At 74.6% G+C, this 55,176-nt stretch carries 56 protein-coding genes (1 of these 56 cut by a window edge); 22 read left to right on the top strand and 34 right to left on the bottom strand.

All coding sequences use genetic code 11. The features are described 5' to 3' along the window. The first annotated feature begins 839 nt into the window (after positions 1-839). A complete protein-coding gene (locus ABZ806_RS03515; protein ID WP_500215043.1) occupies positions 840-1,748 on the top strand; it encodes a PDR/VanB family oxidoreductase in 909 nt (302 codons plus the stop codon). Between the two features lie 4 nt (positions 1,749-1,752). Here the strand turns inward: ABZ806_RS03515 and ABZ806_RS03520 are convergent, their stop codons facing one another. Continuing rightward, on the bottom strand, positions 1,753-2,691 hold the full coding sequence (locus ABZ806_RS03520) for an alpha/beta hydrolase (RefSeq protein ID WP_500215044.1): 939 nt from the start codon (positions 2,689-2,691) through the stop codon (positions 1,753-1,755). 125 nt (positions 2,692-2,816) lie between these two features. Here ABZ806_RS03520 and ABZ806_RS03525 point away from each other — a divergent pair, with 125 nt between their 5' ends. From ABZ806_RS03525 to ABZ806_RS03550, 6 genes are all read left to right on the top strand, one after another. Further along, complete coding sequence (locus ABZ806_RS03525; protein WP_500215045.1) at positions 2,817-4,043, top strand: helix-turn-helix domain-containing protein; 1,227 nt, start codon at positions 2,817-2,819, stop codon at positions 4,041-4,043. Between the two features lie 160 nt (positions 4,044-4,203). Continuing rightward, on the top strand, positions 4,204-4,848 hold the full coding sequence (locus ABZ806_RS03530; RefSeq protein ID WP_500215046.1) for an ABC transporter permease: 645 nt from the start codon (positions 4,204-4,206) through the stop codon (positions 4,846-4,848). Then, positions 4,845-5,891 (top strand): ABC transporter ATP-binding protein, encoded by a 1,047-nt coding sequence (locus ABZ806_RS03535; protein WP_500215047.1) that lies wholly within the window; start codon positions 4,845-4,847, stop codon positions 5,889-5,891. The genes ABZ806_RS03530 and ABZ806_RS03535 overlap by 4 nt, the downstream gene beginning before the upstream one ends. Then, complete coding sequence (locus tag ABZ806_RS03540) at positions 5,888-6,655, top strand: ABC transporter permease (protein ID WP_500215048.1); 768 nt, start codon at positions 5,888-5,890, stop codon at positions 6,653-6,655. Before ABZ806_RS03535 ends, ABZ806_RS03540 begins: the two co-directional genes overlap by 4 nt. Positions 6,656-6,691: 36 nt before the next feature. Beyond that, entirely contained in the window at positions 6,692-7,675 is a 984-nt protein-coding gene (locus ABZ806_RS03545) for a glycine betaine ABC transporter substrate-binding protein (RefSeq protein WP_500215049.1), read from the top strand. 96 nt (positions 7,676-7,771) lie between these two features. Continuing rightward, a complete protein-coding gene (locus tag ABZ806_RS03550) occupies positions 7,772-8,347 on the top strand; it encodes an HU family DNA-binding protein (protein ID WP_500215050.1) in 576 nt (191 codons plus the stop codon). A gap of 70 nt (positions 8,348-8,417) precedes the next feature. Here ABZ806_RS03550 and ABZ806_RS03555 read toward each other — a convergent pair whose 3' ends face one another. From ABZ806_RS03555 to ABZ806_RS03565, 3 genes are all read right to left on the bottom strand, one after another. After that, the gene (locus ABZ806_RS03555) at positions 8,418-9,650 is read right to left on the bottom strand and encodes an acetyl-CoA hydrolase/transferase family protein (protein ID WP_500215051.1); all 1,233 of its coding nucleotides are present in this window, start codon (positions 9,648-9,650) and stop codon (positions 8,418-8,420) included. Beyond that, a complete protein-coding gene (locus ABZ806_RS03560) occupies positions 9,650-10,270 on the bottom strand; it encodes a CBS domain-containing protein (protein WP_500215052.1) in 621 nt (206 codons plus the stop codon). The genes ABZ806_RS03555 and ABZ806_RS03560 overlap by 1 nt, the downstream gene beginning before the upstream one ends. Positions 10,271-10,401: 131 nt before the next feature. Further along, on the bottom strand, positions 10,402-11,793 hold the full coding sequence (locus tag ABZ806_RS03565) for a GntP family permease (protein WP_500215053.1): 1,392 nt from the start codon (positions 11,791-11,793) through the stop codon (positions 10,402-10,404). A gap of 135 nt (positions 11,794-11,928) precedes the next feature. On the opposite strand from ABZ806_RS03565, the gene ABZ806_RS03570 reads away from it, so the two are divergent. Further along, a complete protein-coding gene (locus tag ABZ806_RS03570) occupies positions 11,929-12,654 on the top strand; it encodes a FadR/GntR family transcriptional regulator (RefSeq protein ID WP_500215054.1) in 726 nt (241 codons plus the stop codon). On the opposite strand, the gene ABZ806_RS03575 is transcribed toward ABZ806_RS03570, so the two are convergent. Further along, entirely contained in the window at positions 12,651-13,502 is an 852-nt protein-coding gene (locus ABZ806_RS03575) for a DUF72 domain-containing protein (RefSeq protein WP_500215055.1), read from the bottom strand. The genes ABZ806_RS03570 and ABZ806_RS03575 overlap by 4 nt on opposite strands. A 182-nt stretch (positions 13,503-13,684) precedes the next feature. Here ABZ806_RS03575 and ABZ806_RS03580 point away from each other — a divergent pair, with 182 nt between their 5' ends. Then, entirely contained in the window at positions 13,685-14,098 is a 414-nt protein-coding gene (locus ABZ806_RS03580; RefSeq protein WP_500215056.1) for an OsmC family protein, read from the top strand. 26 nt (positions 14,099-14,124) lie between these two features. Here the strand turns inward: ABZ806_RS03580 and ABZ806_RS03585 are convergent, their stop codons facing one another. From ABZ806_RS03585 to ABZ806_RS03660, 16 genes are all read right to left on the bottom strand, one after another. Then, positions 14,125-14,922, bottom strand: coding sequence for an alpha/beta fold hydrolase (locus ABZ806_RS03585; protein WP_500215057.1), 798 nt, complete (start codon positions 14,920-14,922; stop codon positions 14,125-14,127). A 4-nt stretch (positions 14,923-14,926) separates the two neighbouring features. After that, on the bottom strand, positions 14,927-15,670 hold the full coding sequence (locus tag ABZ806_RS03590) for a maleate cis-trans isomerase family protein (protein WP_500215058.1): 744 nt from the start codon (positions 15,668-15,670) through the stop codon (positions 14,927-14,929). Further along, a complete protein-coding gene (locus ABZ806_RS03595) occupies positions 15,667-16,290 on the bottom strand; it encodes a hypothetical protein (protein ID WP_500215059.1) in 624 nt (207 codons plus the stop codon). Before ABZ806_RS03595 ends, ABZ806_RS03590 begins: the two co-directional genes overlap by 4 nt. Then, a complete protein-coding gene (locus ABZ806_RS03600) occupies positions 16,287-17,081 on the bottom strand; it encodes an SDR family oxidoreductase (protein WP_500215060.1) in 795 nt (264 codons plus the stop codon). The genes ABZ806_RS03595 and ABZ806_RS03600 overlap by 4 nt, the downstream gene beginning before the upstream one ends. Beyond that, on the bottom strand, positions 17,078-18,025 hold the full coding sequence (locus ABZ806_RS03605) for a hypothetical protein (RefSeq protein WP_500215061.1): 948 nt from the start codon (positions 18,023-18,025) through the stop codon (positions 17,078-17,080). Before ABZ806_RS03605 ends, ABZ806_RS03600 begins: the two co-directional genes overlap by 4 nt. Further along, positions 18,018-18,767, bottom strand: a complete 750-nt coding sequence (locus ABZ806_RS03610; protein ID WP_500215062.1) for a hypothetical protein — start codon at positions 18,765-18,767, stop codon at positions 18,018-18,020. The genes ABZ806_RS03605 and ABZ806_RS03610 overlap by 8 nt, the downstream gene beginning before the upstream one ends. Beyond that, positions 18,764-19,915 (bottom strand): aromatic ring-hydroxylating dioxygenase subunit alpha, encoded by a 1,152-nt coding sequence (locus ABZ806_RS03615; protein WP_500215063.1) that lies wholly within the window; start codon positions 19,913-19,915, stop codon positions 18,764-18,766. The genes ABZ806_RS03610 and ABZ806_RS03615 overlap by 4 nt, the downstream gene beginning before the upstream one ends. Before the next feature lie 9 nt (positions 19,916-19,924). Continuing rightward, complete coding sequence (locus ABZ806_RS03620; RefSeq protein WP_500215064.1) at positions 19,925-20,854, bottom strand: alpha/beta hydrolase family protein; 930 nt, start codon at positions 20,852-20,854, stop codon at positions 19,925-19,927. 8 nt (positions 20,855-20,862) lie between these two features. Then, positions 20,863-21,666 carry an oxidoreductase gene (locus tag ABZ806_RS03625; RefSeq protein WP_500215065.1) on the bottom strand — a complete coding sequence of 268 codons (804 nt, stop codon included), beginning with the start codon at positions 21,664-21,666 and terminating at the stop codon, positions 20,863-20,865. Continuing rightward, positions 21,663-23,297: a nitrilase-related carbon-nitrogen hydrolase gene (locus ABZ806_RS03630; RefSeq protein WP_500215066.1), complete on the bottom strand. Its 1,635-nt coding sequence runs from the start codon at positions 23,295-23,297 to the stop codon at positions 21,663-21,665. Before ABZ806_RS03630 ends, ABZ806_RS03625 begins: the two co-directional genes overlap by 4 nt. Positions 23,298-23,433: 136 nt before the next feature. Further along, complete coding sequence (locus ABZ806_RS03635) at positions 23,434-24,414, bottom strand: alpha/beta fold hydrolase (RefSeq protein WP_500215067.1); 981 nt, start codon at positions 24,412-24,414, stop codon at positions 23,434-23,436. 123 nt (positions 24,415-24,537) lie between these two features. Further along, entirely contained in the window at positions 24,538-25,989 is a 1,452-nt protein-coding gene (locus ABZ806_RS03640) for an aldehyde dehydrogenase family protein (RefSeq protein WP_500215068.1), read from the bottom strand. Beyond that, positions 25,989-27,125 carry an FAD-dependent oxidoreductase gene (locus tag ABZ806_RS03645; RefSeq protein WP_500215069.1) on the bottom strand — a complete coding sequence of 379 codons (1,137 nt, stop codon included), beginning with the start codon at positions 27,123-27,125 and terminating at the stop codon, positions 25,989-25,991. The genes ABZ806_RS03640 and ABZ806_RS03645 overlap by 1 nt, the downstream gene beginning before the upstream one ends. Then, positions 27,125-28,576: an aldehyde dehydrogenase family protein gene (locus ABZ806_RS03650; protein WP_500215071.1), complete on the bottom strand. Its 1,452-nt coding sequence runs from the start codon at positions 28,574-28,576 to the stop codon at positions 27,125-27,127. The genes ABZ806_RS03645 and ABZ806_RS03650 overlap by 1 nt, the downstream gene beginning before the upstream one ends. Continuing rightward, complete coding sequence (locus ABZ806_RS03655; protein WP_500215072.1) at positions 28,573-29,856, bottom strand: acyl-CoA dehydrogenase family protein; 1,284 nt, start codon at positions 29,854-29,856, stop codon at positions 28,573-28,575. The genes ABZ806_RS03650 and ABZ806_RS03655 overlap by 4 nt, the downstream gene beginning before the upstream one ends. Positions 29,857-29,877: 21 nt before the next feature. Beyond that, complete coding sequence (locus ABZ806_RS03660; protein WP_500215073.1) at positions 29,878-31,113, bottom strand: flavin reductase; 1,236 nt, start codon at positions 31,111-31,113, stop codon at positions 29,878-29,880. A gap of 160 nt (positions 31,114-31,273) precedes the next feature. Here ABZ806_RS03660 and ABZ806_RS03665 point away from each other — a divergent pair, with 160 nt between their 5' ends. Next, the gene (locus tag ABZ806_RS03665) at positions 31,274-32,095 is read left to right on the top strand and encodes an IclR family transcriptional regulator (protein ID WP_500215074.1); all 822 of its coding nucleotides are present in this window, start codon (positions 31,274-31,276) and stop codon (positions 32,093-32,095) included. Between the two features lie 63 nt (positions 32,096-32,158). Here the strand turns inward: ABZ806_RS03665 and ABZ806_RS03670 are convergent, their stop codons facing one another. Further along, positions 32,159-32,866: a hypothetical protein gene (locus ABZ806_RS03670; protein ID WP_500215075.1), complete on the bottom strand. Its 708-nt coding sequence runs from the start codon at positions 32,864-32,866 to the stop codon at positions 32,159-32,161. A gap of 57 nt (positions 32,867-32,923) precedes the next feature. Then, positions 32,924-33,592 carry a class E sortase gene (locus ABZ806_RS03675; RefSeq protein ID WP_500215076.1) on the bottom strand — a complete coding sequence of 223 codons (669 nt, stop codon included), beginning with the start codon at positions 33,590-33,592 and terminating at the stop codon, positions 32,924-32,926. 170 nt (positions 33,593-33,762) lie between these two features. Here ABZ806_RS03675 and ABZ806_RS03680 point away from each other — a divergent pair, with 170 nt between their 5' ends. From ABZ806_RS03680 to ABZ806_RS03710, 7 genes are read left to right on the top strand one after another with little or no spacing between them, the layout of a single operon-like run. Then, on the top strand, positions 33,763-35,082 hold the full coding sequence (locus tag ABZ806_RS03680; RefSeq protein ID WP_500215077.1) for a hypothetical protein: 1,320 nt from the start codon (positions 33,763-33,765) through the stop codon (positions 35,080-35,082). A 55-nt stretch (positions 35,083-35,137) separates the two neighbouring features. Then, positions 35,138-36,169: a WxL protein peptidoglycan domain-containing protein gene (locus ABZ806_RS03685; RefSeq protein ID WP_500215078.1), complete on the top strand. Its 1,032-nt coding sequence runs from the start codon at positions 35,138-35,140 to the stop codon at positions 36,167-36,169. Then, positions 36,166-37,353, top strand: a complete 1,188-nt coding sequence (locus tag ABZ806_RS03690) for a hypothetical protein (protein ID WP_500215080.1) — start codon at positions 36,166-36,168, stop codon at positions 37,351-37,353. The genes ABZ806_RS03685 and ABZ806_RS03690 overlap by 4 nt, the downstream gene beginning before the upstream one ends. Beyond that, positions 37,350-39,152, top strand: a complete 1,803-nt coding sequence (locus tag ABZ806_RS03695) for an ATP-binding cassette domain-containing protein (RefSeq protein ID WP_500215081.1) — start codon at positions 37,350-37,352, stop codon at positions 39,150-39,152. The genes ABZ806_RS03690 and ABZ806_RS03695 overlap by 4 nt, the downstream gene beginning before the upstream one ends. Next, complete coding sequence (locus tag ABZ806_RS03700; protein WP_500215082.1) at positions 39,149-39,724, top strand: neocarzinostatin apoprotein domain-containing protein; 576 nt, start codon at positions 39,149-39,151, stop codon at positions 39,722-39,724. Before ABZ806_RS03695 ends, ABZ806_RS03700 begins: the two co-directional genes overlap by 4 nt. Before the next feature lie 17 nt (positions 39,725-39,741). Next, a complete protein-coding gene (locus tag ABZ806_RS03705; protein ID WP_500215083.1) occupies positions 39,742-40,389 on the top strand; it encodes a neocarzinostatin apoprotein domain-containing protein in 648 nt (215 codons plus the stop codon). Beyond that, positions 40,386-41,306: an alpha/beta hydrolase family protein gene (locus tag ABZ806_RS03710; protein ID WP_500215084.1), complete on the top strand. Its 921-nt coding sequence runs from the start codon at positions 40,386-40,388 to the stop codon at positions 41,304-41,306. The genes ABZ806_RS03705 and ABZ806_RS03710 overlap by 4 nt, the downstream gene beginning before the upstream one ends. 61 nt (positions 41,307-41,367) lie before the next feature. On the opposite strand, the gene ABZ806_RS03715 is transcribed toward ABZ806_RS03710, so the two are convergent. Continuing rightward, entirely contained in the window at positions 41,368-42,591 is a 1,224-nt protein-coding gene (locus ABZ806_RS03715; RefSeq protein WP_500215085.1) for a DUF4437 domain-containing protein, read from the bottom strand. A 133-nt stretch (positions 42,592-42,724) separates the two neighbouring features. Between ABZ806_RS03715 and ABZ806_RS03720 the strand changes: the two genes are divergently transcribed. Further along, the gene (locus ABZ806_RS03720) at positions 42,725-44,146 is read left to right on the top strand and encodes an FAD-dependent oxidoreductase (RefSeq protein WP_500215086.1); all 1,422 of its coding nucleotides are present in this window, start codon (positions 42,725-42,727) and stop codon (positions 44,144-44,146) included. Here ABZ806_RS03720 and ABZ806_RS03725 read toward each other — a convergent pair. The 9 genes from ABZ806_RS03725 to lexA all read right to left on the bottom strand — a co-directional run bounded on the left by ABZ806_RS03725 (position 44,114) and on the right by lexA (position 51,489). Further along, positions 44,114-44,932, bottom strand: a complete 819-nt coding sequence (locus tag ABZ806_RS03725) for an NAD(P)-binding domain-containing protein (protein WP_500215087.1) — start codon at positions 44,930-44,932, stop codon at positions 44,114-44,116. The genes ABZ806_RS03720 and ABZ806_RS03725 overlap by 33 nt on opposite strands. 55 nt (positions 44,933-44,987) lie before the next feature. Further along, the gene (gene mftF / locus ABZ806_RS03730) at positions 44,988-46,409 is read right to left on the bottom strand and encodes a mycofactocin biosynthesis glycosyltransferase MftF (protein WP_500215088.1); all 1,422 of its coding nucleotides are present in this window, start codon (positions 46,407-46,409) and stop codon (positions 44,988-44,990) included. Further along, complete coding sequence (mftE, locus tag ABZ806_RS03735; protein WP_500215089.1) at positions 46,406-47,146, bottom strand: mycofactocin biosynthesis peptidyl-dipeptidase MftE; 741 nt, start codon at positions 47,144-47,146, stop codon at positions 46,406-46,408. Before mftE ends, mftF begins: the two co-directional genes overlap by 4 nt. 1 nt (position 47,147) lies before the next feature. Further along, positions 47,148-48,353, bottom strand: coding sequence for a pre-mycofactocin synthase MftD (gene mftD / locus ABZ806_RS03740; protein ID WP_500215090.1), 1,206 nt, complete (start codon positions 48,351-48,353; stop codon positions 47,148-47,150). A 43-nt stretch (positions 48,354-48,396) separates the two neighbouring features. Further along, positions 48,397-49,650: a mycofactocin radical SAM maturase gene (mftC, locus tag ABZ806_RS03745; protein WP_500215092.1), complete on the bottom strand. Its 1,254-nt coding sequence runs from the start codon at positions 49,648-49,650 to the stop codon at positions 48,397-48,399. After that, positions 49,647-49,922 carry a mycofactocin biosynthesis chaperone MftB gene (gene mftB, locus ABZ806_RS03750; RefSeq protein ID WP_500215094.1) on the bottom strand — a complete coding sequence of 92 codons (276 nt, stop codon included), beginning with the start codon at positions 49,920-49,922 and terminating at the stop codon, positions 49,647-49,649. Before mftB ends, mftC begins: the two co-directional genes overlap by 4 nt. Before the next feature lie 9 nt (positions 49,923-49,931). After that, positions 49,932-50,054 (bottom strand): mycofactocin precursor MftA, encoded by a 123-nt coding sequence (gene mftA / locus ABZ806_RS03755; protein ID WP_500215095.1) that lies wholly within the window; start codon positions 50,052-50,054, stop codon positions 49,932-49,934. 85 nt (positions 50,055-50,139) lie between these two features. Beyond that, complete coding sequence (mftR, locus tag ABZ806_RS03760; RefSeq protein ID WP_500215096.1) at positions 50,140-50,781, bottom strand: mycofactocin system transcriptional regulator MftR; 642 nt, start codon at positions 50,779-50,781, stop codon at positions 50,140-50,142. A 45-nt stretch (positions 50,782-50,826) separates the two neighbouring features. Then, complete coding sequence (lexA, locus tag ABZ806_RS03765; RefSeq protein ID WP_500215098.1) at positions 50,827-51,489, bottom strand: transcriptional repressor LexA; 663 nt, start codon at positions 51,487-51,489, stop codon at positions 50,827-50,829. Between the two features lie 255 nt (positions 51,490-51,744). Between lexA and ABZ806_RS03770 the strand changes: the two genes are divergently transcribed. Then, complete coding sequence (locus tag ABZ806_RS03770; protein WP_500215099.1) at positions 51,745-52,071, top strand: histone-like nucleoid-structuring protein Lsr2; 327 nt, start codon at positions 51,745-51,747, stop codon at positions 52,069-52,071. A gap of 417 nt (positions 52,072-52,488) precedes the next feature. Here the strand turns inward: ABZ806_RS03770 and ABZ806_RS03775 are convergent, their stop codons facing one another. Then, complete coding sequence (locus ABZ806_RS03775) at positions 52,489-52,758, bottom strand: metal-sensitive transcriptional regulator (RefSeq protein ID WP_500215100.1); 270 nt, start codon at positions 52,756-52,758, stop codon at positions 52,489-52,491. 248 nt (positions 52,759-53,006) lie between these two features. On the opposite strand from ABZ806_RS03775, the gene ABZ806_RS03780 reads away from it, so the two are divergent. The 3 genes from ABZ806_RS03780 to ABZ806_RS03790 form a co-directional block, all read left to right on the top strand. Further along, positions 53,007-54,371: a rhodanese-like domain-containing protein gene (locus tag ABZ806_RS03780; protein ID WP_500215102.1), complete on the top strand. Its 1,365-nt coding sequence runs from the start codon at positions 53,007-53,009 to the stop codon at positions 54,369-54,371. Positions 54,372-54,471: 100 nt separating this feature from the next. Continuing rightward, positions 54,472-55,050, top strand: a complete 579-nt coding sequence (locus tag ABZ806_RS03785) for a rhodanese-like domain-containing protein (RefSeq protein ID WP_500215103.1) — start codon at positions 54,472-54,474, stop codon at positions 55,048-55,050. Beyond that, on the top strand, positions 55,047-55,176 hold the start of the coding sequence (locus ABZ806_RS03790) for a sulfite exporter TauE/SafE family protein (protein WP_500215202.1). It continues 626 nt past the right edge of the window; the window shows 130 of its 756 coding nt (coding positions 1-130); the start codon lies at positions 55,047-55,049; its stop codon lies off the right edge, out of view. The genes ABZ806_RS03785 and ABZ806_RS03790 overlap by 4 nt, the downstream gene beginning before the upstream one ends.

A 55,176-nucleotide genomic window follows, 5' to 3' on the forward strand; every position in this document is an offset into this window, starting at 1 on the left:
GCACGCGCATCCCGCGCACGCGCATCCCGCGCACGCGCATCCCGCGCACGCGCATCCCGCGCACGCGCATCCCGCGCACGCGCATCCCGCGCACGCGCATCCCGCGCACGGCGCCGGCCGCAGTGACGGCCTCGGCCGCGGCCTCGTTCCTGATCGTGATCACCTGTCTCTGCGGGTCTCGTCCCTCGGCGGGCCAGGAGTCCGGTCTCTCTGCGGGCCAGGGGTCTGGTCTCTTTGCGGGCCAGGGGTCTGGTCTCTTTGCGGGCCAGGGGTCTGGTCTCTCTGCGGGCCAGGAGTCCGGTCTCTCCGCGGGCCCGGGGTCCGGTGCCTCGGGTGAGGGGCTCGTGTCTAGGGCGGGGCTGGGGGTGGAGGGGCTTCTTGTCGTCGGGGGTGAGGGGCTCGTGTCTAGGGCGGGGCTGGGGGTGGAGGGGCTTCTTGTCCTCGGGGGGTGAGGGGCTCGTGTCTAAGGCGGAACTGGGGGTGGAGGGCTTCTTGTTCTTGGGGGTGGGGGTCTCGTGATCCTTGCTGGTGGTGGGGGTTCGGGGGGCGGGTTCTTCCGCTCGGTGGAAGGGGCACTGGTGGCCGGTGGCGCTACCGGTGACAGTCGTGGGGACGAAGGCGGCGGCCGTTGGTGAGAGCCGGGGAGGCTGCGGCGCGGGCGAGTGCGCTGGCCCGGGCGCGGTCGTCGTGCGCGGGTCGGTGCGCGGCTGGGCGCGGGATCGTCCGGGCGCCGGTGCGAGGTCCGCTCGGCCGGGATGTTGAGGAGAGCCGTTGCGGGGCGGCCGTTCTGAGAGGGGTCGTGCCTGGTGGGTGACCGGATGTCGCCGGATGGAGGGCAGGTGGAGGTCGAAGTCGTCGTCGAGGCGAGGGCGGTCCTCGCCGACGGTGTCGTCGGGCTGACGTTGCGCGCGGCGGACGGCGGTGAGTTGCCGGCGTGGCGGCCCGGGGCGCACATCGACGTGCTGCTCGGCGACGGTCTCGTCCGGCAGTACTCGCTGTGCGGGGACCCTGGCGACTCACGGACGTGGCGGATCGGTGTCCTCAAGGAGGGGCCGGGGTCCACGGTCGTGCACGAGCGGGTCCGGCCAGGAGATCGGCTCACCGTCCGGGGGCCGCGCAACAACTTCGCGCTGGACGACGCGCCCCGGTACGTGTTCCTCGCCGGCGGCATCGGCATCACGCCGATCCTGCCGATGGTGGCCGCGGCCGAGGCCGCCGGCGCCGAATGGCGGCTGCACTACGGGGGGCGGCGGCGCTCCGCCATGGCGTTCGTCGATGAACTGTCCTCGTACGGCGAGCGGGTCGAGGTTCGCCCGCAGGACGAGTCCGGCCTTCTGGACCTCGACGGCATCCTGGGCGACGTCGCGCCGGACGCGCTCGTGTACTGCTGCGGGCCGGAGCCGATGCTCGCGGCGGCCGAGGAGCGGTGCGCCGCGCTGCGGACCGAGCGGTTCTCCCCGAAGCCGGTCACCGGGCCGGAGGAGGCGTTCGAGGTCGAGTTGTCGCTGAGCGGCCGCACCCTGCGGGTCGAACCGGGGCATTCGATCCTGGAGACCGTGGAGAAGGCGGGCGTCAGCGTCCTGTCGTCCTGCCGCGAGGGGACGTGCGGGACGTGCGAGACCCCCGTCCTCGAAGGCGAGCCCGACCACCGGGACTCCGTGCTGACCGAGGCGGAGCGCGCCGACGGCGGATTCATGATGATCTGCGTGTCGCGCGCCTGCGGGCCCCGCCTCGTCCTCGAACTCTGACCGGTCAGCCGGGGTGGAGGGCGCGGCGGAGGGCGCCGAGCCGGTCGGCGTTCATGCGCTTCGTCACGGCCGCGTCCGGCACCAGGGTGGAGCCGTGGAACGTACCCGGATAGAGGTGCATCTCGGTCGGGACGCCCGCCTGGACGAGCCGCTGCCCGTAGCTCAGCCCCTCGTCGCGCAGCGGGTCGAACTCGCAGGTGGTGACGAAGGCGGGCGGCAGCCCGGACAGGTCCTCCGCGCGGGCGGGCGCCGCGTACGGGGATACGCCGGCGGTGCCGCGGACGCCTTCGCCGAGGTAGTAGTCCCAGCTCAGCTCGGCGTTGGTCCGGTGCCAGATCGGCGTGTCGGTGTAGGCGCGCATCGAGGGGGTGTCGAGCCGGTCGTCCAGTTCCGGGATGCCGAGGAACTGGAAGCACAGGGCGGGGCCGCCGCGGTCGCGGGCCAGCAGCGCGACCGCGGCGGACAGCCCGCCGCCGGCGCTCTCGCCGCCGACCGCCAGCCGGTCCGGGTCGATGCCGAGGTCGCCGGCGTGCGCGGCGGTCCAGGACAGGACGGCGTAGCAGTCCTCCAGCCCGGCGGGGAAGGGGTGCTCGGGGGCCAGCCGGTAGTCGACCGACACCACGACGGCGCCGACCTCGGCCGCGATGCTCGCCGCGTCGTCGTGGTAGAGGTCGACGCTGCCGAGGGCGAACCCGCCGCCGTGGACGAACACGAGGCCGGGCAGGACGCCGTCGTGCTCGGCCGGCCTGAAGATCCGGACCGGGACGCCGGGCTCGCCCGGGACCGCGACGTCGCGCGTCTCGACCGGGACCGGCGGCGTGTAAACGGGCCTGTTCCCGAACATCTCCACCTCCTCCCGGCGGACCTTCGCGATATCGGCGATCGAGAGATGGGGGATCATCGAGATCCACGGGACGAGTTCCGGATCGTAGGCGTAGGTCACCACGGGCTCCTCTCGCGCGGCCTGCGCCCCCAGTGTCCGGCGTCCGGGCCCGCCTGCCCAGCCGCCATCCGCCGGGGAAATCCGGCGGGGAGGCCGCCGACCGTCGGGTGCCGTACGCTGCCGTCATGAAGGGCCTGCTCCTGCGGCTTTCGGCGCTGGACGCCGATGCGGAGAACGCCGTCCGGGTGATCAGCTTCTTCGACGGGCTGATCGCGGCACAGGTCGGCCCGCAGGCCCTCGTCCGGGAGACCGCGCGCCTTGCCGAGTGCCCGGCCGGCCTCGTCGACACCGCCTCCGGCCTGTCCCTGCGCGCCGACCCCGCCCCCCACAACGCCGCTCACCCCGCCGTCAACCCCGCACCACGAGTCATACCGGACGGCTTGCCGGGGGACGTAGCCGGCGGCGTTGCGGGGGATGTACCGGGCGGCGTGCAGGGGGACGTGGCGGGCGGGGTGCCGGGGGATGTACCCGGCGGTGGGGCGGGTGTTGTATCGCGGGGCGTACCGGGCGGTGTGTCGGGTGGTGTGCTGCGGGTCGTAGCGGGTGATGGGGCGGGCGGTTTTGTGGGTGGGGTGATTCGGGAGGTCTCGGGGACGGCGTGCGTGTGGCTGGGGAGGAGTGAGCCGCTGCCGCTCGACGAGCTGGTGCTGGAGCGGTTCGCGATCGCCGCCGGGGTGCTGCTGGGGGCGGCGCCGCGGCAGGGGGACGGGGGGCTCGCCGAGCTGGTCCTCTCGGCGGACGCCGGGGAACTCGCACGGTGCCGGGCGCTGCGCCTGCTGGACGTCGACCCGGCTGAGCGGGTACACGTCCTGGCCGTCGAGGGGGAGATCCCGGACGCGCTGGGCGGGATCGGCGCGCCCGCGGTGTCGCTCGGGCGCGTCCATGCCGTGCTCGTGCGGACGCCGCCGGAACGGTTCCCGCGCGGGCTCCGCGTCGGGGTCGGGTCCGCGCTGCCCGCCGTCGAGGCGCCCGCGTCGCTGCGGCGGGCCCGCACCGCGCTGCGCTTCGCCGGGATGGGCGCCGACGTCGTCCACTACGACGGGCTCGGCGCGCTCGCGGTCATCGCCGCGCGGATGCGGGACGAGGACATCGCCGCCGTCCCGGACGTGGCCGCGCTGGACGCGCTCGCCGCCGAGCCGAACGGCGCGGGCACCCTCGCCGTCCTCGCCGCGTTCTGCGCGACCGGCTCCGCCCGCCGGGCGGCCGCCCGGGTGCACCGGCACCACAGCACGATCGCCGCCCGGCTCGCGTACGCCGAGGCGCGGCTCGGGTTCTCGTTCGCCGCGCCCGGCGAGCGGCGGCGGCTGGACCTGGCCGTCCTGCTGCGGCACCTGCGCGACCGGCCGGAGTGACGGCCGGCTCCCGGCCGAACGGCGGGGCCGCAACAGATCTGTGCCCCGGGCCGTTATTGCAAGACTGATCGTCAATAGGCAACCTCTGAACCATGGGAGACGCGAGCAACACCGTTCTCGTCCGGGCTCCCGCCGCACCGCGCGGACGCGGGAGGCGGCGATGAGCTTCTCCGAATACCTCTCCGAACGCTGGCCCGAGATCGCCCGGCTGGCCGCCGAGCACGCCGAGGTCGTGCTGATCGCCGTCGCTGTGGCGGCCGTGATCGGGATCGGGCTCGGCATCGCCGTCGAAGGCCGCCCGCGCGCCAGGGGGCTCGCCCTCGGCGTGGCCGGCACCATGCTGACCGTCCCGTCCCTGGCGCTGTTCGGCCTGCTCATCCCGCTGTTCGGGCTGGGCCTCACACCGACGATCACGGCGCTGGTGCTGTACGCGGTGTTCCCGATCCTGCGCAACACCATCACCGGGCTCGACGGCGTCCCGGGCCCGGTGGAGGAGGCGGCCCGCGGCATGGGAATGAGCCCCGCGGCCCGCATGCTGCGAATCAGGCTGCCGCTGGCCTGGCCGGTGGTGCTCACCGGCGTCCGGGTGGCCACCATCATGACCGTCGCGATCGCGGCGATCGCCGCCGCCGTCGCGGGCCCCGGCCTCGGCGGGCTGATCTTCGGCGGGCTGGCCCGGATCGGCGGCGCGAACGCGCTGAACGACACCCTCGCCGGGACGCTCGGCGTCGCCGTCCTGGCGCTGGTCCTGGACCTGCTGTTCGTCGTGCTGTCCCGCGTCACGACCGCCAGGGGGCTGCGATGACCGAGCCCGTCGCCGCCGAGATCGGCGAGAGTGCCGCGCCGGAGCGCCGGGAGATGATCCGCCTGGAGGGGGTGAGCAAGCGGTACCCCGGCCAGGACGTCCCGGCGGTCGACGACCTCACGCTCGGCGTCCGGGAGGGTGAGATCGTCGTGCTGCTGGGGCCGTCCGGCTGCGGCAAGACGACCACGCTGCGGCTGGTCAACCGGCTGATCGAGCCGACCGCGGGCCGGATCCTGCTCGGCGGCGAGGACGTCACCCGCGCCGACCCCGACGAGCTGCGCCGCCGCATCGGGTACGTCATCCAGCAGGTCGGGCTGTTCCCGCACATGACGATCGCCGCGAACATCGGGGTCATCCCGCGGACGCTCGGCTGGCCCAAGAGGCGCGTGCGGGACCGCGTCGACGAGCTGCTCGACCTGGTCGGGCTCGACCCCGGCACCTACCGGACCCGGTACCCGAAGGAGCTGTCGGGCGGGCAGCAGCAGCGCGTCGGGGTCGCCCGCGCGCTCGCCGCCGACCCGCCCGCCATGCTGATGGACGAGCCGTTCGGCGCCATCGACCCGATCACGCGGGAACGGCTCCAGGACGCGTTCCTGGAGATCCAGGCCCGGATCGGCAAGACGATCGTGCTCGTCACCCACGACCTCGGCGAGGCGCTCAAGCTCGGCGACCGGATCGCGATGCTCGGGCAGCGGGCGGAGCTCGTCCAGTACGACACGCCCGCGGCGATCCTCGCCGAACCCGCCGACGAGTTCGTCGCGTCGTTCGTCGGTACGGGTGCGGCGATGCGGCGGCTCCGGCTGGTCGAGGTGGGCTCCATCGCGCTGCGCCCCGCCGGGCCCGGCGGTCCCGGCGGCGCGGCCGTCCGGTCCGGCCAGTCGCTCTACGAGGCGCTGGACGCGATGCTGCGGGCCGGGACGGAGACCGCGACCGTCCTGGACGACGACGGACGCCCCGCCGGCACGATCTCCTGGTCCGCGATCGTCAGGGCGACGCCGCCGAAGGACGTCAGGGAGACGCCGCCGAAGGACGGTGGACGATGACCGTCACCGCCGTCCCGGAGCGTGCGGCGTCCGGTGAGGAGGCCCGCGGGCGCACCGGCCTGCTCGTCACACCGGTCTTCCTCCTCGCGGTGTGCGCGGCGCTCTACCTCTACCTGCGCGGCCTCGACCTGGACCCGATCGAGCGCCGCTCCATCAACCGGACCGAGATCGTCCACCAGTTCGGCGAGCACATCCGGCTGGTCGCGGTGTCCACGGCGCTCGTCCTCGCGATCGCGATCCCGCTCGGCGTGCTGCTGACCCGGCCGCGGCTGCGCCGGCTGTCCGCCCCGTTCCTCGCGCTCGCCAACGTGGGGCAGGCCGTCCCGTCCATCGGGGTGCTGGTGCTGCTCGCCGTCACGGTCGGCATCGGATTCCAGAAGGCGGTGATCGCGCTGATCCTCGTGTCGGCGCTGCCGGTGCTGCGCAACACGATGGTCGGCCTGCAGGGCGTCGACCGGTCGCTGATCGACGCCGGGCGCGGCATCGGCATGTCCCGGACGGCGGTGCTGTTCCGAGTCGAGTTGCCGCTCGCCGTCCCGGTGATCCTGGCGAGCGTCCGCGTCGCGGTGATCCTGAACGTCGGCAGCGCGACGCTCGCTGCCTTCACCAACGCGGGCGGGCTCGGCGACCTGATCAACACCGGCATCGCGCTGAACCGCACCCCGATCCTGCTGACCGGCAGCGTCCTGACGGCCGTGCTCGCCCTGGCCGCCGACTGGCTCATCGGACTCGTCGAGCACGTCCTGCGCCCCCGCGGCATCTGAACCCCCCCGGTGTCCGAACCCCTGAGGAGAGTCACCATGCGCCTGCTCCCGTCCGGAATCTCACGCATCGTCGCGCCCATCGCCGCCTCCGCCGCCGTCCTCGCCCTGACCGCCGGATGCTTCAGCTCCAGCGGCACCGACGCCAAGGCGGGCAGCCTGGCCGAGGGCAACTCGCTGGAGGGCGCCACCCTCACCGTCGGGTCCAAGGAGTTCACCGAGCAGCTCGTCTTGTGCCAGGTCACCGCGCTCGCGCTGCGCTCGGCGGGCGCGACCGTCCACGAGAAGTGCGGGCTGCAGGGCAGCAACACCACGCGCGCGGCGCTGACGTCCGGCAGCATCGACATGTACTGGGAGTACACGGGGACGGCCTGGATCAACTTCCTGAAGCAGACCGAGCCGGTCGGCGACCCGGTCGCCCAGTACAAGGCGGTCGCCGAGCAGGATCTGGCGAAGAACAAGGTCAAATGGCTGGCGGCGGCGCCCGCGAACAACACCTACGCCATCGCCGTGAAGACGGCGACCATGCAGGAACTCGGCATCAAGAACCTGTCGGACTACGCCGCGCTGGCCAAGAGCGACCCGTCCAAGGCCTCCACCTGCGTGGCGAGCGAGTTCGCCGGACGCAGCGACGGGTGGCCCGGCCTCCAGAAGGCGTACGGATTCACGCTCCCCAAGTCGAACGTCGCGACCCTGGCCGAAGGCGCCATCTACGACGCCATCGGCAAGGGCGATCCCTGCAATTTCGGGGAGGTCGCCACGACGGACGGACGTATCAAGGCGCTGGCCCTGACGCCCGTCCCGGACGACAAGAGCTTCTTCCCGGTCTACAACCCGGCCCTCACCGTCCGGGACTCGGTCTACCGGGAGCACCCCGCCGTCGGGAAGATCGCGAACCCGATCGCGGCGGCGCTGACCGACTCTGTCCTCCAGGAGCTCAACGGCGAGGTCGACATCAAGGGCAAGCAGCCCGCGGAGGTCGCCGAGACCTGGCTGCAGTCCAAGGGCTTTATCGGAAAGTAAGGGCGAAACGCCGGCCGGGATGCCGATTGCCGGGTCCCGGCCGCCGTGCCGCACTACGCTGAGCAGCACATATCGCCACAGTGAAGGGCATGGCGCATGAACCGGAGTGAACTGGTCAAGGCCGTGGCGGAGCGCGCGGGGAGCGACGAGTCCGCCGCCCGCCGGCACGTGGACGCCGTGTTCGACACCGTGATGGACCGCGTGTCCGCCGGGGAGCGCGTCATCGTGACCGGATTCGGGACGTTCGACAGCTTCGCCCGCCCGGCCCGCAGCGCCCGCAACCCGCGCACCGGGCTGCCGGTCGAGGTGCCCGCCGCGCAGGTGCCGCGGTTCCGGACCGGGCAGACGTTCCGCAACCGCGTCGCCGGTGAGGCCCCCGCCCCCGCTCCGGCGGCCGTGGAGCCCGCAGCCGAGCCGGAGGCGGAGGTGACGGTGGCGGTCGAGACCGACGCGCCCGCCGCGAAGAAGCCCAAGGCCGGCAAGAACGAAAAGAGCGCCAAGGACGGAAAGAACGGCAAGAAGGCCAAGAGGAGCGCCGAGTCGGCGAAGCCGTCCGCGAAGCCCGAGGCCGCCGCCTCCGCGCCCGTGAAAGACGGCAAGAAGACGAAGAACGCCAAGGCCGGGAAGAAGAAGGCCGGCAAGGCGAAGGCCCGCGCCAAGGCCGCCAAGTAGCAAGGCCGCCAAGTAGCAAGGCCGTCAGGTGGCGGAGCCCGTGGTTGGCGAGGTCGCGGCGTGGGTGGGGTCAGTGGAGGGGGAAGCCCAGGGCGCGGCCTTCCTCGCGTAGGTCGTCGCGTGCGGCCGGGTGCGCCACCCGGTCCACGATCTGCTGGGCCTGGGACAGCGCGTCCCGGCCCCAGACCGTGGCGGTGCCCTGCTCGCTGACGATGAAGCTGTGCTGGAACGAGGTGACGGGCCCCGACAGCCGCGGGATGACCGTGGACACGTCCGCCTTCGGATGCCAGGACGGAAGCGCGATGACCGCCCGGCCGCCGGGGGAGTGCAGCGCGCCCACCACGAAGTCGGTCTGCCCGCCGAACCCCGAGTAGATCACCCCGCGCACCCGGCTGGCGTTGGCCTGCGCGTACAGGTCGACCTGGAGCGCGGAGTTCACCGACACGAGGCGGTGCCGCCGCGCGATCAGGCTCGGGTCGTTGGTCTTCTCGGTGCGCAGCATCCGGACGCGCTCGTTGCGGTCGGCCCAGTCGTAGAGCTCCTCGCCGCCGAACGCGAACGAGGCCGTGATCGGCGTGTCCGGGTCGAGCGCGCCGGCCTTCTCCAGCGCGAGGACGCCGTCGCTGAACATCTCCGACCAGATCCCGAGGCCGCGGCGGTCGAGCAGCGAGGCGAGCACCGCGTCCGGGACGGCGCCGATGCCGAGCTGCAGGGTCCCCCGCTCGGGGACGAGCGCCGCCACCCGGCCGCCGATCTCGCGGGCGACGTCGCCGGGCGGGCGCGGCACCGGGCTCGCGAGGGGCTCGTCCGACTCGATCGCGTAGTCGATCTCGTCGACCGCCATGACGGCGTCCCCGAAGGTGTAGGGCATCCGCGGGTTGAGCTGGGCGATGACGAGCCCGCCGCGGGCCCGCACCGCCTCCACGGCGGCGGGCAGGATGTTGACCTCGATGCCGAGGGACACGGTCCCGTCGCGCGGCATGGACGTCTGGACGACGACGATGTCGGGCGGCAGCGACCCCTTCAGCAGGTTCGGGACGAGCGACAGCCGCGACGGGAAGTACCGCAGGTGCGGCCTGCCCCGCATGCCCGCGCCGACGAACGGCGTCTCCAGGTCCACGCCGTCGCGGTCCGGCAGGTCGCCCTGCGCGTTCAGCATGAACAGCCGGTACTCGGGGGCGGCCTCGTCCAGGACGGCGAGGGCGCGGCGCGGGGTGGCGAAGTTGCCGCCGGCCACCACGCGCGGCCGTCCCGGCAGGCCCGCGAGGACGGAGCCGAGGTGGGACTCGGAGATGACGCGCATCAGGCATTCCCCCGGGCGGTGGTCTCCCGGATGGAGACGCGGGTGACGCCGGGCACGGTGCGGGCGAGGACGCCGGCGACCCGGCGGGCCGGCTCGTCCGCGGCGCCGCCGCTCAGCTCGACGGCGCCGTCGCGCACGCGGACGTCCCAGTGCCGCCCGTCCGGCCCGTACTCGTCGATCGCGGCGAGCACGTCGTCGCGGATGCGGGCGTCGCCGCGGGCGAGGATCGCGATGAGGTCGCGGCGGCTGACGATGCCGACGAGGCCGGAGTCCGCCACCACCGGGACGCTCTTGATCCGCGTCCGCATCATCGTGTCGGCGAGCGTCGCGACGTCGGTGGTCGGCCGCGCCGTCTCCACGTCGCGGGTCATGACCTCCGCCACCAGGCGCGGCGCCGGGCTCGAGGCCGTCGCGACCGGCCGGGCGAAGGCGCGCGGGTCCCGCTCGAACACGCCGCGCAGGAGGTCCATCTCGCTGACGATGCCGGCGAGCCGCCCCGCGCCGTCCACGACGGGCAGGGCGGTGATGGCGTGGTCGTGTAGGACGCGGATCGCCTGGCGGATCGTGGCGGTCGGCGGGATCGTGACGACGGGCGAGGTCATCGCCTCCCGGACCAGCATGGCCTGTTCTCCTTCCGGCGAGGACGCCGTTCACCTACCCGGGCGGGACGGTCCCGACCCTGCCCGTCCATGATCGCCCGATCGCCGGCCAGAACCCAGGGCCGAACGTCCCGGCCCCGGGCCCGGCCGGGCTAGACGACGAGGCTCAGCAGCAGGACGAAGACCAGGCCGCACACCGAGACGACGGTCTCCATCAGCGACCACGTCTTGACGGTCTGCCCGACGCCGAGGCCGAAGTACTCCTTCACCAGCCAGAAGCCCGCGTCGTTGACATGGGAGAAGAACAGCGAGCCGGCGCCGATCGCGAGCACGAGCAGCGACGTCTCGCCGCTGTCGAGCGAGCCGGTCAGCGGGGCGAGGATGCCGGCGGCGGTGACGGTCGCGACCGTCGCCGAGCCGGTGGCCAGCCGGATCAGGACGGCGACCAGCCAGGCCAGGAACAGCACCGAGAAGCCGCTGTCCTTGACCCAGTCGGCGACCAGCTCGCCGATCCCGGTCTCGATCAGCGTCTGCTTGAAGCCGCCGCCGGCCGCCACGATCAGCAGGATCCCGGCGATGGGCGGCAGCGACTCGCTCAGCGACGCCGAGATCGACTGCCGGTTCATGCCGGCGCCGAGGCCGAACGTGAACATCCCGACGACGACCGCGATGAGCAGCGCGATCAGCGGGGTGCCGAGGTTGTCGAGGACCGTGCGGACGCCGCCGCCCTCGTCCAGGGCGATGTCGGCGATGGCCTTGCCCAGCATCAGCACGACCGGGAGGAGGACGGTGGCCAGCGTGATGGCGAAGGACGGGCGGTGCCGCAGGATCTCGTCCTCGGCGCTCTTGCCCTCCTCCTCGGGCTGGTCGACGTAGAGGTACGGCGGCATGACGTCCACCCAGCGGGCCGCGTAACGGGCGAACACCGGGCCCGACAGCGCGATCGTCGGGATCGCGACCAGCACGCCGAAGCCGAGCGTGAGGCCGAGGTCGGCGTTGAGCGCGTCGATCGCGACGAGCGGGCCGGGGTGCGGCGGGACGAGCCCGTGCATCGCCGACAGCCCGGCCAGCGCCGGGATGCCGACCGCGATGAGCGACAGCCCCGAGCGGCGTGCCACCAGGAAGATGACCGGCATCAGCAGGACGAGGCCGATCTCGAAGAACATCGGCAGGCCGATCAGCGCGCCGACGAGGGCCATCGCCCACGGGAGGAACGCGCGCCGCGACCGCCCGACGATGGTGTCGACGATCTGGTCGGCGCCGCCGGAGTCGGCCAGCAGCCTGCCGAACATCGCGCCGAGCGCGATGAGCGCGCCGACGCCGGCCGCGGTGTCGCCGAAGCCCTTGCCGAAGGCGTCGATCGTGTCGGACATGGGGAGTCCCGCGATGCCGCCGACCAGCAGCGCGCCGAGCGTGAGGCTCAGGAACGGGTGGACCTTGAAGTAGGTGATGAGTACGACGATCAGCGCGATTCCGGCGAGCGCCGCTGGCACGAGCCGCCCGCTCGACGCCGCCGGCGCCGCTGCCAGCAGGATCGGGTGCATTCGTCATCTCCCGGGGAGCGTGGCGAAGATGATGTCTGCCCGAGTGTGAACTTATGACCTGCTCATTACAAGGGGCGAAAGCGAAAAAGCATATCTTTATGCAAGTGCCACGATTCTTCGTGTGATGATTGGGCCATGGTGGACAACCCGCCGGCCGGGCTGCACGGCAGCGTCGTCGACCGGCTCGGCATGCTGATCACGTCCGGCGCCGTCGGCGCGGGCGAGGTGCTGCGGATCGAGCAGCTGGAGGACCGGTTCGGCGTGTCCCGCTCGGTGGTGCGGGAGGCGATCCGCGTCCTGGAGTCGATGGGCATGGTCACGAGCCGCCGCCGGGTCGGCATCACCGTCGCCGAGCGGGTGCGGTGGAACCTGTTCGACCCGCAGATCATCGGCTGGCGGCTGGACGGCGCGGGCCGCGACGAGCAACTGCGCTCCCTCGGCGAGCTGCGCCGCGGGCTGGAGCCGGTCGCCGCCGCGCTCGCCGCCCGCCGCGCCACGCCCGCGCAGTGCGGCGCGCTGACCGGCGCGGTCATGGAGATGGCGGTGCACGGCCGGTCCGGCGACCTGGAGTCCTACCTCACCGCGGACGTCCTGTTCCACCGGACGCTGCTGGAGGCGTCCGGCAACGAGATGATGGCCGCGCTCGGCGGCGTGGTCGCCGCCGTCCTCGCGGGCCGCACCCACCACCACCTGATGCCCGCCCACCCGGAGCCGGCCGCGATCCGCTGGCACGCGGAGGTGGCGCAGGCCGTCCAGGCGGGCGACGCCGACGCCGCCGAGCGCGCCATGCGCGACATCGTCGACGAGGCCACCCGGGCGATGCTGGACGCCGGCGACGAGACCTGGAACGACGAGACCTAGAACAGGGTGGGCGGCTCCGCGGGCACCGGCTCGGGGAGCGGCTCCACCTCCGGCGCCCGAGCCCGTATTTCGTCGTGGAAGCGGCGGGCCAGCGCGAGGGCGTCCGCGTTGTCCGGCGTGTGGACGAACACGGTCGGGGACCGTCCCTCGCGCACCCACTCGGCCGCCTTCTCCACCCAGAACCGCCAGCCCTCGACGGTGCGCGCGGTGTCGTCCCGCCCGAGGTACCGGACGATCGGGCGGTCGGTGAGCGCGGCCGACCGGCGCGGCACGCGCGGCTTCTTCGTCCACGCGTCCCGTTCGGCGTCGCTGGTCGGCGGGCTCTGGAAGAACGCGGTGGTGTCGAACGGGACCCATTCGGCCCCGGCCCGGACGAGCACCCGCTCCAGGTCGCGCGCGCATCCCGCGTCCTCGAAGAACGCCCGGTGCCGCACCTCGACGGCGCAGCGGTGCGCGGCGGGCAGCCCGCGCAGGAAGCCGGCCAGCGTCCCGACGTCTCCGGGGCCGAACGAGCCGGGGAGCTGGATCCAGAGCGCGTGCGTCCGCGACTCCAGCGGCTCCATCGCGCGCAGGAACGACCGGAGGTCCTCGCCGGCCCCGGCGAGCCGCCGCTCGTGCGTGATCGTCTTCGGCAGCTTCAGCACGAACCGGAAGTCCGGGGCGGTCTGCTCCGCCCACGACTCCACCGCGCTCCGCGCCGGCGTCGCGTAGAAGGTGGTGTTGCCCTCCACCGCGTCGCACCAGCTCGCGTAGGCGCGCAGCCGCTCGCCCGGCGGCAGCGAGGGCGGCAGGAACCGGCCCTGCCACCGAGCGTGCGCCCACATCGCGCACCCCACATGAACACGCATGCCGCCCGACGCTACCGAACTTCGCGGGCCGGCCGCCGCGCGGGCGGCGGACGGGCGGGCGGCGGACGGGCTCCGCGGGTGCCGAGCGTCCCGCGGTGCCCGGGACCTTCGGCACTACCCCGGCCGCCGCCGGGGCCGGAGGCTGGGAACACACGTCACCACGAGCTGAGGAGATGGTCCGGGTGAGGGAGATTCTGGTCGTCCACCGCGAGAACGACGCCTTCGCCGTGCTCGTCCGTGACCACGTGATCCATGTGGACCAGCCGTACTCGGCGGGCGGGATGGACGTCGGGCCGACGCCGCTGGAGCTGTTCGTCGCGTCGCTGGCCGCGAGCGCGGCCCACTACGCGCGCCGGTACCTGTCCAGGCACGGCCTGCCCGCGGCGGGGCTGGAGATCACCGCCGGCTACACCATGAGCCCGACCGTCCCGGCCCGCGTGTCGCACGTCGACCTGCGGGTGCGCCCGCCCGCGCGGCTCTCGGCCGCCGAGGCCGACGGGCTGGTGGCCGCCGTCGACCGCTGCACGGTGCACAACTCGATCATCGACGCGCCGCGCGTCGGCGTGCACCTGGCGAGCGAGGCCCGCGCCGCCTGATCCGCCCGACACGCCGGGCGCGGTGGTCACGGGCCGGTCGTCTCGCGGGTGAAGGCCAGCAGCGCGGCGGCGAAGTCGCCGGGGGCGCGCAGGTGCGGCTGCCCCGGCAGGTCCGGCAGGACGACGCGGCGGGCGTCGCGCGCCAGCTGCATGGCCAGCGCGTCCTTGGCCGCGAGGATGTCCCCCTCGGTGTTGAGCAGCAGGACGGGCGCGTCGACCGCCGCGAGCGCGTCCGCCGGGTCGTACCGGAACGCCGCCTGGTAGCCCCAGTCGTAGCGGCCGGCGACGCGCATCAGCTCGACCACCGCCAGGTGCAGCAGCTCCACGGGGAGGCCGGGGCCCCAGCCGCGCCGGTAGCGTTCGACGGCCCAGCCGAACTGCGAGCCGTGCTCGTCCAGCGGCGCCTCGGGCGTCCAGCCGGCGATGAAGGCGGCCCGCTCGTCGCCGGTGAAGAGCGGGACGCCGCTCAGCGCCAGCCCCGCGACGGGCAGGTGCGCGGAGGCGGCGATCGCCAGCGAGGCGCCGCTGTGGACGCCGGCGAGCACGGGCCGCTCCATCCCGATCCCGGCCGCCGCCCGCGCCAGCACGCGGCCGTAGTCGGGGATCTCGAAGCCGGGGCCGGGCGGGGCGTCGGACGCGCCGTAGCCGGGGGTGTCGAACGCGACGGCGCGGGCGTGCCGGCCGAGCACCGGCAGCACGTCCTCGAACACCCGCGAGGACAGCGGGGCCTCGTGGAACAGGCCGATCCACGGTCCGGAGCGCCCGTTGACCCGGTAGTGGACCTGGCCCCACTCGGTGTCGGCGTACCCGCCCTCGGTCCGCATCGCGTCAGTGCTCGCGCAGGAGGGTGCCGGCGCCGTGGACCTTGTCGTCGATGCCGTTGTCGCGCAGGGCCATCCACCAGGTGGCGGCGTTGATGGCGATGACGGGCAGGCCGAGCCACCGTTCGGCCTCGTCGGCCGCCGCGACCATCGACAGGTTGGTGCCGCACTGGACCAGCGCGTCGACCTCGCCCGCCGCGAGCTCCCGCAGCGCCTCCCGCAGCTCCGCCTCGGCGACGTGCGCGATCGACACGGCGGTCGGGCACCGCAGCCCGATGATCTGGTCGACCTCGAAGCCGATCTCGGTGAAGAACCGGCGGACGTTGGCGTCGCCGACCGGCTGGTAGGGGGTGACGACCCCGATGCGCCGCGCGCCGAACAGCGTCAGCGCGCGCTCGCACGCCTCGGCGCCGGTCGCCACCTCCAGCCCGGTGATGTCGTGGATCTGCTTGACGAACTGCTTGTTGCCCTCCACGCCGCCCCAGAACGTCTCGGCGGACATGCCCATCACCATGTAGTCGGGCTCGCAGGTCAGCACCCGCTCGCAGGCCGCTCCGATCTCGTCGCGGATCTGCTCCAGCAGCCGCTCCATGCCCGCGTCCCCGTCCATGTTCTGGTCGCGGATGTGGATGCGGGAGAAGTGGGACGTGACGCCGGGGACGCCCATCCGGGCGAAGTCGGGTTCGACGATCGTGTTCGTGGACGGCGCGATCACACCGAACTTGCGCCGCCAGCCGAGTGCGTCCGTCATGCCGCCGCCCTTTCCGCCTCGGGTTCCCGGGTCGCCGCTCTGGCGAGCCGCCAGGCGGCGTACGCGAAGGCCGCCTGGGCGAAGGTGTTGCAGGACTGCTCCACCCACTGCAGGGGGATGGACTGCTCGGCCCGCGCCGCCATCGGGCCGAGCAGGTACTGCCCGGCCATCCAGAGGCCGAACAGCGACGCGGTGGTCCGGTCGCCGGCCCGCACCGCCTCCCGCAGCAGCAGGGCGCCGGCGCCGGTCACCGCGATGATCGTCCACACCATCGCGGGCCAGGTGTCGCGCAGCGCGGCCGAGGCCGCGAGCGCCGCCGCGAGCGGCACGGCGAGCGCGGCCGGATGGCCGGAGTGGCGCAGTTCCCGCGCCAGCGCGAACACCAGCAGCGTGAAGCCGGCCGCCAGCAGCGGGAACAGCGCCTCGTGCAGCCACTGCAGGTCGGGGCCGTCCAGGGCGACGATGAGCTTCCAGGTCGCCTTGGCGAAGCCGCCCGCCACGACCAGGACGGCCGCGAGCGGGACCAGCCGGTGCTTGTGCCGGAGCATCGCCACGCCGGCCGCGGTCAGCGCCACCGGGACGAAGTCCTCGACGGCCAGCGCGATGGGGTAGTCGGTCATGCCGCATCGTCCGCCCGGTCGCCGAACAGGTCGCGCTTGCGGACGGTGCCGAGCAGGAACCGCCCCATGATCTTGGGGGTGGTGAGCCAGGCGACCGTGCCGCCGTTCTTCGTCCCGGCCAGGACCCGGTCGGCCAGCCAGGGCGTCACCGTCTCCACCCGGTCGGCGAGGATGTTGAAGACCTTCTTCGCCTTCGCCAGCTCCTCGGGCGAGTAGTCCTTGAGCAGGAGGTCGGTGACGACCATGCCGGGGGACAGGTGCGCCACCTTCACCGGGCCGTCCGCGACCTCCTTGGCCAGGCCGGTGGTGAGGTAGTCGGCGCCCCGCTTGGTCGCCCCATAGCCGATCAGGCCGGGGACGGTGCGGCCGTCGCTGCCGAGCCCGGCCATGTTCCACACGGTGCCGCCGCCCTGCCCGGCCATGCCGCGCACCGCGACGGCGCTGCCGTGCATGACGCCGAGCAGGTTGGCCGACACGACCGCTTCGAGCTCCCGCGGCGGGAGTTCGGTGAGCGGCCGGCGGGCGGTGGAGACGCCCGCGTTGTTGATCCAGTGGTCGATCCGCCCGAACGCGGCGGCCGCCGTGTCCCACAGCGCCTGCACCTGGTCGCGGTCGGCCATGTCGCAGACGGCTCCGACCGCGGCGTCGCCGAGTTCGGCGAGCGCCTTGTCGACCGACTCCCGGGAGCGGCCGCAGATCGCGACCCGGACGTCGCGGGCGAGGAACTCCCGCGCGAGCCCGAGGCCGATCCCGCGCGTCCCGCCGGTGACGACGACGGCCTGCCCGGTCACGCGGCCTCCCAGGTCAGCACGCCGTGCAGGACGCTGGTCAGGACGTTGCCCTTGAACAGCTCGTAGGCGACGGTGAGCGTCCGCCCGGCGGACATCCCCGGCCTGGCGTCGATCATGAATTCGCGGCCCTTCAGTTTCCAGACGTCGCCGAAGTGGACGACCGGGTAGTCGGCCCGCCCGAACGCCTGGGCGTTGCCCCACGCGTCGGGGCCCTCGAAGAAGGAGCGGAACCCGTCCCGCCTGACCTCGACCGTGTAGGCGCGATCGAGGGCGCCGGTCCAGGTGACGTGCCGCCGGGTGCGCAGCAGGTCGATGGGCTCCAGCTCGATGGAGACGGTGACCTCGCCGGCCGGCTTCTGGTCGGCGCCCCACAGCTCGCACGTGCCGCTGTAGGCGCCGCGCTGCTTGGTGGGCAGGATGTAGGGGATCGGACCGTGCCGCGTCTCGTCCGCCAGGAACCCGTCGATCGCCGCCCGCGTGTCGGCGTTGGTGTCGTAGTCGGTGGAGCGCTTGTAGACGCCGTTGAAGCACCCGACGAGCGCCCACCCCTGGTAGAGGGTGGACGAGTACACCTGCGTCTCGCCGTCGGGCAGGACGTGGTTCCAGGTGTTGAGGTCGACCTGCCAGCCGGGCCCGTAGTAGTGCGCGTCGACGAACCCTCCGTACGGCTGCCCGGTGCCGTGGAAGTCGGGCCCGGTGTAGACGCGGTCGCTGTCGGAGTCGACGACGCCGAACGCGAACGGCGCGCCCAGCCGGAACCGTCCCGCCAGGGGGCCGCCGCCCTCCAGGCCGCCGTCCATGTAGTAGGTGGTGGTGCCGTCCTCGAAGACCGACGACCGGCGGATGTCCTCGAACCCCTGCCAGGTGCCGGTCGCGTCGAACAGCGACGGGCGCCCGTGCCACTCGCCCTGGATGCGGTTCTGCCACTCGCTCGGCTCAGGCATCGGCGGTACCCCCGTCCGGCAGGTCGTTGCTCAGCAGCTCGCCGCGCAGCTCCTCGGCCTGCTCGTCACCGACGAGGCGGGCGACGTTCGCCCACACCGGGTCGACCTCGGGGCTGAACAGGGCCGCGCGGTTGCGGGCGTCGCGGTCGGCCAGCCCGGCGGCGCCGGTCGCGCCGCCGAGCACGTCGTCGGGGACGCCCTTCACCAGCAGGTCGCGCCAGTGCTCGAAGTACCGGTCGAGGTAGGCGCCGATCTCGCGGAAGTGCTCCTCGTCCGCCCGGTTGACGAGCATCCAGGGCGACATCATCGCGTGCTGGCGCGGCCCGATCGCGGCGGTGGACGGCCCGAACCGCTCCTTGACCTCGTCGAACACCGGCGTCAGCGGCTGGAACACCGCGTTGAGGTACGCCAGGTTCGCGCCGAGGTCGGCGCGCGGCACGAGGTCGATGTGGTAGGCGAGGTAGCCGCCCGCCTTGACCGAGTCGAGGGTGAAGTGGGGGACGGCGGAGTCGGCGGCGGTGAACGCGAAGACCATGTGGCTGTCCATGCCGATCTGGTCGACAGTCAGCCCGATGCAGACGACCTTGGCGATCCGCTCGCCGCGCAGGACGCGCAGCGTGCCGACTGGCTCGGGGGACATCGGGCTCACGAGGTCCTTCTCCCGGACCGTCGTCAGCTCCTCGATGTCGGCCAGCGCGGCCAGGGTCCGGTCGCTGAGCGCCTTGGGCGCGGACGCGCTCACTCGCTCACTCCTTCCGTGCTCTTCTCGGTGATGTCGCCGGCCGGGGCGCCCCCGCGGGCGCGGTGCTGCCACGCGCGGGCCAGCTCCGGGTTCTCCCGGCGGGCCGGGGACGGGATGACGGTGGCGCTGCCGCGCTTGCCGTTGACGGTCATCTGGTCGTCGTCGCCGACCCACCAGCCGTCCGCCATCAGCTGCTGCCGGCGGCGGCGGTAGGCGACCTGGAGCGCGTCGCTGCGCAGGTGCAGCTCGTCGGGCAGGTCGTAGGGCAGCAGTTCGGGGCGCTGGCTCTCCACCACCGGCTTGTCCTGCAGCAGGATGCTGCGGATCCGCTTGCGGGCGTCGCGGTCCGCCCACTTGCCGGTGAAGAAGTTCCGGTAGCCGACGATCTTGACGAGGGTGCGGTTCCGGTCGAGGGGGATGTTGTGGTCGTAGAGCACCATGTCCCCGAACGGCAGCCGGACGTGCAGCTTCACGATGTTGGGCAGGTACCAGCCGTTGGTGGTCAGCACCTCCTCCGGCGTCCCCTTGTACATCCGCTTCCACAGGCCCTTCGCGGGCGGCGGGCTGAGGCTGATGTCGGCGACCGCCGACCAGTCGTCCTGGACGATCGTGTAGTCGGGGATCTCCGGCTTGTCCGGGTTGCCGAACCGGGTGCCGTGCACGAACGGGGTGTGCGAGGCGTCCACGACGTTCTCGAACGTCCGCTCGTAGTTCGCCTCGATGACCATCTCGACGTACACCGTGGCGAAGGCGGGGTCGTCGTGCTCGGGGAAGTGCGGGATGGGCGGGCGCTCGTCCTCCGGCAGGTCGCCGAGGAACGCCCAGATCAGCCCGTACTCCTCCCGGATGGGATAGGAGTCGACGCGGGCCTTCTTCGGGATGCCGCGCCCCGGCGGGTTCGCCGGGATCTTGCTGCACGCGCCGTCCGGCTCGTACTCCCAGCCGTGGTAGGGGCAGGCGATCGTGTCGCCGACGAGCGTGCCGGCCGACAGCGCGGCGCCGCGGTGCACGCACAGGTCCGACAGGCAGACCACGGCGCCGTCGCGTTTGCGGTAGAGGACGAAGTCCTGGCCGAGGCAGGTCACCCGGCGCGGGGCGCGGGTCACCTCGTGCGCGAACTCGACCGCGTACCAGAAGTTCTTGAGCATGGGGGGCTCCTATCGGCGCCGGATGTCGATGAGCGCCGGGTCGGCGGACGGCGCCGCGCCCTCCCCGCGCACGTGGGCTCGCAGGAACGCGGCGGCCAGGCCGGTGAAGGCGCGGCGGGAGGCGGCCGGGTCGGTCCCGGGCCGCCGGTCGAGGAAGGCGCGGGCCGCGGTCGGGTCGACCGGGTCGGCGACCGCGAAGTGGTTGGCGCCGCGCACGACGGCGAGCAGGTCGCGCGGGTCGCCGAGCGCCTCGTCGAAGGTGCGCGCGACCGGGTCGGACGGGCCGTCCTGCCCGTACCGGTCCGAGCTGCCCAGGATCACGCCGTCCTCGGTGCCGACGCCGAGCAGCACCGGGCACTCGACCTGCGCGGGCAGCACCGTGCCGGCGGGCCAGCCCAGCATGGTGGCGACCATGGTGTGCGTCCCGTAGGCGAAGCAGGCCCGCACATTGGGGACGAACCGGGCCGACTGGAGTACGACCGTGCCGCCCGCCGAGTGCCCGCCGAGCGCGACCCGGTCCAGGTCGAGCACGTCCTTGAGCAGGCCGATGCCGCTCAGCGCGTCCAGCACGGCGGGGATGGCGGGGCAGGTCGGGCGGGTGCCGTAGGCGTCGGGGCGGGCCGCGTCCAGGTCGACGCCCGGCGTGAGCCCGTACTGGCCGCCGAACAGCTCCGCCACCCGGTCGAACGTCGCGACGACGAACCCCGCGGCGGCGATGCCGGTCGCCAGCTCCCGGTAGACCGCCTGCTCGACGTTCACGCCGGAGCAGAACACGACCACCGGGTAGGGGGCGTCCCGCGGGTCCGGCGGGATCACCCCGGACAGCCGCTCGGCGTCGGTCCCCTCGGCGCGGGCCGGGTAGTAGACCTTCAGGTGCGCGGTGCCGAACGGCGCCGGGCCGCCGGTGTCCGCCGACCACCACAGGGACCGCACGCTCATGGGGGCGCTCACGGCCGGGGCAGCTCTCGGTCGCCGCCCCACAGCGCGCGGACGAGCCGGTCGGTCGTCTCCTGGCCGAAGTACCGGACGCCCATCACGTTCGCGGGGTCGCGTTCGGCGATGTTGCGCCGCGTCGCCAGGTCGGTGGCGGCGAGCGCGGCCCGCTCCTGCGCCGGCACCGGCTCAGCCTCGTCGACCCAGCCGAGCCAGCGGTCGACGTGCTGGTTCAGCAGCCGCTCCACGAGGTCGACGTTCTCGTCCTCGCGGGGGAAGGAGTGGCAGTGCGCGGTGGGCGACAGGCTCGCCCGGATGAACCCGGCGCGGCTGGTGAACCACTCCAGCTGCGGGTTCTCCTCCCGGACCGCCAGCCAGTCCGCGTTGAGCGGCTCGTAGTAGGCGTCGTAGTACGCGCCGTCGGCGAGGAGGTTCGTGCGCGGGACGGAGTCGACGTAGAACCAGCCCTCCGGCCAGACCAGGAGCGCGATGCCGAGGTGCGGCACCCGGATGTGCGGGCCGAGCCACACCGTCAGGTGCAGGTTGGCGAAGCCCGCGGCCGGGTTGCCGAGCCACGAGTGGACCATCCAGTCGATCTCCGGCCCGCTGTAGGCGGCCAGCCGCCCGCCGGGGCTCTCCGGCGGGTTCCCGTAGGACTCCAGGGCTTCGCTGGACGGGTCGCGCGTCACCTCGAACCGGGCGTCGATCTTCGCCTTGAGCCCGTTCAGGATCGTCCCGAACCGCTCGAAGGTCTCGGTCACGTCGGTGACGGGGGACTCGTCCACCATCTGCTCGACGTGCTGCAGGGTCTCCTTCAACTGGGTGCTCCGCTCGGTGCGTCGTCGGCCAGCGCGGTGACCGCGTGCGCGGGGCGCCCGCCGACCAGGTCGGTGTTCTTGGAGACGAGCCGGTTGACGGCCTGGGCGGGATGAACGTCCGCCACGGTGACCGGCCCGCCGGCGCGGGTGACGAGGGGATGGCTGATGCGGCCCTCGAACGGGCCCTGCCAGGCCGTCCACAGGGTGAAGTCGGCGGGGAGCGCGAGGATCAGCCCGCCGTCCGGCCCGGAGGCGACGATGTTCAGCCGGTTCTCGGCGGCCCGCTCGGGCAGGCCGAGGGCGGTCTCCCAGTCCTGCGCCGGGGTGAAGGGCACCGCGACGGCGTCGGCGTCGGCGACGGCGGCCAGCCGGAAGACCTCGGGGTAGAGGGCGTCGTCGCCGGCGACGAGCGCGAGCCGGCCCCAGGGGAGGGTGAAGACCTCGAGCCGCTCGCCGTACTCGGTGGCCCAGGCCGCGTGCCGCGCACTGGCGTGCAGCTGCGGCTGGGTTCCGGCGAGGCCGCCGGCGTTCACCAGGTAGGCGGCGTGCGCGGAGCCCGCGCGGACGGTGGTCACCGCGTGCGCCGTCGTGCCCTGGAGCGCGGCGGCCAGTTCCGCGGCGGCCTCGCGGGGGTCGGCTCCGGCGCCGAACGCCAGCTCCGGCAGGACGATCAGCTCGGCGCCCGCCTGCGCGGCGGCCCGGACGAGCCCGGGGGAGCGGACCACGGCCGCGGCCAGTTTCTCGTCGCCGGGCGGCGCCTCGCGGGGGCGCGGCGGCCGGACGATCGGCGTGTACAGCCGCGGCCGGCGGGAGGCGAAGAGGTCGGTCCCGTCCGGGCGGGTCTTGTCGTCGGCGAGCGAGGGGTCGATGTCGGCGATGACGACGGCCTCGCCGGTGCGCGGCCCCTTCGCCACGACGGTCCCGTCCGGGGCGACGATCTGGCTCTCGCCGGCGCCGTCCAGCAGCTCCGGCGGCACCCCGAGCCGTTCAGCGATCGCGGGCAGCAGGGCGGCGGGCAGCAGCGGGCCGACCTTGTTGGCCGCCACCACCCACACCTTGTTCTCGGCCGCGCGGACGGGGATGTGCAGGCTCGCCTCGTCGGTGGCGAACGAGTTGAGGCTGTTGAGCAGCACCTGCGCGCCGCGCACCGCCAGGTCGCGGGGGACGTCGCTGGTGACGCCCTCCATGCACGCGTACATGCCGAGGCGGCCGTGCGGGGTCGCGACGACGGGCCCGGCGGCGGTGCCGGGGTCGAGGTGGTCGCCCTCGGCGCCCATCAGCGTCAGCTTGTCGGACCGGCCGAGCAGTGCGCCGTCCGGGCCGTAGAGGAGGCTGCTGACGGTGATCCGGCCGCCGGGGGCGGCCAGCGTGACGTTGATCTTGATGTGCGCGCGGTGCGCGGCGGCCCGCTCGGCGACCGCGGTGAGGAACGGCCCGTCCGGGGCGCAGGCGTGCCGTTCGGCGGCCGCCCGGTCCTCGTACCAGGACAGGCGGTTGCAGAACTCCGGCAGAACGATGATGCTCGCACCCTGGGCGGACGCCCGGTCCACCATGCGCAGGCAGGTGGCGAGGTTGCCGGGCACATCGAGGTCGGCCGCGAACTGGACTGCGGCGACTCGGACCGGACCCATCGGGCCTCCCGGTTCCCGTAGCGAAACGCTGTTTCCAAAATCTTACAAGTGCGGCCGTCCGGCCGCCAGAGCGGGCACGAAGAAACTTCACGTCGGCCGGGCCCCGCCCGCCGGTCAGGCGGGCGGGGGGGGACGGTCAGGAGGCGCCGGACAGGGTCTCGATCCGGCCGGTGGACAGCTGGCTCTGGTAGTAGGTGCCGCCGGGCAGGTACGCGGCGGTCTGCGTGCCGTTGAAGGCGTCCTTCGCCCACGCGACCGCGAACGTCTGGAGGGTCGCGACGTTCTCGGCCTTCGGGGTGCCGCAGGCGAGGGTTCCGACGCCGTCGGTGCTGGCGCCCTCGGCGTCGGTGTGCGCGCCGGTGGTCAGCCGGACGCCGACGAACGGCGCGTGCACGTCCTCCTGCACCAGGTCGGTGCCGCTGCCGCTGTTGTTGCAGAGGCCGTCCGGGCCGGAGATCGTGCGGATCATGCGGCCGGTCCCGTCCACCGCGTTCAGCCCGGTGGCGAGGTTGTCGCCGATGAACGACTTCACCGGGTCCAGCAGCACCAGCCCGCGGACCCTGGCCCAGCCCGCCGCGCTGTCGGTGCGCAGCCGCCCGGCGACGTAACTGACGGCCTCGCCGCCGGCCGAGTGCCCGGAGAAGACGACGGAGTTCGGCAGCGTGAGCCCGGTGCGCCCGGCCTCGGCCTTGGCCTTGGTGAAGCTGCGGCCGAGCTTGTCGGACGGGTCGCCCATCTTGGCGAAGAGGTCGGCGACGTTGCCGAGGAAGTCGGTGTTGTTGCCGATGTTCTGCAGCGTGCAGCCGAAGATGTTCGCGGTCGGCAGGGTCGGGGCGAACACCAGGTAGCCGGCGTTCGCGTACTTGGACGCGAGGTCCGCGACATGGTCGTTGGCGCGGGCGAAGCCGTGCTGCAGCCACACCAGGCCCTGCGGGGTGCCGGACGGGAAGTACCAGTCGGCGCTCTGGTGCAGGGTCGTGAACGCGCAGCGGATGTCGACCGTGGTCTGGATGCGGGTGGACGCGGCGCTGGCGGGGGAGAGGGGGCCGATGAGCGTGAGGGCGAGTGCGGCGCCGGTGGCCCCGGTCAGGGAACGGACGGCACGGACGGTGCGCATGCTGCCTCCGAAGGCGGCGTCTGTTTCGCTGTGAGAAACAGAGTTTCCAATATGGCACTCCTATTAAGCACGCTGCGGGAGGGGAGGGCAATGGCCCCGGCGCGGCGATTGCGTAACGGGCGCTCAACCCGGGTAGGCCGCCGCGCCCATGCCGCCGCCGCCCGCGCGGAACGCGGCGGGCGCGTGGACCACGCACGTCTGCGCGTACTCCAGCAGGCCCTCGACGCCGTACTCGCGGCCGTGCCCGCTGCGCTTCACCCCGCCGAACGGGGCCCGCAGGGCCATCCCGGTGCGGTTGTGGGTGTTCACGAACGTGAAGCCGGCCTCGAAGCGGCGGGCGAACGCGAACGCGCGGTCCTCGTCGGCGGACCAGACCGAGGCGCCGAGTCCGAGGTCGCCGGCGTTGGCGCGGGCGGCCACCTCGTCCTCGTCGTCGTAGGCCAGCAGCGGCACCACCGGGCCGAACTGCTCCGCGGCCACGATCGGCGCGTCGTCGGACACGTCCAGGACCAGCGCCGGGCGGACGAAGTGGCCGCGCGCCGGGTCGGCCCGGACCTCGCCCAGCTCGACGGCGGTGCCGCCGCGCCGCACCGAGTCGGCGACGAGGCCGCGGACCCGGCCGGCGGCGTCCGCCGAGATGACCGGGCCGACCGTGGTCCCCTCCGCCAGGGGATCGCCGAGCACCAGGACGCGCTCGGCCGCCGCCAGGTAGGCGTCCCGGATCTCGGCGAGCCGGGACCGCGGCGCGTACACCCGCTTGGCGGCCATGCACACCTGGCCGGCGGTCGCGAACGACGCCATGACGAGGCGGTCCATCGCCTCGCCGGTGAGGTCCGCGTCGTCCAGCAGGACGACCGGGTCGTTGCCGCCCAGCTCCAGCAGGACGGGGGTGAGCGCCTCGGCGGCGGCCGCCCCGATCGCGCGGCCCGCCTCGCTCCCGCCGGTGAACGCGACGCGGTGCACGCGGGGATGGGCGACGAGCGCCCGGCCCGGCGCGGCGCCGCCGTGCACCACCCGGACGAGCCCGGCCGGGAACGCCTCCAGGACCCGGGTGACCGTCAGCGGCGCCAGCGGCGACGGCTTGACCACCACCGCGTTGCCGGCCGCGAGCGCCGGCCCCACCTTCAGCAGGGCGAGGATGACCGGCGCGTTCCACGGCGTGACCGCCGCGACCACCCCGTACGGGCGCTGCCGCAGGACGAGCCGCCCGGCCGCGTCGTCGGTCTCCCGGTCGGCGAGCGCCGCCGGCGCCCGCTCGGCGAGCCAGCGCAGGTAGGCGGCGGCGAACCGCAGCTCCCCGGCGCAGTCGGCGAGCGGCTTGCCGGACTCGCGGGCGAGTAGTTCGGCCGCCCCGGGCAGTGCGTCGACGGCGCCGGCGGCCGCGCGCAGGACGTCCGCCCGCTCGGCGGCGGGCACCGCCCCCCATGCGCGCTGCTCCGCCTCCGCGCCCCGGACGGCCCGGTCGACGCCGGCCGCGTCCGCCACCGGGACCCGGCCGACGACCTCCCCCAGCCGGGCCGGGTTCTCCCGGACGATCTCTCCCGGCGGGCCGCCCGCCGCCGGGCCGCCGGGCATCAGGCGACCTCCCGCAGCGAGGCGATCATCGACGTGCGCAGCAGGTACCGCCGCGCCTCGGCCGGGTCCCCGGCGAGCGTGCGCAGCTCGTCGTGGTAGCCCGCCGGGTCGCGCATCCGCTCCCAGTTGCCGTGGGTCAGCCGCTGCACGAAGGACCGCGCCGTCTCCCGGCGCGCCGCCGCGGCGGCGTCCAGTGCCGCCTCCGGGCCGCCGTCCAGGACGTCGGCGAGCGCTCCCGCCAGCAGGACGGCGTCGTGGATCCCGCTGTTCATGCCCATCCCGCCCAGCGGGTTGTTGACGTGCGCGGCGTCCCCGGCCAGCAGCACCCGCCCGGACCGGAACGTCGCGGCGACGCGCTGGTGGACGCGGTACAGGCTGGCGTGCGCGACGTCCCACGGCACGTCGGCGACCCCGCGCAGCCGCTCGGGCAGCCGCGCCAGCTCGTGCCCGTCCGGCGTCCCCTCGGGGGTCGGGAACAGCACCCGCCAGTGGTCGGGGGTGCGCAGCAGCACCAGCCACTCGTCGGGGTCGAAGACGTAGTTCACCGCCGCGATGCCCGGCAGCAGCTTTTCGACGTCGGTCCGGGTCGAGGCGACCAGGAAGCGCTCCGGATAGGTCATGCCCTCGAACTCGACGCGCAGGGAGTGCCGGACCGCCGAACCGGCGCCGTCGGCGCCGATCAGCCAGTCGCCGCGGAAGCCGCCGGCCGCCGTCGCCACGTCCACGCCGCCCGCGTGGGGCAGCACGGACCGGACGGCGGCGCCGAACCGCACCTCGCCGCCCAGGGCGACGAGGCCGTCGCGCAGGATCGGGGTGAGCTTGCTCTGCTCGCACTGCACGCGGAACGGGTACGGCGTGTCGCCGGAGAGCACCGACAGGTCGAGTTCGGCGATGACGCCGCCGCGCCGCTCCCGGTACTGGAACGTCCGGGAGACGAGGCCGCGCTCCAGCAGCGCGTCCAGCACGCCGAGCCCGTCCAGCATCTCCAGGGACGGCGGGTGGAACGTGGAGGCGCGCGACTCGGCGGCCAGCTCCGGCTCCGCCTCCAGGACGGTGACCGGAACGCCGCGGCGCGCCAGTGTCAGCGCGGCGGTGAGCCCCACCGGGCCCGCGCCCGCGACCAGCACCCGTGCCATCACGCCTCCCGGGAGTGCAGGGCGAACCCGTTCTCCACGCCCACGACCCGCGGGTTGGTGAAGAACCGCAGCGTCTCGGCGGTGCCCTCCTCGCCCAGCCCGGACGCGCCCCAGGCGGGCCGGGGCGCGGACAGGTGCAGGCTCATCACGCTGGACCCGTTGACCTTGACCTCCCCGGCGCGGACGCGCCGGGCCACCGCCAGGGCCGCGTCCTCGTCGGTGCCGGCGACGTAGCCCTCGAGCCCGTACGCGGTGCCGTTCGCCAGCGCCACGGCCTCGTCCAGCCCGCGGTAGGTGTGGACGGTCGCGACCGGCCCGAAGATCTCTTCGGCGGCGTCGCCGGGATCCACCCCCGAGACGAGCGCGGGGGCCAGGTAGTTGCCCTCGTCCGGGACCTTGGTGGTGGACAGGACCCGGCCGCCGAGGGCGTCGCGCCGCGCGGCGACGAGGTCGCGGTGGCGGGAGTGGACCAGCGGGCCGAAGTCGGTGGCGGGGTCGAGCGGCGGGCCCGCGCGCAGCGCCGCGAGCCGGTCGCCGATCGCGTCCAGCAGCGTGTCGCGGGCGGACTCGGGCACGATGAGCCGGCCGAGCGCCCGGCACCACTGCCCGTTGAGCGTGGTGAGCAGGTCGACGGCGGCGCGCGCGGCGCGGCCGGTGTCGGCGTCCGGCATGACGACGAGGGGGTTGCTGCCGCCCAGCTCCAGCTGGACCGGCTTGATCCCGGCCGCGCAGGCCGCGGCGACCGACCGGCCGCCCGCCGCGCCGCCGGTGAACGACACCGCCCGGATCCGGGGGTCGCCGGTCAGCCGCGCGCCGGTGGCGCCGTCGCCGTGGACGAGCTGGAACACCCCGCCGGGGACGTCCCGCCCGGCGAGGACGCCCGCGACGACCTCCGCGAACCGCTGGCTCCCCTGCGGCGCGTACTCGCTGGGCTTGAGGATCGCGGGGCATCCGGCCGCCAGCGCGTTGGCCACCTTGTGCGCGGCCATCGGGGCGGGAGCGTTCCACGGGACCAGGCACAGCGCGGGACCCCACGGCAGCCGCCGCACCTCGACCGCCCGGCCGTCCTCGCGGGTGAACGCGGAGTCCAGTCCGCCGCCGCGCAGCTGCTCGGCGGCCAGCCGGAACGACCCGGACACGATCATGCCGAGCGGGACCGCCTGCCGGATGGGCACGCCGGTGGCCGCCGCCTCCAGGGCCGCGATCTCCGCGGTCACCGGTTCGAGCGCGGCGGCGACCGCGTCCAGCAGGTCCGCGCGCTCGGCGGCCGGGCGCGCCGCCCAGCCGTCCGCCGCCGCCTCGGCCGCGGCGAGCGCCCGCTCCAGCCGCGCCGGGCCGGTGACGCCGGCCGGGCCGAGCCGCGCGCCGGTCGCCGGGTCCTCCAGGACGGGGCCGGCGGCGGGCGCCCCGGCCCAGTCCCCGTCGACGAGGTCGCGGTGCGCAGCGGTCACTTCGGGACGCTCGCGAACAACTCGTTCTCCTTGCTCTCGGTGAGGATCTGCGCGGCCTCCAGCCTGCCGCGCTCCGCCGGGAACGTCATGACCAGCCCCATCGCGAGGTCGCGCAGGGTCCGGCCGATGACGCCGTCCATCGTGGCGGCGGAGGTGCCGCACGCCTTGAACGCGCCGAGCGCGACCTGGAAGCACGCCTCGGTGATGTCGCCCTTGGCGACGCGCCACTGCCGGAACACCTCGGTCTTCGGCAGCAGCGGCGGCTCGGAGGTCTCCAGCTCCAGCTGCCGGCGGATCCACAGGTAGGCCGTCTCCAGCCGCTCGGTCATCCCGCCGATGATCACCTGGTGCATCGGCGAGGACGCGATCGGCCGGCCGGAGTCGGCGAAGCTCTTGCGGGTCAGCCGCTCCAGCGCGAAGTCGTAGACGTTCTGCGTCGCGCCGAGGTAGCAGGCCGCGATGGCGAGCTGGTTGCCGACGAAGCTGCCCCGGCTCATCCGCAGCATCCGCACGAACGCGCCGGGGACGGTGAGGGCCTCCTCGGCCGGGATGAACACGTCGGTGAGCGTCACCCCGTGGTTGTTGGACGCCCGCATGCCGAGCCCGTTCCACGGGTCGCGGGACACGACGCCGGGCGCCTCGCGCGGCACCAGGAACAGCGCGAGCCCGTCGGCGTCGGTGGTGCCCTCCAGCCGGGCCGTCACCAGGTAGGTGTCGGCGACGCCGGTGGCGCAGCCGAACGACTTCACCCCGTTGAGGAGCCAGCCGCCCTCCGCCGGGGACGCGGTCGTGGCGATCGCGATGTTGGCGCTGGACGACTTCACCTCCTCGCTGGCGAAGTTGGCCATCCACGTCCCGGCGGCCATCCGGTTCAGCACCTTCTCGGCGAACGCCCGCACGGGCTTGCATTCCTCGTCGCCGGTGAACAGGCCGGCCTCGACCGCCTCCAGGGGCAGCAGGCCGCGCGAGGCGCTGGTGTTGTGGAAGAAGTACGCCAGCGCGGTGGACGGGCAGGCCGTGCCCATCGCGTAGGTGGCGGCGGCCAGGTCGCGCAGCCCGCCGCCGAGCCCGCCGTACTCGGCGGGCACGACCAGGCCGAGCAGCCCGGCGTCGCGCAGCAGCGCGACGTGGCCCGCCGGGAACTCGGCCGCGGCGTCGGCGGCCGCGGCCGCCTCGCGCAACCGCGGCAGCACCGCCTCCACGCGCTCGGCCCGGTCGCGTTCGGCCGGAGTCATGGACTCGACGAGCCGTTCGCCGGTCAGCGTCGTCGGGTGGGTCATCGGCTGGTTCCCTTCAGCTGGTCAGGACGCCGCCCGGTAGGTGCGGCCGGGAAGGGCCGACCCCCAGACGGCCTCCAGGTCTGCGGCGGCGGCCACGAGGGCGGCCCGGTCGATCGGGGTGGCGACGCCGAGGCGGGCGGCGAGGAACAGCACGTCCTCCGCGCACAGGCCGCCGTCGACGCCGCCGAGCGTCGTGTCGAAGCTGCGCACGCCGCTCTTCATCGCGGTCAGCGCGTTCGCGAGGCCGAGCCCGTAGGCCTCGCGCAGCCGCACCCGGACGGGCACGGGACGGGCCCGGGCCACCGCCTCCTGCAGCAGGTTCCGGACGTGCAGCGGGGACGCCGCCTCCGGCCCCTCGTCGAGCGCGATCTCGGCGCATCCGGCGGCGACCATGCGGTCCACGGAGTCCAGGACCTCCGCCTGCCGCGCCGGGGCGAAGACGTCGCCGACCCGGCCGACGACGGTGAGGCCGCGGGCGCGCGCCGCCTCGATCAGGCGGGCGGCCCCCGGCCCGTCGGCGACCTCGGCGGTGACGCCGGACCCGCTCGGCACCTCCGCGAGGCACGCCGCGTGCTCGACGAGCATCGACCACGGCGCCCCGGGTGCGGGCCCCGGCGGGCAGGGCGTGCGGACCCGGACGCCGGCGGCCCGGACGGACTCCAGCAGCCGGGCGACCCCGTCCCCGGTGACCCGGGCGGGCGCGCTGCCGGACGCGCTGAGCCTGCGGTGCAGCGCGGCGGCGAGCCCGGTGTCGGCGATCGTCACCTCGTCCGGCAGCGGGTCGGCGAGCTGGCCCCAGGCACGGGAGTGGAACAGCAGCGGCGCGGTGCGGCGCGGGGTCCGCGCCGTGAGCACCTCGCCCACGAAGATGGTGTGGTCGCCGCCGGGATAGGCGTGCGCGACCCGGCAGTCCAGCCAGGCGAGCGCCTCGCCGAGCACGGGCGCGCCGGTGGGCGCGGCGGACCAGGAGCCGCGGGCGAACCGGTCGCCGGGCTCGCGGCCCGCGAACCGGTGCCCGATGGCGGCCTGGTCCTTGGCGAGGAAGCTCACCGCGAACACGCCGCTGCGCTCGACGAGCGCGTGCGTGTAGATGTCCCGCGCCAGGCACACCATGACCAGCGGCGGATCGAGGCTGACACTGCCGAACGAGCCGGCCGTCATGCCGTGCCAGCCGCCCTCGGCGACGGTGGTGACCACCACGACGCCGGTCGGCCACTGGCTGAGCACCGCGCGGAAGGTCTGTGCGTCGACCGTCACGGCATCGCGCTCCTTTGTTTCGCTTCAGGAAACACTGTCCCGCCCACGGTAACGATCGTGCCGAGCGGGTGTCAACGGCGGATCCGGTGACGACTGTTTCGCCAAGGGAAACGCGATGGCCTACACTTCCCCCGAAACCGTCCCGTCGGAAGGAACCGCCGTGTCGCGTCGTGCGACCACCCCGAGCGTCCCCGCGCCCGCCGCCGAGGACGGCGAGGGCCAGAGCCGGTCCATCGCCGCCGTCGAGCGCGCGATGGACGTCCTGCTGCTGTTCGGCCGCAGCGGCCGGCCCGACCTCGGGGTGACCGAGATCGCCACCGAGCTCGGGCTGACCAAGGCGGCCGTGCACCGCATCCTGACCGCGCTGCGCAGCCGCGACCTGATCACCGTCGACCCGGTGACCCGCCGGTACGCGCTCGGGCACGCCGCGATCGCGCTCGGCCGGGCCTACCTCGCCCGGATGGACCTGCGCGCGATGGCCGCGCCCGAGCTGCGCCGCCTCGCCCAGCAGGTGGGGGAGACCGCCACCCTGTCGATCCGGCGCGGCGACACCCGGCTCTACGTCGACCAGGTCGTCCCGCCGCACGAGCTGCGGGTGGAGGTCAGCCTCGGCATCCCGTACCCGCTGCACGCGGGCAGCTCGTCCAAGGTGATCCTGGCCTTCCAGGACGAGGCCGAGATCGGCGGCCTGCTCGCCCGGCACGGCCTGGAGGCCCTGACCGAGCGCACCATCGTGGACGCGGAGCGGCTGCGCAAGGAGCTGGCGGCGATCCGCAAGCGGGGCTACGCCTCGTCCCAGGGCGAGCGGCAGGAGGGGACGGCCTCGATCGCCGCGCCGATCTTCGACCACGACGGCCGGGTGATCGCGGCGCTCAGCGTCGCGGGCCCGCTGACCCGGTTCAAGCCGCGGATGGCCGAGTGCGCGCCGCCGCTGATCGAGTCCGCGGCGCGCATCTCCGGCCAGCTCGGCCACGGCCGCTGAGGGCGGGGCTCCTGCGGGCGGGGCCGCCGGCCCGGCCCGGGCGGTGGGCATCCCGGCCCCGGCTCACAGGTCGGCGCCGGGTTTGAGGACGCCGAGCGCCGCGGCGCCGAGGACGGCCGCCCAGATGCCGAACACATACGGCAGGCAGCCGTCCACCGAGCGCCGCAGCGTCCGCTCGATCGCCGGGGTGGAGCCGCCGCCCATCAGGGCCCCGAACGCGGGCCCGAACGGGCGCAGCGTGACCCGGATGCCGAGCCCGCACGCGATGGCGAGGGTGTAGAGGGCCACCTTGCCGCCGAGCCAGCGCGGCTCGGTGGTGACGCCGAACGGGCGGTCGGCGAGCAGCGTGTAGGCGGCCACCGCGGCGAGCGCGATGATCAGCCCGATCCGGACCGCCCAGTCGGCGCGGCGCACCCAGGGGAAGCGGCCGTGCGTGCGGTGGTCGGCGATCGTGGCGGCGAGCCAGCCGGCGGCGAACAGCCACACGACGATGACCTGCCACCAGCCGAGGGCGGGCGCGCCGAACAGCTCGGCGCCGTGCGGGTCCAGCGCCATGAGCGTCACCCCGCTCGGCAGGAACAGCACCAGGCAGATCTTCGGGCCGAGGTCGAGCCCGCTCATCACGCTCAGCGCCGTGGCGCGCGCGGCCGGGGACAGGTCCGGCTTGAGGACGTACCGGCTGGAGTAGAAGACCCCGAGGTCGCCGCCCAGCCAGAACACGAAGAGCACCAGGTGCAGCAGAATCCACCAGCCGTGCGGGTGTGCTCCCACGCCGTCCTCCCAACTTTGGAAACTTTGTTTCGCTGTGGGGAACCGTAACACGGGACCTCAGGCGCCGGCGGCGCGCGTCCGGCGGCCGGCCAGCTCGGCGAAGACGACCAGCCGGTAGGCGGCGGAGAACTTCGGGTGGCAGGTCGTGAGCGTGAGCATCGCCTCGCGCGGCCGGCGGCCCGCCTTCCCCGGCACCGGCGCGGTCACGTCGGTGCGGCTCGGCCGCACGACGATCTTGTCCGTCACCCGGTAGACGAAGGTCGTGGCGGCCGTGTCGATGAGGATCTCGTCGCCGCGCGCCAGCTCGCCGTTGCGGTTGAACGGGGCACCGTAGGTGGTGCGGTGCCCGGCGATCGCCATGTTGCCGATCTCGCCGGGCCCGGCCGACCCCGGATAGTGCCCCGGGCCCTTGCGCAGGTCGGCGACCCCCACGCCCTCCACCACCGTGTACCGGTAGGACGGCCCGAACTTCGGCACCCGCAGCCGCACGTAGGCCCCGCCCTCGGCGGGAGCGGGGACGGCCGCCGCGACCCGCCGCTGCGGCCCGGCCGCCGCGAGCCTGCGGGCCCGCGCGGAGTTCCACTGCTGCTCGAGGTCGTCGTGCAGGTCGCCCTGCTGGCGGTGGGTGTACTCGCCGGTGCCCCAGGACAGGTACGCGACGAACATGGCGAGGACGAGTCCGGCGGTCATCGACAGCTCGGCCAGGGTCCGCAGCAGCATGCGCATGAGCAGGAACGGTAACCCTTTCGGGTGGAAACGGCGATCCCCACAGTGAAACGATTGGGTCTCCAGTGCCGTCCGCCCCTTGACATCGCCGGTTCGTAGCGGTTTCGCTATCCGCACGTTGCGAAACTCTGTTTCCTTGTGAGAAACAGAGGAGAGGATCGGCGACACAGATGAGACGCACACGCACCATCCTGCGGGGCGCCGCCGCGGCCGTCACCGCGGCGGGCGCCGTCGCGGTGCCGGTGGCCGCCGCCGGCCCCGCGCTCGCGGGAACCGGCCAGGTCCCCTACCAGTGCAAGATCTTCAGCACGGTGTTCGACTACGACGCCACCGTGACCGTATCCGCCCCCGCGTCCGCCGAGGTGGGCGACGAGGTCACGGTCGAGGCCGACTTCTCGGACCTGCCCGGGGTCGCGCCGCTGCCCGTCAACTCCTGGACCACCTCCGGCACCCTCGCCGTCTCCGGCGCGCAGTCCGGATCGGTGCCGATCCAGGCGCCGACGATCACCCAGACGATCCCCGCGTACGGTGCGCTGCCGATCGGCAAGGTCTCCGGCAAGCTGACGCTGAGCACCGCCGGGTCCGTGCAGCTCGCCCCCGGCGCGCTGACGATCGTCGCCGAGGCCGGTGCCCAGGCCACCATCACCTGCACCCTCAAGGACGCCGCCGCCGACCTCGCGACGATCGACGTGGGGGCGGGCGGGCCCGGAGCGTCGGTCAGCCCCTCGACCGTCGTCCAGGGCGGCTCCATCGCCGTCACCGGGACCGGCTGGGAGCCCGGCGCGGTCCAGCTGGCGCTGTGCGACGCCAACGGCGCGGCGTGCGACCCGGACGACCTGACCGGGGCGACGGCCTCCGCCGACGCCGCCGGCAAGCTCACCGCCTCGGCGACCGTCGCCGAGGACGCCGCCCCCGGTGCCCGCACCGTCGTGCTCACCCAGGGCGCGGTGAGCAAGAGCGTCGCGGTGACCGTCACCGAGAAGACGCCGCCGCCCACCGGCGCCTGCGCTGACGAGCCCGTGGACCGGTGCGGCGAGCAGAAGATCAACCTGACCGTCGACGGCGGCCCGCTCACCATGTCCCGCGAGGCCGGCGAGGTCGACCTGACCCCGGTCACGCTGGACGGCACCGAGCAGACCGCCACCGGCTCGCTCCGGGAGGTCGAGGTCATCGACGCCCGCGGCGGCAGCACCGGCTGGTCCCTCACCGGCACGCTGACCGACTTCTCCGCCCCCGCCGGCACCAAGATCCCGGCGGGCAACCTGTCCTGGACGCCGGCCTGCACCGCCGGACCCGGGGCCAGCGCCGTCACGCCCGGCAGCACCGGCGCGCTCGACGCCACCACGGCGGCCACGCTGTGCAGCGCGCCCGGCGGCACCGGGCAGGTCGTCGGCGGCACCTTCACGGCCGGGGCCGGGCTGAAGCTCACCGTCCCGCCCGCGACCGGCGCCGGCCAGTACACCGCCGTCCTCACCCTCACGCTGTCCTGACCGTCCCGAGCCGCGGCCGGGCGGAGCGCTCCGCCCGGCCGCATCGAGGTGATCGATGAGCGCCCGACACCGGATCGCCGCCGCGACGGCCGCCGCGGCCCTGGCCGCGGGCACCGCCATGCCGGGCGGCGCCGCGGCGGCCGCCGAGCCCGCGCCCGCGACCGGGAACGGGGCCTGGTCGGTGGGGCCCGCCAACCGCAGCGCCGCCCTCGCCGCCCGCCCCTTCTTCGCGTTCGAGGCGCCGCCCGGGCAGACCGTCCGGGACGTCGTCCGGATCACCAACCTCACCGCCCGCCCCATCACGTTCCAGGTGTACGGGGCGGACGCCTACAACACCCCCCGCGACGCCGGGTTCGCGCTGCGCACCGCGGAGGAGAAGCCGCGGGACGTCGGCGCCTGGATCTCGCTGAAGTCCCCGACGGCGAAGATCCCCGCGCACAGCGCCAAGGAGATCCCCTTCACGTTGAAGATCCCCGACAACGCGACCCCCGGCGAGCACATCGGCGGCGTCGTCGCGCTGAACACCGCCGTCGAGAGCGTCCAGGAGGAGGGCGGCGCCCGGGTCGGGGTGCGCCGCGCCGTCGGCGCCCGCGTCTACCTGCGCGTCGCCGGGCCGCTCACCCCCGGGCTGCGCGCCACCGGGCTCGCCGTGAGCCGCAGCGACCCGGCCGTCCCGTTCGTCCAGCACGGGCGGGGGACGATCCGCTACACCGTCGTCAACACCGGCAACCAGCGGATCGCGCCGACCGCCCGCGTCCGCGCCACCGGCGCGTTCGGCCGCGAGATCAAGCGCTGGCCCGACCGGCGGCTGCCGGAGATCCTGCCCGGCGAGCGCACCGAGATCACGCTGCCCTGGACCGGCACCCCGGGCCTGGACGCGGTCACCGTCCGGGTGGAACTGGTCGCCGCCGGCGGCATCGACGTCCGCGCGCAGACCCGGTTCTACGCGGTGCCGTGGGTGGCGCTGCTCGTCTTCGCGGGCGCCGTGTTCGTGCTGTGGTCCGTGCTGCCCCGGCTGATCCGCCGCTGGCGGGACCGCGCCGGGCTCACCAAGCCCGCCCCCGACGAGACGGGGGTGTTCCTGTGAGACTCCGACCGATCGCCGCCCTGCTAGCCGCCGGCGCCGCCCTGTCGCTCCAGCCCCTACCCGCACAGGCCGTGCCGGCACAGGCGGTGCCCGTGCAGCCCGTGCCGGCACAGGCCGTGCCCGTGCGGGCCGCGCCGGCACAGGCCGGGTCGCCCCGGGGCGTGCCGGCGCGGGCCGCGGAACCGGGTGTCAGCGTCGAGCCCGGGGTCGCCGCCGCGGGCACCAGCGCGCGGGTACGCGGTAGCGGGTGGACGCCCGGCGCGACCGTGCAGGTCCAGGTGTGCGGTGCCGAGGCGGTGCACGGCTCGGCCGACTGCGACACCGCGCGCGGCGTCACCGCGATGGTCGCGCCGGCCGGGACGTTCGAGGCGGGCCTGACCGTCGGCGCGCCGCCCGCCGCGTGCCCGTGCGTGATCCGGGTCGGCACGCTGCCGGGCGGGCCGGGCACGGCGGCCACGGTCACCGCGCCGTTCACCGTGCAAGGGCACCCCGTCGAGCGCGTCCGCCGCGACGTCGCGCCCGTCCGCGCGGACGTCGTCGGCGTGGAGGTCACCGGCGGCGGCGAGCGCGGCGAGCTGTTCGGCGGCCGGCCGCGGCGGACCCTCGTGCTGCGGATCCGCAACGCGGGCGCCGAGCCCATCGAGAACGCCCCGCTGGTGGTCGGCTGGGGCTCCGGCGACACCCCGGACAGCCCGCTGGACGCGCCGAAGACCGGCACACTGCGGCCGGGCGAGACCGCCACCTACCGCATCCCGGTGGTGCTGCCTCCGGCGGCCTTCGGCCAGTTCGTGGTGGGCGGCCGGTACGCCGGCTCCGTTCCCTTCGAGACCAGCTTCAGCACCTACCCCTGGGGCCTGCTCGGCGTGAACGCGCTGGCCGCGCTGCTCCTGCTGTTCGGGATCCGGCTGACGCTCGGCCGGTGGGCGGCCCGCCGCCGGCGCCGCCGCCGTCCGCCCGTCCCGCCCGCCTCCCCGGTGGTGGAGCCGCGCCCCGCTCGCTCGGTGGAGCTCGCGGACGTGGTCGGCTACCTCGACTCGGTGGCGCCGTCGCCGTCTGGGGCGTACGTGCTCGACCGCGACGAACTGCTCGGTTACCTGGAGCGCCGGACCGGCGAGGCCGGGGAGAGCGTCGACACCGAGGCGCTGGACCGGTTCCTCGCCCTGCCGAGGGGAGTGACCCGATGACCGCCGCGTTCCGGCGGGCCGCCCCGGCCGCCGGTGCCGCCTCGGCACCGCTCGCGGGCGGCACGGTGCTGCTTCTCGCCGACGCGCTCGGCGGTGTCGTGAAGGTCCCCGGCGACGTCGTGACCTACATGGCGCTCACCGGGCTCCTGCTCGCCTGCGCGGGCCTGCTCGCGGTGCCGCGGCTGGCCCGGCGGGTGCGCCCGCACCGGGTGGCCGCGGCCGGCGGCGCGCTCGCCGGGCTCGCCATCGCGCTCGCGGGCGCGGTTCCGGCGGTCCCGGTGTTCGCCACCGGCCTGATGGGCGCCGGCCTCCTCGCGAGCCCGCTGCTCGCCGTGCCCCGGGCGTACGCCGTCCGGTCGCCCGGCGCCCCCGCCCTGGGGCAGGCCGCCGCGCTCGCCGGGACGGCCGCGGCCGCGTGGATCGCCACGGTGTGGTCCGCCGATCCGGGGACCGCGCTGCTGGTCGCGGGCGTCGCCGCCGCGCTGCTCGCGGCCGGTGCCGGGGCGGGGTCCGGCACCGGCTCCGGCACCGCCGACCGCCCCGCGGCGGGGGGTGCTCTCCGGGACGTCCGGGCGGCGCTGCCCGTCCACCTGCTGGTCGGGTGGAGCGTCGGGGCCTCGCTCATGGGCGGGCTGCACCTGCTGACCTTCCGCTGGGACCTGGTGGGCGCCGAGCCCGTCCGGTACCTGGCGTGGTCGCTGCTTCCGGCGGTAGTGCTCGTGATCGCGGGGCGGCGGGCGGCCGACGCCGCGCGGACCGTCCCGTGGCTGCTGCTCGCCGGCGCGGCCGCGCCCCTGCTGATGGCGAGCGCGCCGGGACCCGCCGCGCTCGCCGCCGGGTTCGCGGTCGTCCTCGCCGCCGCGTGCCTGGCCACCGCCGCCCTCGACACCGCCACGCTCCGGCCGCTGCCAGAACCGCGCCTTCTGGCGGCGGCCGGCCTCACCGGCGCCGCGGCCGTGGCGGGCGGGCTCGCCGGCTTCGGCTGCGCCGCCGCCCTGCGCGGGTCGCTCGCCGAGGGCACCGCGCTGGCGCTGACGGCCCTGCCGCCACTGCTGGGCGCGCTGCTCGCGCTGCGGGTGCGCGGCCCGGAGGTCGCGAAGCCGCCCCCGTTCCTGGACGTCCGGGGCCTCACGGTGCCGCGCGGCCCGGTCCCGCTGCGCCGCGTCCGGCTCGCGGTGGCGGCGGGGGAGACGGTCGCGCTGTCCGGCAGCGGCGGGAGCGTGCTGCTGGCGGCGATCGCCGGGCACGCGCGCTGCCGCGGCGGGGTCCGGCTCGGCGGTGCCGACCTGACCGCCCTGGACGCCGGGCAGCGGATGGCGCTCGGACTCTGCCACCTCGCCGGCCCCGACCCGCGCGTGCCGGACGGACGCCCCGTCGCCGAGGGACTGGCCGGCCACGCGCGCGCCATGGGGCACGCCGACCCGCATGCCGCCGCGCGCGCCGTCCTGGACGTCTTCCCCGCGCTGCGCGGCCTCGGCGGCGCGCGGCCGGACGCGCTGACCGGCGCGCAGCGCGGCCTGCTCTCGCTGGCCGAGGCGCTGCTCACCCGGCCCCGGCTGCTGCTGGTCGACGGCATCGCCGCCGGCCCGTGCGCCGGTGCCGTGCACACCGTGCTGCGGCGGCTCGCCGCCACCGGCACCGCCGTGCTGATCGCCGGGCCCGCCGTCCCGGAGGTCCACGCGCTCGCCCGCCGCGCCTACGCCGTCGGACGCGACCGCGTCACCGAGATCCCCGTCCGCGCGCCCGCCGAGGCCCACCGGCCGGCCGCCGCCCCCAGTACCGGAGGTTCCGCCCAGTGATCGCCCTCGTGCTCGCCGCGGCGGCGCTCGCCGCCCCGGCCGCCCCCGCCCTCGCCGCCGCCCCGGCGCCCGCGCTGCGGGTCAGCCGCACCACCGACCTCGCGGAGGGGGAGGCGATCACCGTCACCGGGAGCGGGTTCCGGCCGGGCCTGAAGTCGGTCGCCGTCGGCCTGTGCCGGGAGGGCTACACCAACGGCCTCAAGGACTGCGACCTCGGTGGCGGCGCGACGTTCGTCAACATCGACGCCAAGGGAGGGCTCCCCGAAGTCAAGCTCAAGACGCGCGCCGAGTTCAGCGGTATCGACTGCATGACCCAGCAGTGCGTCATCGGCGCCGCCCCGCTTCCGGGGGCCGTGCCGAAGTCCGTCGTGGACGCCAACACGGCCGTCGTCCGCGTCGGCTTCAAGGGGTCCTCGTTCAAGGGCGGCGCCGCCGTCCGGACGTCCGCGGCGCCCGCCGCGAGCGCCGGACCCGGCACGGGCGGGCCGTCCACTCCGCTCTGGGCCGCCACCGCGGCCCTGCTCGTCCTCACCGGTGCCATCGTCACCGCCGTCCAACGCAGAAGCCGATGACCAGAAGGAGTACCACCGTGACCGGAATCAGAAGGCGAGCCGGCACCGTCGGCGCGATCGCGGCGGCCACCGTGCTCGCGTTCGCGCCGTCCGCGCTGGCCGCACCGAAGATCACCGCGAGCAAGACCACCGGGCTGAAGGCGGGCGACACGATCACCGTCCAGGTGGCCGGCATGTCGCCGAACGAGACCTTCGTGACGCTGGGCCTGTGCAAGCCAGGCCCCAAGCTCCCCACCGACTGCGCCGGGCAGGCCACCGGTGCCGCGCTCGTCGGCGGGACGGACGCCGACGGCAACTTCGTCACCAAGGAGAAGTCCAAGGACGCCAAGCTCAAGATCGTCGCCAAGGCGGGCGGGGTCGACTGCACGGCCAAGGCCGGGGCGTGCGTGATCGCGGTCACCGCGCCCGGGAACCAGGGCCCCAACTCCGCCGAGATCCCGGTGACCTTCGCCGCGAGCAGCGGCGGCGGGGGCAAGAACGACGGCGGCACCGGCGGCACCGGCGGTTCCGACGGCGCGGGCGCCCCCAAGACCGGCAACGGGGACCTGCCCAACACCGGCAGCCCCGACGGCGTCCCCACCTACGCCCTGGTCGCCTCCGCCCTCGTCATGGCCGGCGGCGCCGCACTGCTCATCATCCCCCGCCGCCGGAAGGCCGATTCGTGAACCTGCGCCGCACCCTGGTCGCCCCGCTCGCCGCCGCGGCGCTCGCCGCGGCCGTCCTCCCGGCCGTCCCCGCGGCGGCCGCCGCGGACGCCCCCATCGCGTTCGCGACCACCGTCAACGGCGACCCGGCGGACGTGTACGCGCCCGCCCCGTCCGACATCCGGGCCGACCTGCCGGTGGCGCTGCTGCTCCAGGGCGCCAACGTGAGCAGGTCGGCGTACGCGCAGTACGCCAGGGCGGTCGCCGGATACGGCTTCGTCGTCGTGGTGCCCGACCACCACCGCGTCATCTTCGGGCAGAGCGGCCTGTTCCCCGAGGGGGTCCAGGCGTCCTGGACCGTCGACTGGGCGCGCACCGAGGACGCCCGCGCCGCCTCACCGCTCAAGGGCAGGATCGACACCGGCTCGCTGGTGCTGCTCGGCCACTCCTTCGGCGGGGCGGCGGCGCTCACCCTGACCACGGGCGTCTGCTCGCCGCCGTTCTGCGGCGCGCCGGTCCCCGCGCCGGCCGAGTTGAAGGGCGCCGCCCTGTTCGGCACGAACAACACCCCGCCGGGCGGGACGGTCAACCCGCCCGTCGCCAACACCGTCCCGGTCGCCCTCGTGCAGGGGACCGCGGACGGCATGGCGGCGCCCGCGGCGGCGGAGGGCACCTACGCCGCGATCCAGTCGCCGCCGAAGATGCTCGTGTCGGTGACCGGCGCCAACCACTACGGGATCACGGACACGCAGAACCCGGCGGGAGCGGCACCGGACCCGTCCGCCCAGACGGTCTCCCAGGAGACGAGCGTCAAGGCGTCAGCCCGGTGGAGCGCCATGTTCCTGCGCACCGTCCTGGGCGACGTCTGGTCGGGCGTCTGGCTGTGGGGCATCGGTGACGCCGTCGACCACGCCGTCACCGTCCGCTACGACCGCTGACACGGACGGAGGCGAGCCCCCGCGGGGTCCGAGGGACCGGCCTGCGGGGGCTCGCCCGCCGCTACATCCCGTCGCCGTCCCAGCGGCCGGTGGACCGGCTGCGCACCGGGCGGCTGGACAGGATCGGGGCCGGGACGGGCGTGCCCTTCCGCCACGGCCGGCCCGCGCCCCAGGTGTGGCGCAGGTCGTCGGTGCGCTCGTCCGGGTGCTCCAGCGCCGTGGGGTCCGCGCCCCAGTCCAGCTCGGGGTGCTCGTGGTCGTGCTCGTGGTCATGGTCATGGTCGTGGCCGCCCTGCAGGCGCGCCGCGTCGAGGGCCTTGGCGATGGCGAGGACGCTCCGGTCGGTGCCGTGGCCGTGCTGGACGTAGTCGTCGTCGTTCTCGCCCAGCTCACGCTGGTAGCGCACCGCCTCCTGAAGCTCCTTCAGGTCGCGCTCGGAACGGCCCTCCGTCCCGCGGCCGAGGTCGTGCGACGCCGTCGACCAGCGCATCCGGCCGCCTCCGGGGCCGTAGTTGACGGCCTCGCCGCCCCACCGCACCCACTCGTTCTGCGTGTACCAGTTGAGGAGTTCGCCGTCCGAGCGCAGGAGCCAGGTCGCGCCGCCCTCCTGGGTGGTGAAGTGCCCGTGCTTCACCCGCGCGGGACGGAAGAAGTAGGTGCCCAGGTCGAGGGTGCCGAAGTTGTACTCCATGTGCCCCTGGACGGTGTAGGCCTCCTCGTAGCAGGGATGGTGGGCGAGCCTGTGGTCGGTCCAGCCCTCCTGCGCGTGCACGAGCCTGGTGTAGAAGCCGCTGACCGGGTCGACGTGCAGGTACTTGATGAACAGGCCGGGCATGGGGCCGGCGTTGGGCACCGCGTCCCACCGCATGGCGTCGCTGTCGACGACGATGACGTCCTCGCGGGCGTCCTTCCAGCGGGGCGCGCCGAGGCCGTCGACTGGGTCGAACCCCGCGTCGCCGTACTCGCGGTAGTGCAGGACGCGGGTGCCCTCGGCGAAGGTGATGGCGTCGGCGGGCACGCCCTTGGGCGCGTACACGTAGCCGCCCTTGCCGATCTCGCGGCCCCCGTAGGTCATCGACCCGTCGAGGACGTAGTACTCGGTGTTCGCGTGGTGGATGCCCGGGCCGCGCCCCCAGCGGGTGTGGAAGTCCAGCCGCAGCGAGGAGGAGCCGTCCTCCTCGTCCACCGACAGGCGGCGCTCGCTCGCCCTTCCCTCGCCGCCCGGCAGTTCGGCGGCGTGCCGGACGTAGTCGTCTTCCTGGATCAGCTCGACATGGGGTCGCACGTGGGTGTCTCCGTTCTCCGGTCATCCGTTTCGCTAATGGAAACATCGTTTCCCAATCTCGGCAAGAGTGCGCCTTGACCGTGTCCGGATAGATAGAAACACTGTATCCCTCAGCGAAACATCGGGAGGTGCGATGGCGTTCGACGCGATCGTCGTCGGAGCCGGGCCGGGCGGGCTGGCCTGCGCGATCGAGGCCGCCGGCGGCGGCGCGCGGGTGCTCGTCCTGGAGAAGGCGGCCGACATCGGCGGGGCGCTGCCGTACTCGGGCGGGCACCTGTCCGCCGGGGGGTTCTCCGCCCAGCGGGAACGCGGCATCGCCGACGACCCCGGACGGCACCACGCCGACATCCGGCGGATCAGCCGGGGCACCGGGCGGGAGGACCTCACCCGGCTCACGCTCGGCGAGCAGCCCGCCGTCCTGGAGTGGCTCTTCGCGGCGGGCTACGAGATCGACCCCGCCACGCCCCGCGTCGTGTACGGGCACGAGCCGTACACGACGCCGCGCACCGTCCACGCGGCCGAGACGCCGGGCGGCCCCGCGATCCTCCGGGCGCTGCGCCGCCTGCTGGCGCCGCACGTCGCGGCCGGCCGGATCGAGGTGCGCCGCGGGGCCCGCGCCACCCGGCTGCTCACCGAGGGCGGAGCCGTCACCGGCGTGCTCGCCGGCCGCGCCGAGCGGGCGCCGGCCGTCGTGCTCGCGACCGGCGGCTTCGGCCACGCCCCCGACCTGTTCAGCGAACTGGAGGGCGCGCCGCTGACGACCTCGGCCGCGCCGACCTCGACCGGCGACGGCCTGCTCATGGCCCGCCGGATCGGTGCCGCGCTGCAGGGCCGCGGCCGGTACATCCCGACGTTCGGCGGCCTGCCCCCGGAGGGCGACGACCCGCGGGTGGACTGGCTGAACCGCCCGCAGCTGGTCGCACCCGAACGGCCGCCGTGGGAGATCTACGTGGACCGGCACGGCCGGCGGTGGATCGCGGAGGACGAGCCGAGCATCGACCGCAAGGAGCGGGTGCTGACCGGTATCGACCGGATGACCTTCTGGATGGTCTTCGACGCGCGGGCGCTGCGCGAGTCCCGTCCCATGGTCCACGGGTGGAGCCCCGCCGACCTGGACGCCCGGTGCGGCCGCCGCCGCGGCGTGCACCGCGCCGGCGACCCCGCCGCGCTGGCGCGGCTCGCGGGCGTCGACCCGGCCGGCCTCACCGCCGAACTGGCGCGCTACAACGCCGCCGTCGCCGCCGGGACCGACGCCGCGTTCGGCCGCCGGCACCTGCCCGCGCCGATCGCCGAGCCGCCGTTCTACGCCGTCGAGAACCGGCCCGTCACGCTGATCACCTTCGCGGGCCTCGACGTCGACACCCGGCTCCGGGTGCGCCGCGAGGGCGGCCGCGCCATCCCCGGCCTGTACGCGGTGGGGGAGGTCATCGGCTCGGCCGCCGTCAACGGCAACGCGTTCTGCTCCGGCATGTGCCTCACGCCCGCACTCGCCTTCGGCCGCCTGGCCGGACGGCACCTGGCCTCAGTGCGCGAACGCGAACCCCGCCGCGCGTAGCCGCGCCGACGTCACCGGTACCTCCGGAGTCCTGATCTCGCCCCGGTAGGACAGGTCCGGCAGCCCCTCGGCCGCGCAGATCTCGCCGAACGCCGCCGCGTTCGTCGGCGGCACGGCCGCGTCGGGGAAGGCGTTGAAGGCACCGGTCAGCCCCTCGCTCACGACGAAGTCGAGCGCCGCCGCCGCGTCCCGGTAGTCGATCCGGTACAGCAGGGCCCCGGCCGAGAACGGGACGCTGCCGCCGAGCACCTCATGGGCGAACCTCACCCGCGCCGGGTAGTCGATGTCGCGGGGGTGGCCGTACACGTCCGGGATGCGCAGCACGGCGCCGCCCGGCGACGCCAGCACCGCCTCCTCCGCAGCGATGAAGTTGCGCGGCGACGCGTCCTCGTCGGGCGTCGTCGGGGCGGTCTCGTCGATCAGCGTTCCGCTCCCGGCGCCGTAGACCGACCCCGAACTGGTGAAGACCACCCGCGGATGGACGGCCACGGCGGTCCGCGCGCTCGCGGTGAGCGTGTCGTGGTACTCGGCGACACGCTGGGAGGCGTCGAAGGCCCGCGACATCCGCGGGCTCACCGTCAGGACCACCGCGTCGGCGCCGCGCGTCGCCGCCTCCACCGCCGCCTGGTCGGAGCCCCGCAGCACGGCGACGTCCGAGCAGACCTCCCGCAGCTCACCGGCCCGCTCCGGCGACGTGGTCGTCCCGACGACCTCGTGCCCCTGGGCGAGCCACCGCCGGGCGAGTTCCATGCCGACGTTCCCGCATCCGATCACGACGTACCGCACCCGACCACTCCCTTAATGGAAACACCGTTTCCATCTTGTCATGGCGGCGCCCGGTTCACGAGCGGCGGGGGAGACGGATGTCGGGGAGCAGGGGGGCGGCGGAGCGGGCGCGCGCCGCCGACGCCGTGACACCGGACCCGTAGGCGACGTCCTCCGCCAGGCGCAGGGCGGCGTAGCGGACCGGGCCGATGGCGGGGCGCCGCGTCACCCACTCCAGCGCGATGGGCGCGGCCATGAGCGCCGTCGCCGCGCGGGCGGCGCGGCTGCGCGGGGACGCGGCCAGCGCGACCAGCCCGACGGGCCACCATTCGCGGCGCAGCATCTGCCCGAGCGTGGCGGCGTCGGCGGCGGCGCCCTTGGCGACGATGGCGGCGGCGAGGTCCCATCCGGTCGGCAGCCCCGACAGGCGCTTGGCCAGCAGCGCGGTGGCGAGCCCCGCGCACGCGGCCGCCGGGACCGGGCGCCCCCGGGCGAGCAGCCCGAATGCGGCGAGGTTCCAGACCGAGGGACGGGCCGGCGCGAGCCTGCCCGGGTGGCGGCGGGCCAGGCCGGCGGCGGACGTGCCGTACTCGTGGCGCCGCCTCGCCCACGCCACCGGGTGCAGCCGCGGCGTGTGCGCGACGAGGGTCGCCGGCTCGTAGCGGACGTTCCACCCGCGGTCGCTCAGCCGCCAGACGAGGTCGACGTCCTCGCCGAGCCGCAGGTCCTCGTCGAAGACGCAGCCGTCGAGCGCCGCCGCGCGCACCAGCAGGGTCGCGGTGGGCACGAAGCCGAGCCTGCCGCCCGGACGCACCAGCGCGGGCCGCAGGCCCAGGTCGAGCGACGACCGCGCGGCCTCGTACCGGGCCAGCAGGCGGGTGTCGCCGGGGCGCGGCACGATCCGGGGGGCGACGGCCGCGACGCGGGGGTCGTCGAAGTGGGGCATGAGGACGTCGAGCCAGCCGGGCGCGGGGCGGCAGTCGGAGTCCACGAACGCCACGAACGGGGTCCGGGCGAGCCGCAGGCCGGTGTTGCGCGCGGCGGCGGGCCCGCGGTTGCGGTCGTGCCGGACGAGGCGGGCGCCGTGCGCGGCGGCGGCGCGGCGCAGCGGTCCCGGGTCCGGCGAGCCGTCGTCCACGACGATCGCCGGGACGCCCGCGACGGAGGCCAGGCACCGCTCCAGCTCGCCGGCCCGTCCGAAGGCCGGGATCACGACCGTCACGTCGTGCGGGCCGGGGCGCGGGGCCGGGACCGGCCGGGCCAGCCCGTAGTCGAGGAGCCGGCGGGCGAGCGCGCGCCCGGTGGGCGAGGGGTCGGCCAGCCCTCCCGCGCCGGCGCGGCGCAGCGCCGCGAGATACGGGCGGGCGGCCTCGTGCAGGCGCACCAGCCGCCACGGCGAGCCGCCGGTCGCCACGAGCCCGTCCGCCCAGAGGGAGGTGTCCGCGTCCAGCGCCACGGGGAAGTCCGCGGGAAGCGGCCAGGAGCGCCGGCCGCTCATGGCCGCGGCCCCGGGGACGGGGCGCCGGGTTCCAGGAGGCGGCCGCGGGCGTCCGCGCGGCCTCTCTCGACACGCCCGGCGACGGCCGCCACCATGGCCGCCGTGATCTCGCGGCCCTGGGCGGCGGACGCCCCCGCCGGGTCGCCGAGCACACCGGAGGGGGAGGCGGCGCGGACGCCCCCGGCGACCAGGTCGGGCATCAGCTCCGCCAGCGGGCGCGTGTTGCCGGTGACGGTTTCGAACGGCCGGACCAGGTGCGGTGCCAGGTGCAGCATGACCGAGGTCTCGGTGAATCCGGCGTGGGCGTCGCCGCCGGAGGCTTCGCACCCCGTCCAGGCCGCGTCGTGGCCCTCGGCGCGCATCCGGCCCACGGCGGCGTCGAGAGTGGGGACGTTGCCGCCGTGGCCGTTGACGAAGACGACCCTTCCGGCCCACAGCGCCAGCGAGCGCACCGTCTCCACGAGCAGCGCGTCCAGCGCCGCGTGGCCGATCGAGACCGTGCCGGGGAAGCCGGCGTGCTCGCCGCTGGCGCCGTAGGGGATCGCCGGCGCCACCAGCACCCCCTCCCCGGGCAGCGCCCGGGCGGCGCCCTCGGCGACGGCCCGGGCGATCACGGTGTCGGTGGAGAGGGGGAGGTGCGGTCCGTGCTGCTCGGTCGAGCCGACCGGGACCAGGACCAGCGGATCGGCGCCGACGCCCGGCCAGGCCGCTCCCGCCAGCTCACGGTCTCGGGCCACGTCAGCCCGCGGGACGGCCGGAGCCCGGTTCGCCGCCCAGCGTCAGCGCGAAGCCGGGCGGGACGTGGAGGTCGTCGCGGCAGAGCTCGTGGACGCTGGAGCGGCCGAGGCCGAGCACGGCGGAGTCGAGGCCGCCGCGCATGATGTCCAGGACGTTCTCGACCCCCGCCTGCCCGTTGGCGGCCAGGCCCCACAGGTAGGCGCGGCCGATGAGGACGGCGCGGGCACCGAGGGCGAGCGCCTTGGCGACGTCGCCGCCGCGCCGGACACCGCCGTCCAGCAGGACCTCGACCTGGTCGCCGACCGCTTCGGCGATGGACGGCAGCACGCGGATGGTGGCGGGCGTGGTGTCGAGGTTGTTGCCGCCGTGGTTGGACACCGACAGCGCCGTGACGCCGGCGTCGGCGGCCTTCTTGGCGTCGTCGACGCGGGTGACGCCCTTGAGCAGGAACGGCCCGCCCCACTCCTTGCGGAGCCAGGCCACGTCCTCCCAGGTGGGCGGCGGGGTCTGCATCCATTCGCCGTAGGCGCCGAAGAAGGTGGGGGCCGGGCCGCTCGGCGGCTTGAGGTTGGGGGTGGTGAGGTCGGGGATGCGCCCGGTCCTGGCGAACCGCCACAGCCAGCCGGGGTGCGGCAGGACGCCCGGCGCCATCTTCACCGCGGTCCTGAGGTCGATCCGCTCGGGGATCTGCGGGCTGCCCCAGTCGCGGCCGTTGGAGAACGACCAGTCGAGCGTGGCGATGAGCGCCTTGGCGCCCGCCCGCCGGGCGCGGTCCATGCGCTGGACCATGGTGTCGCGGTCGCCGCTCCAGTACAGCTGGAAGAAGACGTTCGGGTTGGCCTCGGCGACCTCTTCGACCGGCTTGCTCGCGAACGAGCTCAGCCCCATGATCACGCCCCGGTTGGCGGCGGCGCGGGCCACCGCGACCTCGCCGTCCGGGTGCACGGCCTGGACTCCGGTGGGGGAGATCAGCACCGGCATCGAGGTCTCCACGCCCAGCACCGTGGTGGCCAGGTCCCGGTCCGCGTGGTGGCCGGCGACGTGCGGCGCGAACCCCAGCTCGGCGAACGCGGCGGTGTTGCCGTCGACGGTCCGGCCGCGCTCCGACCCGGCGACCAGCGCGCCGTACACCATGGAGGGCAGCCGCTTCTTGGCCCGGCGCTGGGCCTCGGCGACGGTTTCGAACCAAGGGTTCTTCAGCGGCATGGTGTCGTCTCCAGGCGGAGTTGGCGTCGGGCGGAAGGCGGGGTCAGCTGAGCCGCAGGCCCGCGAGGGGGTCTTCGGCGCAGTCGCTCACCGGCGGGCGGTCCAGGCCGGGGCGGCGGGTGAGCTTCACCGGCACCGGTCCCGTCCGGCGGGGCGCGGTGCGGTGGGAGTGGTCGGCGGACGGCTTCGGGATGCCGGCCCGGTCCTGCGGCCGTCCGGCGAGCAGCTTCTCGCCGTGGCCCTGGACGCATTCGGGGTCGGGGCCGTCCAGGGGCAGGCCGGTGAAGAACTTGGCCGCCATGCAGCCGCCCTTGCAGGTGTCGTAGAACGCGCACGAGGTGCACGCGCCGCCGTTCTGCGGCTCCCGCAGGTCCTGGAACAGCCGCGACTCCCGCCAGACCCCGGTGAACCCGCCGGCGCCGCGGACGTTCCCGGCCAGGAACTCCTCGTGGATGGCGAACGGGCAGGCGTAGACGTCCCCGACCGGGTCGATCAGGCACACCACCCGCCCGGCGCCGCACAGGTTCAGCCCCGGCAGCGACTGCCCGTAGGCCGACAGGTGGAAGAAGGAGTCGCCGGTCAGCACATCGTCGCCGTGCGCGACGAGCCAGTCGTACAGCTCCCGCTGCTGCGCCTGCGTGGGGTGCAGCTCGTCCCACACGTCGGCGCCCCGGCCGGACGGACGCAACCGCGTCAGCCGCAACTGCGCGCCGTAGGTGTCGGCGATCGCCTTGAACTCGTCCATCTGCGGGATGTTGTGCCGGGTGCACACCACCGACAGCTTGAAGTTCTTCATGCCCGCGTCGGCGAGGTTGCGCATCGCGCGCATGGCGGTGTCGTAGGAGCCGGCGCCGCGGATCGCGTCGTTGACCTCGGCGGTCGCCCCGTCCAGCGAGATCTGCACGTCGACGTAGTCGTTGGCGGCCAGCCGCCGCGCCGCCTCCGGGGTGATGCGCACCCCGTTGGTCGAGAACTTCACGCCCACGTGGTGGGCGGTGGCGTAGTCCAGCAGCTCCCAGAAGTCGGGCCGGACGGTCGGCTCGCCGCCGCCGATGTTGACGTAGAAGACCTGCATGGCCTCCAGCTCGTCGATGACGGCCTTGGCCTCGGCCGTGGACAGCTCGCGCGGGTCGCGCCGCCCCGAACTGGACAGGCAGTGCGCGCACGACAGGTTGCAGGCGTAGGTCAGTTCCCAGGTCAGGCAGATCGGCGAGTCGAGCCCGTACTCGAACAGGTCGACCAGCCGCGCCCCGGGCCGGGGCCCGCCGCTCTCCGCTACCGGGGTCTGCGCTGTCATGGCGTCCTTTCCACGAGCATGGCCGAGCGGGCGAGGGCGCCGAGCGCGGCGCCGTACCGGGGCAGGTCGGACGCGGGGACCTCGGCCCGCGTGCAGGCGTCCCGGGCGGTGGGCGCGTCCCGCAGGTTCCGCACGACGTCCAGCAGCCGGCGGTCCTTCAGGAACGACAGCTTGCGGGTGCCGAAGTGGTAGAGCAGCGCGCCGAACGGTTCGGGGCGCACCGAGACCTGCGGATGCAGGTCCCAGGCGCGGTCGAGATCGATCCCCGGCATGGCGGCGGTCTAGTAGACGCCGCACATGCCGTCGATCGAGACCTCCTCGATCAGGGATTCGGCGAGTTCGCCCTCCGCGGACTCGTCCTGCGTCCCGTCCTCGATCTGGTCGGTGAGCTCGGTGGTGTCCAAGACGTCCTCCTCAGGGCGGGGCTCCGGGCCGGTGGCCTTGGCTCGGATACTAAGTGCATCGAGTGCCAAAAAGGAAGGGCGGCGGCTACTCCGCGGTGGCGGCGGCGCCGTCCAGGACGGCCGCCAGGCCGGTCGCCACATGCCGGATCGCCTCGTCCAGGAGGTCGGACAGCGCCGTCTCCTCCCCGCCCGCCAGCCACTGCTCGTAGGCCGAGACGGCGGCGGCCAGCGTGACGTGCCCGGCGAGCTGGGGGACCATCGCCGACGCCGGCCGGCCGGTGCGCCCGGCCACGAACTCCGTGACGACCGCCCGCCAGGACGCGTAGCGCAGGGTCGCGTCGGCCTGCAGCGTCGGCACCCCGAGGATGAGCTGCATGCGCTGCCGGTGCCAGGGCACTTCCCGCGGATCGAACCGGTTGAACTCCACCACGGCCTTGCGCACCGCCTCCATCGCCGGCACGCCCGGATCGGCCTCGGCGAACAGGGCGCGCAGCCACCGCAGCCGGCCGTCGAAGTCACCCCAGACGAGGCCGTTCTTCGACGCGAAGTACCGGAAGAACGTCCGCCGCCCGATCCCGGCCGCCGCCGCGATGTCGTCCACCGTGGTCGCGTCGAACCCCTTGCGCGCGAACAACTCGAAGGCCAGCCGCTCCAGGGCGACCGGCGAGGTCACCCGCGGCCTGCCCATGGCGCGCTGGGCACCGGCCCTCCCGCCTGCAGAGCTCACCCGACCAGCTTCCCACGCCCCCGCGCGGGCCCGGCCGCGCCGGCGTCAGCAGTTGCGGATGACCGAGACGACGACCCCGAGCACGGCGGCCCGGTCGCCGTCGATGACGTCGTAGGCGGGGTTGCGCGGTTCGAGCCGCACGTGGCCGTCGCGGCGCCGGTACACCTTCACGGTGGCCTCGTCGTCGATCATGGCGGCGACGATCTGGCCGGAGTGGGCCTCCTGCTGCCGGCGGACCACGACGATGTCCCCGTCGCAGATCGCGGCGCCGATCATCGAGTCGCCCCGCACCCGCAGCCCGAAGACGGTGCCGCGCCCGGTGATCTCGCGGGGGAGCGCCAGCGTGTCCTCGACGTGCTCCTCGGCCGTGATGGGGGTGCCGGCGGCGATGTGCCCCACCACGGGCACGGTCACCGGGCCGCTGGACGACTCCCGGACCGGACGCTCCCGGAGGAACACGCGCGTGTCGATCGGCCGCGACACCGCGCCGCCGCGCCGCAGGAACCCCTTGTCCTCCAGGCTCGCCAGGTGCCGCGACACCGACGACGGCGACCGCAGCCCGACGGCGTCGCCGATCTGGCGCGTGCTCGGCGCGTACCCGTACCTGACCACCCAGTCCCCGATCACGGCCAGGATCCGCTGCTGGCGCGGAGGCAGCGCGGAGGCGTCGAGGTCCCCGAACGGATCAAGATCACTGTAAGCGGTCACCCGGGAATTGTAGAGGTGCTCCGGACGGTGCCGCGGACGGTGCCGCGGACGACGGGCGGCCGAATGCGCGGTAATTGAATAGGGAACCGGCGGCCACCGGCGTTCGGGCGCAAATCCGCCGGCGGTTCCCAACTGCCGCGCGCGGCGGCGGCCGGACCCGCCGGGAGCGGCGCCGCGCTCTTCTCGACGGGTCATGTTGTGGCCGAATCGGCTACGGTCGGGTCATTCGGTAGAACGACGAGACGGGGAGCGCACATGGCGCAGAAGGTTCGCATCATCATGACGGACGACCTCGACGGAGGTGCGGCCGACGAGACGGTGTCGTTCGCCATCGACGGCAGGACATATGAGATCGACCTCAGCGAGGACAACGCGGGCAAGCTCCGCGGGATGCTGCACGGCTACATGGAGAGCGGCCGCCGGCTGAAGACCGCCCGGGGCGGCCGGACCGCGGCCCGCGGGACCAATGTCCGCGAGCGCAGCGCCGAGATCCGCCAGTGGGCGAAGGACAACGGCATCAAGATCAACGACCGTGGCCGGATCCCCGCGACGGTGATCGAGCAGTACGAGGCGGCGCGATGAGCTGACCCGCCGCCCGAAACCCGGGCCGCGCCCTTTCCTTCGCGCCGTGCCAACGCTCGGCGGCGCGGCATGTCGCTCCGGCGGAGCCCGCAGAGGGCTCCGACCCGGAGCCGACCGCCGTCCGGCCGGTCGCGCAAATCCCGCTTACCCGAGCCCAATCCTTAAAGCCGCCCCGCAGGATACGGCTGGTTCGCCGCGACAATGGGCTCGGCGCAGATCCACGGCAATCCCGGGCAGGCCGCCGCCAAGGCGATGGCGGTGCCGATCCGGAAGGCGGCGCGGGCCGTTCCCGTCCCCGCCGCCCGAATTGGCCGCTATGAACCTCTTGCTCGGCGGGTGGGAATCCACGCCGGTGCCGTGGCACTCGGCGTGCCGGTGATCGTCCGCCCGCCGCACCCGCGGAAGCCCGCGCGCCGGTCAGGCGAGGCTCATGAAGAGCTTCTCCAGTTGGGCGCGGTCCAGTTTGGCCTGCGCGGGGTCCGCGCCCTCCTGGACGCACTGCTCCAGACCCGTTGCGATGATCTTGAATCCGGCCCGGTCCAGTGCCCGGGAGACCGCCGCGAGCTGGGCGATCACGTCCTTGCAGTCCCGCTCGTTCTCGATCATCTGGATGACGCCGCCGAGCTGCCCCTGCGCACGCCGCAGCCGCACCAGGACGTCGGCCAGCGAGTCCGCCTCGAATTTCACGTCGCTCCCCCTCCTATACCGCCCAGGGTATAAGGCGCGCGCCCCCCCGGAACCTTCCCCGCAGGGTTCGGTGATACCCCAGAGGGTATCGAGTGATACCCCACGGGGTATTTGCGCAGCGCCGCGTCCTTCACCTACCCTGCCTCCTGCATACCCCATGGGGTATGTCCGGGTGGGCTGCGACGGACGCCCGGCCCGCGCACGGGATGCGCGAGAACGCCGCCCGACGAGTGGAGAGAGGCAGTCCAATGATCGAGATCGTTCCGATCGACACCCCCACGCTGGGGGACCGCAGCTACTTCGTCACCGACGGCGAGGTCGCGTTCGCGGTCGACCCGCAGCGCGACATCGACCGCGTGCTCGCCCTGGCCGAGGCACGGGACGTGGCGGTCGCCGACGTCTTCGAGACCCACATCCACAACGACTATGTGACCGGCGGCCTGGCGCTGGCCCGGGCGACGGGGGCCGCCTACCACGTCAACGCGGCCGATCCGGTGGAGTTCGAGCACGACGCGGTGGCCGACGGCGACGTCATCGAGGTCGGCGCGCGGATGCGGGTGCGGGTCCTGGCGACTCCGGGCCACACGTTCACGCACCTCGCCTACGTCCTGGAGGCTCCGGGCCGGGCGCCCGCGGTGTTCACCGGCGGGTCGCTGCTGTACGGGTCCACCGGACGGCCGGACCTGCTCGGACCGGCCCACACGCACGACCTGGTGACGGCGCAGTACGGGTCGGCCCAGCGGTTGGCGCGCGAACTGCCGGACGACGCCGAGATCTTCCCCACCCACGGGTTCGGCAGCTTCTGCTCGGCCACCCAGGCGGAGGCCGAGGCGTCGACGCTCGGGCAGGAGAAGCGCACCAACCCGGCACTCGTCCTGGACGAGCGGGAGTACGTGGAGAACCTGCTGGACGGCCTGGACGCCTGGCCGGCCTACTACGCCCACATGGAGCCGGCCAACACCGCGGGACCCGAGGCGCCGGACCTGTCGGAACCGCGCCGCGCGGACGCCGCCGAACTGCGCCGCCGCATCGGGGCGGGGGAGTGGGTCGTCGACCTGCGGACCCGCACGGCCTTCGCGGCCGGGCACCTGGCGGGCACGCTCAACTTCGGGCTGGACGGCGGTTTCGCGACCTACCTCGGCTGGCTCGTCCCGTGGGGCACACCGCTGACGCTGCTGGGGGAGACGCCCGAGGACGTGGCGGCCGCCCAGCGCGAACTGGTCCGCATCGGCATCGACCGCCCGGCCGCGTCGGCCACCGGCGGCCCGGAACGCTGGGCGGGCGGGGAGGGCCTCGCGTCCTTCCCGCGGGCGTCGTTCGAGGAACTCGCCGCCGTCCGGCACCACCGCCCGGTCGTGGTGCTGGACGTCCGCCGCGCCCTGGAATGGGGCGCGTCGCACATCGACGGCGCCGTGCACATCCCGCTGCAGGACCTGCCGCGGCGCCTGGACGAGGTGCCGGACGGCGAGGTGTGGGTGCACTGCGCGGGCGGCTACCGCGCCGCCATCGCCGCCTCGCTGCTGGCCGCCGCCGGACGGCGCGTGGTCGCCATCGACGACGAGTACGCCGCGAGCGCCCGCGCCGGCCTGCCGCTCGTCGCGGCCGCCGCCTGACACCGGCACCGGCCGCCGCATCACCGTCACCAGACCACCGGTCTCCGGTTCCGGCCCCCGCTGGGTTCGGGACCGGTCTCCTAACGAGGAAGAAGCTCACATGCCCCGCTTGTCCCCGAAGATCGACGCCGCGTCCCTGCGCGACCTCGTCGCGGCCCCGGACGCGCCGCGCCTGCTGGACGTGCGCACCCCCGCCGAGTTCGCCGCCTTGCACATCCCCGGTTCCTACAACGTCCCCCTGGACACGCTGCGCGAGCACGGCGCCGAGCTGCGCGGCTCCCTGGACGAGGTGGTGCTGGTCTGCCGGACCGGCGGCCGCGCCGCCCAGGCCGAGCGGGCGCTCGTCGAGGCGGGCATGACCGGCGTGCACGTCCTGGACGGCGGAATCGTCGCCTGGGAGGCGGCGGGCGCGCCGCTCAACCGGAACCGGTCCCGGTGGGACCTGGAACGGCAGGTGCGCCTGGTCGCCGGGCTGCTCGTGCTGACCGGCGTCGTCGGCGGCCTCGTCGTGCCGGGCCTGCAATGGCTGGCCGCCGCGATCGGCGCCGGCCTGGCGATCGCCGCCCTGACCAATACGTGCATGATGGGCATGCTCCTCGCCAAGCTGCCCTTCAACCGCGCGTCGGCCTGCGACGCGGAGGACATGGTCGCGCTCCTGCGGGACGGGCGGTCGTGTTGACGCTCGCGCTGACCCTGCTCGCCGCGCTCGCCGTCGGCGTCTCGCTCGGCCTGCTCGGCGGCGGGGGATCCATCCTCACCGTGCCGGTCCTGATCTACGTGGCCGGGGTCGAGACCAAGCAGGCGA

The sequence above is a fragment of the Spirillospora sp. NPDC047418 genome, assembly GCF_040643275.1.
Classification (GTDB): domain Bacteria; phylum Actinomycetota; class Actinomycetes; order Streptosporangiales; family Streptosporangiaceae; genus Spirillospora.

Coding starts and splice junctions, on each gene's coding strand:
- ABZ806_RS03525 (WP_500215045.1), top strand. CDS start 2,817: ATGAAGGGCCTGCTCCTGCGGCTTTCGGCGCTGGACGCCGATGCGGAG.
- ABZ806_RS03530 (WP_500215046.1), top strand. CDS start 4,204: ATGAGCTTCTCCGAATACCTCTCCGAACGCTGGCCCGAGATCGCCCGG.
- ABZ806_RS03535 (WP_500215047.1), top strand. CDS start 4,845: ATGACCGAGCCCGTCGCCGCCGAGATCGGCGAGAGTGCCGCGCCGGAG.
- ABZ806_RS03540 (WP_500215048.1), top strand. CDS start 5,888: ATGACCGTCACCGCCGTCCCGGAGCGTGCGGCGTCCGGTGAGGAGGCC.
- ABZ806_RS03545 (WP_500215049.1), top strand. CDS start 6,692: ATGCGCCTGCTCCCGTCCGGAATCTCACGCATCGTCGCGCCCATCGCC.
- ABZ806_RS03550 (WP_500215050.1), top strand. CDS start 7,772: ATGAACCGGAGTGAACTGGTCAAGGCCGTGGCGGAGCGCGCGGGGAGC.
- ABZ806_RS03555 (WP_500215051.1), bottom strand. CDS start 9,650: ATGCGCGTCATCTCCGAGTCCCACCTCGGCTCCGTCCTCGCGGGCCTG.
- ABZ806_RS03560 (WP_500215052.1), bottom strand. CDS start 10,270: ATGCTGGTCCGGGAGGCGATGACCTCGCCCGTCGTCACGATCCCGCCG.
- ABZ806_RS03565 (WP_500215053.1), bottom strand. CDS start 11,793: ATGCACCCGATCCTGCTGGCAGCGGCGCCGGCGGCGTCGAGCGGGCGG.
- ABZ806_RS03570 (WP_500215054.1), top strand. CDS start 11,929: ATGGTGGACAACCCGCCGGCCGGGCTGCACGGCAGCGTCGTCGACCGG.
- ABZ806_RS03575 (WP_500215055.1), bottom strand. CDS start 13,502: ATGCGTGTTCATGTGGGGTGCGCGATGTGGGCGCACGCTCGGTGGCAG.
- ABZ806_RS03585 (WP_500215057.1), bottom strand. CDS start 14,922: ATGCGGACCGAGGGCGGGTACGCCGACACCGAGTGGGGCCAGGTCCAC.
- ABZ806_RS03590 (WP_500215058.1), bottom strand. CDS start 15,670: ATGACGGACGCACTCGGCTGGCGGCGCAAGTTCGGTGTGATCGCGCCG.
- ABZ806_RS03595 (WP_500215059.1), bottom strand. CDS start 16,290: ATGACCGACTACCCCATCGCGCTGGCCGTCGAGGACTTCGTCCCGGTG.
- ABZ806_RS03605 (WP_500215061.1), bottom strand. CDS start 18,025: ATGCCTGAGCCGAGCGAGTGGCAGAACCGCATCCAGGGCGAGTGGCAC.
- ABZ806_RS03615 (WP_500215063.1), bottom strand. CDS start 19,915: ATGCTCAAGAACTTCTGGTACGCGGTCGAGTTCGCGCACGAGGTGACC.
- ABZ806_RS03620 (WP_500215064.1), bottom strand. CDS start 20,854: ATGAGCGTGCGGTCCCTGTGGTGGTCGGCGGACACCGGCGGCCCGGCG.
- ABZ806_RS03630 (WP_500215066.1), bottom strand. CDS start 23,297: ATGGGTCCGGTCCGAGTCGCCGCAGTCCAGTTCGCGGCCGACCTCGAT.
- ABZ806_RS03635 (WP_500215067.1), bottom strand. CDS start 24,414: ATGCGCACCGTCCGTGCCGTCCGTTCCCTGACCGGGGCCACCGGCGCC.
- ABZ806_RS03640 (WP_500215068.1), bottom strand. CDS start 25,989: ATGCCCGGCGGCCCGGCGGCGGGCGGCCCGCCGGGAGAGATCGTCCGG.
- ABZ806_RS03645 (WP_500215069.1), bottom strand. CDS start 27,125: ATGGCACGGGTGCTGGTCGCGGGCGCGGGCCCGGTGGGGCTCACCGCC.
- ABZ806_RS03655 (WP_500215072.1), bottom strand. CDS start 29,856: ATGACCCACCCGACGACGCTGACCGGCGAACGGCTCGTCGAGTCCATG.
- ABZ806_RS03675 (WP_500215076.1), bottom strand. CDS start 33,592: ATGCGCATGCTGCTGCGGACCCTGGCCGAGCTGTCGATGACCGCCGGA.
- ABZ806_RS03680 (WP_500215077.1), top strand. CDS start 33,763: ATGAGACGCACACGCACCATCCTGCGGGGCGCCGCCGCGGCCGTCACC.
- ABZ806_RS03685 (WP_500215078.1), top strand. CDS start 35,138: ATGAGCGCCCGACACCGGATCGCCGCCGCGACGGCCGCCGCGGCCCTG.
- ABZ806_RS03695 (WP_500215081.1), top strand. CDS start 37,350: ATGACCGCCGCGTTCCGGCGGGCCGCCCCGGCCGCCGGTGCCGCCTCG.
- ABZ806_RS03720 (WP_500215086.1), top strand. CDS start 42,725: ATGGCGTTCGACGCGATCGTCGTCGGAGCCGGGCCGGGCGGGCTGGCC.
- mftF (WP_500215088.1), bottom strand. CDS start 46,409: ATGAGCGGCCGGCGCTCCTGGCCGCTTCCCGCGGACTTCCCCGTGGCG.
- mftD (WP_500215090.1), bottom strand. CDS start 48,353: ATGCCGCTGAAGAACCCTTGGTTCGAAACCGTCGCCGAGGCCCAGCGC.
- mftC (WP_500215092.1), bottom strand. CDS start 49,650: ATGACAGCGCAGACCCCGGTAGCGGAGAGCGGCGGGCCCCGGCCCGGG.
- mftB (WP_500215094.1), bottom strand. CDS start 49,922: ATGCCGGGGATCGATCTCGACCGCGCCTGGGACCTGCATCCGCAGGTC.
- ABZ806_RS03770 (WP_500215099.1), top strand. CDS start 51,745: ATGGCGCAGAAGGTTCGCATCATCATGACGGACGACCTCGACGGAGGT.
- ABZ806_RS03780 (WP_500215102.1), top strand. CDS start 53,007: ATGATCGAGATCGTTCCGATCGACACCCCCACGCTGGGGGACCGCAGC.
- ABZ806_RS03785 (WP_500215103.1), top strand. CDS start 54,472: ATGCCCCGCTTGTCCCCGAAGATCGACGCCGCGTCCCTGCGCGACCTC.